Here is a 45244-nt window from a genome sequence, read left to right as displayed (position 1 = left end):
TCCAGTCTAGACGAATAGCCCCATTTCAAGGCGTACAAGATCCGCCACGTTGACGAGGAAGCGTGGATGCTCCACCTTAGGATTGCTCCCTCCCGGACCTCATCCCTTTCGATGGTTCGGTCTTAGAAGTCATCCCTTCGGATAATTCTAGTCCTGCAACCACCCGCCTCGGCGTGATTTCATTTCCGCACACCAAGCGGGAATTACCCATCTAGAGATTTATCCAACAGTTACTGATCTCTGCATATAGCCGGTTTCAGAAAAGGGCACGGCTGGCACCCCGATCCTACCTACTACCACATTTCCTAAATCATGTATGTTATATTTGCATTAGGTTTGATTTTCTTTTAATTTCAAGACCATGTTACACACTGAGCATACATTGCCTGTACATTCATTACCACATTTTTCACAAATTGTTTTTTGTTTGTAGTTTGATTCTTTTACAATTTCAGATAATTTGATTACAGATTGGTACAAACTATTTTTAATTCCACTATGATCTTTTTCTAATGAATTTAAGAATTCTCTGATCTCTGTTCTAATTCCCTCACTCATATGAGGACATGGTTCTGATTGAAATGGAATGTTATTTGTAAATGCATAAAATACAATTTCTTCTTCATAAATTTCACAAAATGGCTTTATTTTTCTAAAAGTGTTAGTTGAGGTATCTGGATTCATCCATCCAATCTTGTTTGTATCTCCTGAAAGCATATTGATTACAAATGTCTGAAGTGTATCATCTAAGTTGTGACCTGTAGCAATTACATTTGCACCAATATCTTTTGCAGCATGATCAATTGCACGTCTTCTTAGTGTTCCACATATTGTACATGATGATGTCTTTTCATTTTCTCTTAAATCAAGTGCCTGATCTAATGTTAACTCAAAGAGATCTTTGTAAGAATACACTTTGTGTTCAACATTTAATTCATTACAAAATTTCTCTACAATTTCTAATGCTTCATTTCTATAACCTGGGATTCCCTCATCAATAGTAATTGCTTTAATTCTAAAATTGTGACTAGTAGACATTTCTTGCATTATTTTCAATAGCGCCAAGGAGTCTTTTCCACCAGAAACTGCAACTGCTACTAATTCATTATTTTTTATCATATTGAATTTTGAAATAGTTTTGGCAGTTTTTCTAACAATAGAGTTTGAAAAGCAGGTTGAACATAATTTAACTCCTGAATATTTTCTAGTATATGCTGCTTGATCTTGACATCTGTCACACTGCATAATTTTGAATAATTTTTTTCATTAATGATTCTTTAGGTATTATCTAAATTGTAAACCAACCTGATTTCATATATGATAAAGCTATGTTCAAACCGAATAATACGAATGTAAATGCATAGATTCCCCACATTACTCCATTAACTGCACTATCAGAAATTCTCTTGTCAATTATAGTATGAATGAATTTTCCTCCATCTAAAATAGGAAGTGGGAGCATATTGATAATTCCAATAAAAAAGGAAATCATCCATAACCATAGCAAGAACATTGAGACATTAGGATCATTCCATTCAATGAAATTCATTACAGGTTTGTATGCAAATGTATTATCTCTCATAATGCCAATCAAACCTCTTTCAGGATCATCTTGTGCTGGAGTAATTTCTACATCAAAGTTTAATGGTTGACCGTCTCTAAGAACTGAAACATTTGCAATTTCTCCAGGGCTCAAACTCGGGAAATCAACCGCACTAAATATTCGAATATCATTAATTGATGTAATGATGTCATTTGCCATCAATCCAGCTTTTTCAGCACCCGAATTTTCTATTATTGATAACACCAAAACTCCTTCTGGTAAATCATAGAAAGTACTCAAAAGTGGTTCAGGTAATACCATTGCAAAAAATGGATTTGTAAGTAATATTGCTCCTAGAGCAAAAGCAAAAATCACATTTGAAGTTGCTCCAGCTCCTATGACTCTTAGTTTGGAAATCTTTTTTGCTTTTCCAAATTCTTCCTCATCTGGTTCTACAAATCCTGCAAACATTGCAATGAATATTGCAAATCCTCCTGTTTTGATCTTTATTTTTTCTAATGCCGCAACAATTCCATGAGCACCTTCGTGAATAACTAATACAATTGGAATTGATAAAAGAAAATATGTAATTGATGCAGATGATGTTAGTGTAACTCCTGGAATTAATACAGTTAATTCTGAAAATTCATTTTGTGCAACAAAAAAGTTTGAAACATTGTTTATCAAAAACCAAAATGCAAATCCCATCATTATGAAACCTGCAACAACACTTACATCAGCAAATACTCGTATTCCTCTTTTTGTTCTACTAAGCATTTTCAGTAGTGCAGAGTTTACATTCTTGTTTTTGTAAGTTAAACTATATGCCTTAATCTCAAATCCATATCTTTCAAGTTTTAACCCCTTTGCAATTACAACAATTACAACCCAAGCAATTAAGACATAGATAATCGAATTTTGGGTAATAAAATCAAGTTCCAAACTAATTGTTAATTTTTTAAAGTACGTACATTTATCGGTTACTATGAAACCGGTGATAATTATCTCAACATATCCTGATAAAAAATCTGTTACAAAAATTGCAAAGATGTTTGTCAAAAACAAGACAAGCGCATGTGTAAATATATCAAAAATTTCGTCTATCTATTTTTGGAATAATAAAATAGAAAATTCTTCTGAATATTTGGCAATTTTTAAAACTACATCTAAAAACAAAAAATTACTTAAACAGAAAATTAAAGAAACTCATCCTTATGATGTCCCTGAGATCGCTGAAGTTGATGTTTCTTCAATCAATAAACCATATTTGGATTGGTTAATTGATTCAACAACTTAGGATTCAATTGGATATCTTAGTAGTGAGATAATTCCACCTAATCCTGTTACTCTAAGACCAATATCGGTAGTTGCATCCACACTGTAGATCTTTACTCCTTTGATTTCAGCATCATTTAGAAAATCAATCATTTGTTGTTCATTATTTTCTTGAATTGCTTTATCTGAAAATACCATAGAATCTACTGCACCCATCTGGTTTGCTGTAAAAGTTTCCTCAAACCCCATTGAAAATTTGCGACTTTTTTTGTTTGCAAGTACCATTACCTCATCAATAATTGATGAAACTTTTGCTAATTTACTATCTGACATTATTTCTTTCATAGTTTGTGACTTTGTAAAAGTGAAAATACCATCTTCTCCTCCTGAATCAATTCCTTCTACAACCTGGATATTCAATTTTTGGAATTCTTGTAATTTTTGAAGAAAATTTGAAAAGCGTTTTTTAGTTTCACCAGGACCAAAAATAATTATCGAATCATTATCTTTTTTTGCTGTTGATACGGATTTTTGTACTTGTTCAAAAAATTTTTCAATATTAAAATTTGTCTTGTATCTTTTTCCTCCAGAACCAGAATAAATATTTGGAAAAAATTCTAGATGAGTGCCTTTCAATCTTCCTATTCCACAATCAGCAGTATCAATTGCCACAAGTATAAATCCTGTTTGATTATTGTTTGATTCAAGTAATTTTTTGTCAACTGGATTCCATTTTTTCTTGAAAATTGTGATTCCATCACCAATTTTGAGTGTAAATGAATGATGTGATCCATGTGGGACTGCTTCATTACTTGATTCAGAAATAGTTCCACCTATTCGTAATCTATCTAAAACATCATCAAGTGATATCTTTTCAGCTAAAAGTGCAATTCTAACTTTAATACGTTCACCTTTGTCAGGTCTCGAATAATCTTTTTCTTGTTTTAGTACCCGTGTTGTATCGCCTATTACTTTGTCGTTTTCTTTAATGATTCTTCTCAAATTCAAAAGATCATCCGAATCTTCTGCAATTACAGAAATTGAATTCTCATCAATTGTTTTAATTATCATGTTATAGATTCCAAACACAACAAAAAAAGAGTTTAGCTAGTTTCTTCAGTAGGTTTTGAGTCTTCAGATTTTTTCTTTAGATAACTTTCTACCCAATCTAAAGTAAGAACCCCGGTTTCAGCTAAATTTGTTAAAGAATTTGCAGAAGCTTCTCCTACAACTTTGCCATGATTTCTTTTTAATTGACGCCATTTGAGTGAAGTATTCCCACTCTTAGAATTGTAAATTATTCCCAATACGTCTCGAGCATTAACAAATGTAATGTCTCTAATTTTTTTCAAAGTAACTTTATCTGCTGCTTCGACATAAATTGAACCTAAACTGTCTTCTCTTTCTGCAAATACTTCAAAGTCATCAAGATAACTTCTTGGAGCATATGATTTGCAAGTGCTAGAAATTATAAATCTTCTAAAACTTTCCAATGAAGAAGGGGTATCAATTGCGACCATTTTGAATGACTGATCTATTGGCCATTTATCAAGCTTCGTGAAAGACTCAAAAGGAATCTGCCTCAAATATGGCTGCGGGCAGTGATGACCATATCCCTTTGAAATGATGATGAGGATCTTGAGTTCTGAGCCTGCCTTAGGATTTTAATTGATGATAAGTAATCAAAATTCTATGAAATCATTAACTGAATACATGACATTTAATGTAAAATCTAGACGAGGATTTGTTAACATAACACCTGACATTAGAAAATTAGTTACAAAAAGTAAAGTTCAGGAAGGACTTTGTCTTGTTAATGCAATGCATATTACTGCTAGTGTTTTCATAAATGATAACGAAAGTGGATTGCATCATGATTATGAAAAATGGTTAGAAGGTTTAGCACCTCATGAACCAATTGATCAATACAAACACAATGACACTGGTGAAGATAATGCAGATGCTCATCTCAAACGTCAAGTTATGGGAAGAGAAGTTGTTGTTGCAATTACAAATGGTGAATTAGATTTTGGTCCATGGGAACAAATTTTCTATGGTGAATTTGATGGTAAACGGCCAAAAAGAGTTTTAGTTAAAATTATTGGCGAATAATTTCTCATCCAAAGTCTGCATCACGTTTTTGACTTTGTGATTCGTTCTTTCTTGCTGCTGCTCTGAATTCTTCATCATGATTCTGAGGACCATGTCCACACTTTACACATGCCATTTTGAATCCGTTTTCATCTTTTTCATATGTTTCACAGCCACAAAAACATGCCATGATTCAACTAGAAATTCTGATGATATATCTTTTAGGATGAGAATTTAATTTCCTTGACAACATTCACCCATTGGAATGTCATGATTATGAGGACTTTTTCTAGGATGTTTTAGCATTGTACACAAAGCATCTGTAAACTGTTTATTCATATGATGTTCAATTCCACAAACCATTTCTTCATCGATTTCTACTTTAAGAGCACTGTCCATTAACACTTCTAATAATCTACTGTTTCTCATCATACTTGTACCTATTTTCTCACCTTCTTCAGTTAGTTTTACTCCCGCTTTGTTGTATGTGACTAAATTCCTATCATTAAGTTTCTTGAGCATTTGAACAACACTTGGTTGTCTAACGTTTAGCATTTTTGCAATTGTACTAATTTTTACCTCTTCTTCTCTTTCTTTTATTAACCAAATTGCTTTGATATACATCTCTACATGTTCGGCTTCAGCCGTTCCTACAAATAGAATTTCATCATTTGGTTGGTCCATACTATACCTTCTTTGAATCTTTTAATAAATATTCGAAATATTGTCTTGCAAAACCTGCCAAACCTGCATGATCTGCCCAAATTGCTACTACATCTGATGAATTTGCACTACTTATTTCAGGGCCTAATAAGATTACAACATATCTTTTATCTGAAATTATTCCGCCTGCAAATAATCCTTTTCTAATTTTTACAGTTGCAACTCTTTTGATTGCTTTGATTGATTCTTTATCCATATTATCTGATGTTAAAATTGTTATATCTACCCCTTTGTCGTGCAGTGATCGTAATTTAGGAAGTGCTTGTTTTACTAATTCTTCTCCAGCTTCAGGTAATGCAATCATCACTTCATTTCTACAAGTTTCAACCATTTCCATAATTTTTGCTGCAATGTTTATTGCACCTGATAATACCCAAATGTCTGGCCTTTCGCTTGTTCCACTTTTCTCGTATAGTGGTACTAATTCATTTAGAATAATACTTTGATTTTGTGAAAAATCACTTTCCATTTTCTGTTTTGTGGTTTCTATTCCCGTTGATGGTGACTTTGCAAAATATTTTGTTGGTCTAGAATCATCAGAACCAATCCATCCTTTATCTTCCAAGGTTCCTAATACTTCGTAAATTTTTGAATATGGAACTCCTGATTTTTGACTAAGATCTGATGCAGTTAATTCTCCTGATTTAAGCAAAGCAGAAAATGTTCTAATCTCATAGCTTGTAAGACCAATCTTTTCTAATGCCTTTCTGGTCTTATCTGATATGCTCATGCGATCTAATCGATCAGTTTTGTTATTTAAATCAGATATGCGTAGGTCCTATATTCCCCACGGGGCCAAGTATGAAATGCATTATATACTATTTCAGAAAAATTCCAAATGTAGGCATGGCTCTAATTCAAATATCCAACCAATCAACCAAAAATTTAGGAAAGAAGTCCACTATTAGATTCACTCAAAGTATTTGTCCAGATTGTAATATGATTCTGGATGCTGAAGTCTTTGAAAGAGATAACAAAGTCTTCATGTCCAAAGTGTGTCCAACACACGGTGAATGTGAAGAATTGTACTTTGGTTCTTATGAGATGTATAAAAAATTCAGTACTTATTGGATGGATGGTAAAGGTGCACATGCTCCAAATGTAATGATTGACAAATGTTCTTGTCCAAATAACTGTGGATTATGTTCAAACCACTTGTCTCACAGTGGACTTGCAAACATGATTGTAACTAACAGATGTGATTTGACATGTTGGTATTGTTTCTTCTATGTAAAGAAGGGACTAGAAGGTGCTTACATGTATGAACCAGATCATACTCAAGTTAGAGCAATGATGAAAACACTCAGAGCAGAAAGACCAATTCCAGGAAACTCTATGCAAATTACTGGTGGTGAACCAATGCTAAGAGAAGACATTGCTGATGTAATTAAAATCATGAAAGAAGAAGGTGTTGATCATATTCAGATGAACACCAACGGAATCAGACATGCAATGGATCCAGAAGCTGCAAGAGAAGTTAGACTTGCTGGATGTAACAACTTGTATCTATCATTTGATGGTGTAACTGCAAGAACAAACCCAAAGAATCACTGGGAAATTCCATATGCTCTTGATAGTTGCAGAAAGACCGGAACTACTGTTGTATTTGTTCCAACTGTAATCAAATCAATTAATGACCACGAATTAGGTGGAATTATCAGATATGCACAAAAGAACATGGATGTCGTTCATGCTGTTAACTTCCAACCAGTATCACTAACTGGTAGAATGGGTAAATCTGAACGTGAAAAATACAGAATTACAGTTCCTGATTGTATTCAAAGAATCGAAGAACAAACAAATGGTGAAGTTACAGTTGATGACTGGTTCCCAGTTCCAAGTTGCATGCCTCTCACAAATGTAATTGAAGCATTCTCAAGTAAACCAAAGTATGAGTTATCAATTCACTTTGCTTGTGGTGCAGGTACATACATCTTTGAAGATGAAGAAACAAAGAAGTTTGTTCCATTAACAAAATTCTGTGATATTCAAGGAATGTTAGAACTCTTTGAAGATAAAGCAGAAGAAATTCGTTCTGGTAAAAACAAATACTTTACAATGCTTGAAGTTGTAAGAAAACTCAAAGGATTTGTTGATTCCAAGAAACAACCAGCAGGATTAGATTTGGCAAAGATGTTTGGAAACATCTTGATGAAGAGATCATTTGATTCAGTTGGTTCTTGGCATGTCAAAGGATTGTTCCTTGGTATGATGCACTTCCAAGACAAATACAATGAAGACCTTGAGAGATTACAAAGATGTGATATTCATTATCTAACTCCAGATCTTAGAATCGTTCCATTCTGTGCATTCAATGTAATTCCAGAATGGTATAGAGATAGAATCCAAAAGAAATATTCCATTACCGTTGAGGAATGGGAAGAAAGAGAAGGAGTCAAACTCGAAGACGGTCTTTACAGAGGTCTTATGAGACGTGGTGCAGGTGATGAGCTTGCAGCAGGATGTGCAAAGAGCGAAATGTTCCATCAAGCTGCTCAAGCAACAATGTAAATTGATTAAAATTATTAGTTAATTTTAATTCTTTTTTCCGTTTACACTAATTCCACTTTCAATTTCATTAAAGTGAGTAATTTTTAATTTTGAATCTTTAAACCATTTTTTGACTTCTTTTACAGAATGTCTGTATGCGTATTCTGGAAAATACCAATCAAAATTAGTTGCTACACTTTGCTCAAAGGGTACATCTCCAGACCACCAACATTTCAAAAAATTCCAATAAATGAATCTCTGAACATCATAGGTTCCTTTTTTGATATTCAGAACTGGAATATCTTTTGGAATTGTAATTTTTTTATTAATTTTAGAAAGATTTTTGCCTAAAATGGCCATATCCTTTGAAAACTCAATACATTGTTTTTCAGTCATATTGACGGTAGATTCTCGAATAAAGGTATCTGCAAATTCTCTCATAGGTCCTTTAATCTTGTAAACGTAAATTGAGATTAATCCATTTCTAGCAAGAAGTTTTGTTAGCATCTTGAATGAACTTTCAGTATCTTTAGTATGATGCAAAACCTGATCTGAGCAAATAAAGTCAAAGAAATTTTTCTTAAATGGAAGTTTTCGAATATCTGCTTGAAGAAAATGAACATTTGGAAGATTTCCATATTTTTTGTAGGCAAAAAGAACACTTTCACTTGCATCGATAGCAAAAACTTGTGCATTAGGATTTGAAGAAAATAATTTTGCACTATTACCAACACCGGTTCCCGCATCAAGAATTTTTGTTCTGGTCTTCAAAAATTTGTTGAAATTTGTAGTTGTTTTCCATCCAAATCGTTCTAAAAACCATTTTTTTTGCCCATCAATCCATTTTTTTGTATGATAAGTTTTATTGTATTTTTTCCATTTTGAAGAAAACGAATCCTCGGTTTGAACAAATACCTTCTCCTTATCTATCACTAGTCTTGGTACACCCTTTTGAATAGGAAATTTATGTCTCTTTTTACAGATTAGTAATCCTTCAATAATTTCATCTGATTTTTTTCTTGAACTCTTTAATGAAAAATCTTTTCCACATTTAGGACAAATTATGAATTGAATTAATTTTTCTTTCAAGATTACTCAAATGAACAATTAAGGAGAATAAAAATTAGTATCATAAAAAAATCAATATTATTATCAAAGTTTTGGTTATGTTGATAAAATGGTATTTTCATCTATCTCTTTTGTAATGAACATTCTATACCATATTTCAAAAGCTAAAAGTCCTAAGAATTTATTTACATATCTTATGTCTGTTTTTTCATTTAATTTTTTATAATGTGTATTTACCCATTCTTTGTTAATCCAACCATCCTTAACAATTCTTGCTTCGTCAAGATAATATTCACATAATTTTTTTCCATGGGATTTCCACAAATTAACTGTATTAACTGAGAATCCTTGTTTTTTTGGTGTAATTAGTCGTGTATCTACATGCCTATTCAAGATTTGTCTCAAAGGAATTTTCCCTGAATTTGATTTTTGATTATATTTTATTTTATTATCTAGATGAGTAGCAAATAATACTAATTTTTCTGATAAAAGTGGAGTCAACGATTGTACTCCAAAATAATCAAAGAAACTTGTATTCATTGGAATCCAATTAAAAAGTAATTTTCCATTCAAATCAGCAAGAAATATTTGATCAATAGGTGATAATTGATTCTCAAAATACGGCATTAAAATTTTATAAATTTCATCCCATGAAAAATCTACTTTACTTCCGAACAAATCTTTTTGATCAGATACCCAATCTCTTTCATGGCATTCTAAATAGAGATGTGCTTTATCTTTAGATGTCATTGATGAATCGAATTTAGATAAAAATTTCTCATAGCGAAATGTATATCCACCAAACAATTCATCTCCTCCATCTCCTGAAACTAAAGTATTTGAAAATTTTTTTGCAGTTTTTACAACATGATACCAATGTGTATCCCAAAAGGGCATTTTGAAAATTCCTATAGCCTTAGGTAATTCTTCTAAGAAGTTTTCTATAGAAACAATATGGTGTTCTGCATCAAAGTGCTTGGCAGTATTTGTAGCAATTGTTGTCTCATCAATACTATCTGCAAATTTAACTGAAATTGCGTCAATGTTAATCTGTGGAAATGTTTTTCTTAATAATCCCAAAACTAAAGTGGAATCAATTCCTCCACTTAGTGCTACTGCCACTCTTTTTTCATCAGGTTTAATTCCATTTTTAATTGATTCAACAATTGTTTTTTCAATATAACTAATGTACTCAGAATTTTCATGTAAAGTAAAATCATTTGGCATAAATTTTTTCCAATTACTCTTTAATGATGGATTATATCTTAGAGTAAGAATTCCTTTTATCATAGATGGAATTTCTTTTTCATCCATTGTATCACTCATGTAAGATTAGATAATCTCTCTTTATATGATTCACGTTTTTGATATTTCTCAAACTTTAAAGACATGACAGAGTCAACAAACTTGTGAAATTTGCAGTTACCGGTGGTTCAGGTTTTATAGGAAGTTATATTGTCAAACATTTGCTAAACCAAGGACATCAAGTAACTATAATTGATAATTACTCAAGAGGTAGATTAGAAAATCTTCAAGGATATGAAAATAAAATAAATTCTATAAAAATCGATATTCTTGAATTTAATAGATTACGTGAAGCTATTGATGGTCATGATGGAATTTTTCATCAAGCAGCACTTACTTCTGTTCCTGAATCATTCACTCATCAAGAAAAATACCATAAAGTCAATGTTGATGGTACTGAAAATATATTCAAAATTGCACAAGAATTTAAAAATAAAGTTGTTTATGCAAGTAGTTCAAGTGTATATGGTGATACAATTTCAATTCCAATAAAAGAAAATTTTGAAAAAAATCCAATTAATCCATATGGAAAAACAAAATTAGATGATGAGAGACTAGCTGAAAAATATTCTAAATCTGGCGTGAGAATTATTGGTTTACGATACTTCAATGTTTATGGAATTGGACAAACTCTAGATTATGCTGGTGTAATTACTAAATTTCATGATTTGATAAAAGAAAATCTTTCACCCATAATTTTTGGTGATGGCTCTCAAATTAGAGATTTTATATCTGTTGAAGATGTAGCAAAAGCAAATCTTTTTGCTATGCAAAGTAAAACGAACTTTGATTTTCTAAATATTGGAACAGGAATTGGTACTTCAATTTTGGAATTAGCAAATCTAATGATAAAATTATCTGGAAAATCATTATCTCCTAAAATTGAAGAACCATTAGAAGGCGATATTAAAGAAAGCCAGGCTGATGTAATTCACACAAAGAAATCTATTGGTTGGTCATATGAAACAGAACTTGAAAACGGATTGAAAAAATTCTTTTTTAGTTAGCCAATTTTTTTTATGATTTAAGGATGTCCTCATAAAATTTTACATATTTTGGAAGCAATACCTCCCAAGTGAGATTGCTGATAACAAATTCATATCCATTTTGGACAATTTTTTTGCTTTTCTCTTTATCTTCCAATAAATTATTAATTTCTTCCAATAGAAGATCAGGATTATTTGATTTCACTAAAATTCCATTTACATTATTTTGAATTAATTCTGGAATTCCTCCAACATCAGTAGCTATTACAGGAACTTTTAAGAAAAATGCTTCTTTGATAACTTGTGGAATACTTTCAATTCTTGATGGGATTACTAAAATACTTGATTCCTTCAAAGTAGTCATGGCTTCTTTCCATTCTACATCAGTGCAGTAGACTACTTTTCCTTTAATTCTTGTTTCAATTGAACGCAATATATCAATACCTTTTTCAAAACTATCTCTGCCAATATACACAATTTGATTATCAATTTTTTTTACATCAGGAATTGCTTCAAATTTTTTTATATCTAATGGAGCATACAAAAATTCAAAATCAATTCCTAATTTTTTTTTATATGTTTCTTTAACTATTTTAGAATCTGTAGTTAATTTATCTGCCCATTTCAAAACTTTTGTTTCTGCTAAACTTGCAGCTGTAGCAACAGTGTCTGAATGTAATGCATCTACTTGTTCAGAATATACTCCATGTACAGATAAAATTTTTTTCTTTGCTTTAGTATATTTCATAGGAAATGCTGATGGGACATTAAATGCATGAACAATGTCATATTTTTCATTACCAAAAACTGCTTTAAATGAACTTATTAAAGCAAAACTAGGATTTTTTAATTTTTTAATAGGAATATGAGTTGTATCCATTAATTTAACATTGAATCCATACTCGTTCAATTTTTCAGCAACTCTTGCAGCATGACCTCCAATACCTCCTGTGTATTTAGGAGCAATAAACAAAATTTTCATTTGATATTTTGTATACTATTCCCTTAATGAATATGATTGAGAATAATGTAGATTAGTTTGTTCCAATTTTTAGATATATGAAATTCATACTAATACTAATATGCATAAAAAATGATTTAGTTTTATGAAAATCGCCATTGTTTTAGGAACAAGACCGGAAATTATCAAATTAGCACCAATAATCAAAAAACTAGGTCCAAAGAGATCTACAGTTATTTTCACTGGTCAGCACTATGATTTTCAAATGGGTAGACAATTTATTCAGGAATTAGAACTCCCTAAACCTAATTATTCATTAAAAATTTCAAAATCAACTCCTCAAATTCAAATAAGTGAAATTATCAATAAATTATCTAAAATTCTTTCAAAAGAGAAACCTGATTCAGTAATGGTACAGGGTGACACTAACACTGTGTTGGCAGCTGGTATCTGTTCCATTAAATCTAATATTCCTATAACTCATGTTGAATCTGGTTTACGTAGTAATGATTGGAGAATGCCAGAAGAACATAATCGTATTGCCATAGATCATTTATCTGAAATATTATTTGCCCCAACTTTAAATGCTAAAAAAAATCTTTTATCTGAAAGTGTTCATGGAAAAATTCACGTCACAGGTAATACTGCAATTGATGCAATTTCAATTTATTCAAAAATCTCAGAAAAAAAATCAAAATTATCTATAGATTTTGAAGAATTTATTTTATTTACTTTACATAGAGCTGAAAATGTAGATGATAAAAAAATCCTTTCTTCAATAATAAATGGAATAATTAATTCTGAAGAGAAGATTATCTTTCCTATACATCCCAGAACTAAAAAAAGATTAATTGAATTTAATCTATTCAAAAAATTACAAAATAATAAAAATTTTGGAATTTATGATTCACTAGGATATTTTGACATGTTAGAATTAATGAAAAAATGTTCCTTGATTGTAACTGATTCAGGAGGTATTCAAGAAGAATCTACTGCCCCTATAATTAGAAAAAAAGTATTAGTTGTTCGTAAAACTACAGATCGACCTGAAGCCGTCGATTCAAAAATGGCTGAAGTTATTGGAACAAATCAAAAAATTATTACTCAAAAAATAAAGAAATCAATCAATAATCCATCTGTATTACCTAGGAATGCTCCATATGGGAAAGGTCTTGCAACTTCTAAAATTATTAAAATTTTAACTAAAAACTATTAGGCATTTTTATGACAATTTAGAATATCCTTTACTATTTTGTCCCAAGCAAATTTTTGAACCATTTTTTTTGATTCTTTCCCCATATTATCAGCTTTTTTGGGATCTAAAAGTAATAAAGTAATTTTCTCAGTTAACTCATTAACACTATCTATTACAAATCCATTTTTTTCATTAATTAGGATGTCATCAGGTAGAGTTCCTTTTTGAGCAATCAAGGGCAGTGCTGCAGCCATATATTCAAGGACTTTGATAGGTAATGCTCTTGATGTCACATCTGTTAAACGTAATGGCCCTATTCCAATTGCAGCATTCATAATATTTTCAGGAATTTCTTCTCTGTTAATCCATCCTTTAAATTCTATATTATTTTCTAATTGATTTTCAACTGATAATTTTTTTAATTTTTCTAATTCATCACCACTACCTAGAAAAACAAATCGTGCTTCAGGTACTTTTTTGATAATATTTGGAATTGCATCCATTAAAATATCTAAACCTCTATGGAAATACATTGCTCCAGAAAAAACAATTTTTTTTGGATTTTTAGTTTTTTCAAAATTAAATAATGATATATCAACCCCATTAGGAATAATTGAAATATTTTTTGGAGTAACATTGTATTCATTCACAATAATTTCTGATGTCTGTTTGTTTGAAACTAAAATATGAGATGCATTTTTCAAAGTTTTACTATTGATCATTTTCTCTATTCTTCTTTGAATTGATTTAACTCCTTTAGATTTTTCATAAATGGCATCATCAATTTTTACAATTGATGGAATTTTTAATTCATTGGCAGCTTCTACTGCTGCTTTTGGTGCTAAATGGAATGGATGAAAAATTGTAAAAATTAAATCAAATTTTTCTTCATTACCAATTTCAATTGCTTTTTTTTTCATATTGCTTTGACATCTTCTTGCAGCAACTTTAATTTTCGATCTTGAAGGCGTATCTGTCCTAACAATCTTAATTTTTGAATTTATTGTAGGCTGAAATTTTTCCCCTTTCCACTCTAAGTCTGGGGTAATAACGGTAATCTCATTTCCCATTTCCGCCATCTTGTTAATAATATCTGTAATCACAACTACTCCCCCACCACTAATGGGAGGAAAATGAAAAACCATTACCAAAACCTTCATTGTCTTTAGATTTTTTAAGAACAAGAAAAATGTTACCTCATATGGAATCATTTCAATTAACCAAAAACTGGTTAATGAATTCTGGAATTTTTATTTCTGAACCTTCTGATAGCGATTTTGGGGCAGTTCATTCATTTTATGATGAAAAGAATGAAAAATTTGCTTTCTTGTATCCAGAAATAACTGGTTATTATTCAAGTGCAATGAGATTTCTATATGAACATGAACAAAATCAACAATTTCTTAAAAATTCAAAAGCTTCATGTGATTGGCTGATAAAGATCTTTAAAGAATATGATGGTATAATTCAAGGAATTTCACCTGATGGAATTCCCAATAAATTTGTCTATTCTTTTGATACGGGAATCTGTGCAAAAGGAATGTTTGATTGTTTTTCAATAACCAAAGATCAAAAATATCTTGATTTTGGTATCAAACTAAATCAATGGATTATTGATGAAGCTTTAGAACCAAATGGAAAAATTAAATCTGTAAAAAATTTATCTACTCAAAAATTTGAAGATGATGAATCAGTATGGTACAAACGTTCTGGCTGTTTGCATATTAAATTAATTATTCCATTACTACAACAATTTCAACTTACTGGAGATTCTTCTTTATTAAATCATGTTACTAATATTGGAGAGACTTTATCTGAATATCAAAATTCTGATGGAAGCATTTTACTTCATTCTGATAGTAATGTCATTAATCTTCATACGATGTCCTACGCATTAGAAGGTTTAATCTGGTTATACATGGAAACAAAGGATCAAAAATATCTTGATAGTTTTAAGAAAGCCTTACTTTGGTGTGATACACAAATTCAAAATGATGGAAGTATTGATCTTTGGCATAATTCAAAATATCATTCAAAATCAAGTTATCCAATTTCTCAAATTGTTAGATTAAAACTACTTTTAGCAAAAATTGAGAATCAACAATTAGATGAAATAATTCAAAAACTGAAATCCTTTTTGTTATCATTACAATCTAATTCTGATATTCAACAATCAAACGGTGGTTTTTATGAAGAATTTTCAAAATCAATTCTCGGATGGAAAAAAACTTTAAAACTTAATTCTTGGGGAACAATGTTTTCATTACAAGCGCTTTATTGGATAGATAATTTTTCGGAAATTAACGTTGAGAATGAATACAAATTTCTATATTAAATTTTAATTTCCTAAATAGACTAATTTTGTTTTTGAATTTTTATTTTTTAATAATTTACTTTGGCAATCATAAATTAATGGAACTGTGGATTTTTCATAAATCTCTTTAATTTTTTCTTTAATGATGTCATGATGTTGCACAATACATATGCCTGAAATTTTCTCTAAAAATTCATCATCTAATTTTTTAATAATTTCAAAATGCAATTTTTCTAGGTGATTTTCGATCATATATTTTTGAGATAATTTTTCATCAAAATAAGGATCATATCCATACACTGAATAGCCCTGATTATGAAACTCTTCAATTATTTTAAAACTCGGAGAATCTCTCATATCTTCTACATTTGCCTTATAGGACAAACCACAAATCAGAATATTTTTTCCTAATCCGAGATTCTCTACTTCTTTTTTTATGGAATTGCTGACATATTTAGGCATAAAATGATTAATTTCTAGAGCATGTTCTATTGTATTGAATTTTAAATCTAATTTTTTTGCAGATTCTAACAAAAATCTTGGATCTTTTGGAATACAGTGACCCCCTGCTCCTGCACCTGGATAATGGGGCATAAATCCAAACGGCTTAGTTGCGGCAGCATCAATAACTTCTTTGACATTAACTTCTAAATTATCACAAAGTATGGCTAATTCATTTACTAAAGCAATGTTTACTAATCTAAATGCATTCTCAAATGATTTTACAATTTCAGCAATTTTTGGAGAACTTACTCTTAACAAATTTCCTTTGTTCACATTCTCGTAAATAATTTTTGCAATTGAGTAACTTGCATCATCTGAACAGTAAATTACTCTTGGAATATTTTCAATTCCCCATTCTTTATTTGCAGGATCAATTCTTTCTGGACAAAAACACAAACCTATGTTTTTTCCTACTTCAAATCCATTTTCTTCTATAATAGTTTCTATTTTCTCTGTTGTGCCAACTTCAATACTACTTTCTAAAATTATTACATCTCCTGGATTTGCAGTTTTTAGAAATTCTATTACAGCAGATTTAACATAAATATCTGATGTAATTTTTTCAGTAGGAATTGGAGTTGGGACACAGATTATTCCTATCTTTGATATGTTATTCTTTGTAGATTTATTATCTAATTCTAAAAAATTTTTATTTCTTGATTCTAAAAATTCATCTTTTAAGTATAGTTCTGAATCCATTAAATTATTATTTTTTAATCTTTCAATTCTTTCATTGTTTACATCTATTCCAATTATTTTAAATTCTGAAGAAGATAATCTTACTGCTAGTGGAAATCCTACATATCCCAATCCATATATTTCAATAAAAAATGAATTTTTGTCTACAAATTTTTTTCCATCAATAAGCTCCATGCTTTTTACTATTTGGAATGAATTAATACACTATTTGTATTTTGGGAGAAATTTATAATGAAAAAATGTGAATCAATATCATGAGTGCTGATACAAAAAAACCTGCAAAATTACGAAGATCAATTAGAGGTAAATTATCAAAACATGAAAAATTACATAATGGTGCAATATCTATTCATAATATTTACTGCTCATTAACCGGCTTTCTACATTCTCTTCCTGATTTTTATATTATTGGTGCTGCTAAAAGTGGAACCACCTCTCTTTATCAATATTTAATTCGTCACCCTTCTGTTAATCCTGGAATAGGAAAAGAAATTCACTATTTTGAAGAATTATACTATCGTGGTGAAAATTGGTATCGTTCATGTTTTCCATTTCATTTTCAAAAATCACTTGCAAAAATAAATAATAATAAATTGATAGCAGGCGACTGCACACCAAAGTATATTGATCATCCATTAGTACCTGAAAGAATTTCTAAATTAACTCCAAATGCAAAATTTGTAGTAATGTTGCGTAATCCCATTGATAGAGCATTCTCACATTATAAAATGAATCTGAAACATAAGTATGAAGAAAAATCTTTTGAAGATGCAATAAAATTAGAGCCTGAACGAATTAAGGATCAATTAGACTTTATGAAACAAACTGGAAAAATTAGCTTTGATTATTACCTATACGCATATCTAGATAGAGGAATTTATGTTACACGATTAAAACATTGGATGAATATTTTTCCTAAAAAGAATTTTTTGATCATCAAAAGTGAAGATTTCTATTCTGATCCCTCGACTGAATATAATAGAGTTCTAAAATTCCTGAGTTTGAAAAAATTTGAATTGGATGAATATGGAATTCATATGTCTGGAAGTTTTAAAGAAAAACAAATAGATCCAGATTTTAGAAAAAAATTACAAGAATTTTATCAACCTTACAATGAAGAACTTTATTCATTTTTAAACAAAGATTTTGAATGGTAAAAGTTTACTTTGATAAAAGTTCTTTGTATATTTCTGATTCTCTGTTTTCTATATGCTTATCAGAAAATTTCTTGATAAATTCAATACCATTTTGAATACATTTTTGTCTTAACTTGGAATTTGATAATAATTCATTGATATTTTCTGCAAATTTTTCAGGATTTCGTTCAGAAAATATGGCAATATTTTCTAAATTTTCAGAATACCCTTCTTTTAATTTTGAAATGACTATTGGAAGTTTTGCTGCAATGGCTTCTATTACAGGTATTGGTAGTCCTTCTTGATCTGGATCATATGCTAATGCAAAAATAGATGCTGACTTGTAATAATCTGGTATTTGTTCATTTGGAACAGATTTTTTAATTGTAACTTTATTCTGTAGATTTAATTCTATTATTAGATTCATTAATTCTGAATACATTTCTCCATTACCTATAATCAGACAGTGCCCATCAATCCTTTCCATCGCTCTAATTAGACATTCATGATTTTTTTCTGGAATTAATCTACCAACAGAAATTATTAGTGGCTCAGTCAAAGATAGATATTGTGCATTAGAAAATTTTTCTAAATCTACTTTGTTGTATAATATTTCAGGTTTTTTTGAAACATATTTTTCAACGTAAGGTTCAATAATTTTAAAAACTATAGTTATTTTATCTGCAGATTTTAAAACAAAAGGTTCTATGAATTTTTCTGTATATTTTAAAGCTAAAAATTTTTTTAAATTTTTCTTTCTTGCTAATTTTCTATTATAATCAAATTGTGTATGGAGTGATAGAAAAAAAGGAACTTTTAATTTTTGAGAACATTTTGCCGCTAACCATCCTTCTAACAATGGATTATATGCTCTAATAATATCTGGTTTGATATCTTCAACTAATTTAATTACTTTTTCAATATTCTTTTTTCTATTTTTTAATGTTATTTTTCCAATTGAATGAATTTTTAGTTTTGCAGAACCTACTAATTTCTTTACTTTATCTTCAGATACATCTTTTTCGGTAAGAGATATGATGTGAATTTCATCAAAGACATTTTCAGGATTGTAATATCTCTCCTTTATCTCTCCCTTATCATAATACGAAATTATTGGGTCATTTGGAAAAATACAAGCAATTACCACTTTATTTCACCCATACTTTCTTCCTCAATTTAGTCATCATGTCTAGGTACATTTTTTACTTATTTGGTCTCTGAAACTGTTTTCTTTTATAATTTCTAAATGTCCAATCTATCTTTGATAAGATTCTAAACATTTTGTATGATGAACTTCTCCTAATTTTTAAAACATGAAAATATGGAAATTCTTTGCCACCCCATTTTCTCTTATATGATAATAAACTGTCCCACTGAGCGTGATATTTTTCTAATTCATTTTTGTCTATAGGAGGGGATTTACCTCCAGAATAATCATATATTTTCATACCTGATTTTTTTGCCCATTCAATTGCATGCCAAGTTAATAATGGACCTCCTAAACTTGTTGCTTTTGAATATGAATTAGTTAACTTATGACTAAAAGCAATATTATTAAAAACTCCTAGTAGATGTGCTGACACTAACTCTTCATTTTCAAAAGCTAAAAATATTTTATCAATTTTTGACTCTATACATTTCCAATACCCGTCTTTACGTTTTAAAATTTGTTCCACATCAATTCCTTTTGTTTTTGCCCATGTTTTACTAAGATCAAAGTAGTTATCTAGCTCCGAAAATTCTGATAGTTCTTTAATTTTTATTTCTCGTTTTTTAGCTCTATTAACGTCTCGCTTAGTACTTTTGTGAACATATTCCCAAATATCATCTAATGACTGTTCTAATGATGTAACAAATGTGAAAAAATTTTCAATTTGATAATTACTTTTTTTAAATTCATTTCTAATATTTTCATCAATAAGATTGTCTTGATGAGGCGTATAACCATCAACAACTGCTAAATTATAATCTCTTCCAACTTTCTCTAGTGCTAAAATTATTATTTTTAATATTTCCAGTCTATCTTTCTTATCTTTTGAATGAATAATTGGGCCACCTGCCCAATTTCCTCTTTTTCCAAGATCTGAAAAAAGATTTATGATTTTTTTCAATTTTTTTGATGAGTAAACAGTGGCTGATTTGTGAATAATCATGCCTAATTGACCTTTTATCTCATTTTCCCCATCAAAAATTTCAATAAATATTGGGAAATTATCCTTATCAATCGATTGTGATTGGATATATTCATAGGTTTGAAAAAAAGTTGAGAATTCACTTTTTAACAAATTTTGATTCCATTCTAAAGGATCAACTGATTTAGAAATTTTAAATTGGAACATTGTTACAAGTTTAACTTTATCAGGAAATCTCTTCTTCTATTTCCCTTGTATTTTTCTTTCAGACGTTTTTTCCTTACTGTTGATGCTACAGCATTGGTTTCTTCAATAGTTGCATTATTTGAGAAAAATTGATTGATAAATTCTGGAGAAATCTCTTTATGCATTGATTTCCATTTGCCTGCATATTTTTCATTTTTACTTGCAAGCCATCTTCTAAATTTAATGTAAATCTTTAAACCAGGTTGAATAAATTTTGATGAATTTTGAAACCATACTAACTCCCAATAGTATCCTCTAGGAACAATATTTTCTCCTAGGAAAATTATTCCATCGTTTTTAACTACTCTTTGAATTTCTGCAAATGTTTTTTGTAAAATTTCTTCATCTCGTAGGTACATTGTTACTCCATTTAGAATCACGACATCAAAAAATTTATCAGAAAATGGGATTGAATCAGTGGTTGCTTGACATAAATTGAGGGTTTTTGAACTTGACTCTTGAAATTTTTTTAACATATGAAGTGAAATATCTAATCCTGCAAAAAATTCAATTTTTTTTTGAATAAAGTTTCCTAATACCCCACTTCCACATCCTACTTCTAACACTTTGTAATTTTTCTTGATCTTTATTTTATTGAAAATTTCTTCACAAATTATTGGAATTTCTTCTTTATTGATCCATTGTCCTGCAGCTTTAGCTTGATCAGACTTTTTTGCACGACTATCATAGTACTCACTAATTTTTTTTAATTCTGTATTCTTCAAATATTGATCCCACTATATTATCAAATTTATTTTAATTTGATAAAATTAAATGTAGACAAGTTAATTGAATTGCTAATTTAGTTAATTTTTTGCTTTAGTCATCCACACAATGATATATTATATAGCAAGAAAAACGATTCCTGTATAATGACTATTAATCATGCTATTGGAAATATTAAAAATTATAAAAAAAAATATGGTATTGGTAAAGCTATTCGAGCAATTGCTCATTATGCATATGTGGGGATTAAAAAAAACAGTATTGATTATTCTAAAGAGGACATTTTAGATGTAAATGGATACAAAATTGGAGTTATGCCAAATGATCCATTTGGAACTTCCTCAGAACTTAGAATTTTTAGAAGTCATGAACCTCTAACAACAAAACTAATTTCAGAATTTTTACAAGATGGAATGATATGCCTTGATATTGGTAGCAATATTGGGTATTATGCATTATTGGAAAGTAAATTAGTTGGAGAAAAAGGAAAAATTATTGCTATAGAGCCTTCACCAGATAATGTAAAATATCTTAAAAGAAATCTTGATTTACAAAATATTACTAATGTTGAAGTTTCAAATTTTGCAGCAGGAGAAAAAGATGGAACTCTCAAATTTCTAATTTATGAAGATGCTGCAAATAGTTGTATGGTAATTCCAGAGGGTCAAGAATCTAAGTTCCCTGGAACAGTTATTGAAGTTCCTGTCAAACGTATTGATTCTTTTATTGAAGATTACGATCTTGATAAAATAGATCTACTACGTATGGATACAGAAGGATACGAATTTAATATTTTTCAAGGAATGAGAGAAACAATTAGGAAGTATCATCCAATCATTCAACTTGAAGTTCATCGAAGTATTATGGGTCAAGAAAATACCCGAAATTTTTTGGAAGGCCTTCGAGATGATGGATATGATGTTAAAAATTATGTTCCAAGAGATCTTGACGTTCCAATAATTGGAACCATGGATGATGTTAAAAATATTGATATGAATACTTTATTAAAAATGCTAGAAGCAAAAAAACTCCCTAGTTTTTTCATGTTGACGCTTATCTAAAACAAATAGCCTATTTTTTAGAATTATTTCTTTTTAATAATTCGTTAATTACAGATTTGAATAAACTCCTAGTTTTTTTATCTATACAATATGTTAATGAAAAATAAATTGAGATAGCAATTATAATGTATAATAGTAAATTTGGCAAAAATATGAAAATGCTTTCATTATATTCTAGAAAATTTTCCATTAGAACAAATGCTATTGCAAATGAAATTAAACTTGCTAAACAATATTTTCCAATTTCTATATAGTTTAATTTTAGATTAAAATTTCTTCTGATTAATATTGAAAAATATATTGTAAATGGAATTTCTATCAGTACTGCAATTATTGCCCAATATTGAATTAGTTCTAATTGTGATGAATTTTGTTGAACTAGTAGATATAATCCAGAAGCTAATAAGATGACGTAACTAGAATATTGAATTATTCTAACAGTTGGAAGAACTACTAAACTACTCTTTAGATAATCTCGGAAATTTGATTCTTCAGAAATGTCTACTTTATCAATTCCTTGTAATGATGATCTAAAGATTCTATTTAATGTTGAAAAAAATGTTCTAAAAGCAAGAAATATTACAATAGATGAAGCAACCATGTATTCTGGATTTAGAGCAAATAAACCCGGTTTAGCAAATGTTATTGAAAAAGCAATTGTTGGAAATGCAAAATATAGAGTTCTAATAAGATTTTCTTGAAGATATTCTCGTTTTCCACCAGCTAACATTTTTGGATATATAGCTGTTGAAATTCTTCCTGAATGTCTTACTAAATTACCAATTGTTCTACCTGCAGTAATGTATGCAATTCCAGCAACATTTCCGGTGATTGTAGAAAATATTACCACATCTGAAACATACAGTGTTCCTGGAATATCTTTAAACAATGCTATCCAAGAAAGCCTCAACCATTTTTTAACAAATTTTGTCTCAAATCTATTCATCAATTTCGGCTTAGCAAAATACAATTGAATGATAATACTGGCCAAATATGACAAAACAGTCGTAATTATGACTCCTAGTATTCCAAGATCCATATAATAAATCAATAATAATGCAATTGGAATTTTACTAATTTCAGTTGCAATAAAACCATAACTTGCTACATGAGGTTTCCATCCTACGTTAATTCCTGTAATAGTATGATTCAATAGATTTACTGGTACAAGAATTAATGCAAAAATCATCATAGAAATATCTGCATTTGATTGTTGGCCAATCATATACGCTACAATTACGTAAACTAACATTCCAATTGAAGAAAAAGTTCCACTTGTGATAATTGCAGTTTTTGCAGATTTTACATCTCTCGCAATTTCTCTAGTGATCCAGAAAAAAATTGGTGATTCTAAAAGTAGCATATATGCAACAATACTGCCAATTAAATTCCATGTTCCAAATTCTTCTACAGATAATTGTCTTGTAACGATTAAAGTAAAGACCGTTCCAGTAATAATACTACCAATCCCTACGGCAAAAGAAATTAAACCTGAATATGTTACTCTTATACTACTCATTTTCTAAACCATTCATTCCTATTTTCTTTCAAAGATTTACTGACTTTGATCATTTTATTTTCACTTAATGCAAATCATTTGCATGTGAAATTCTGATAAATATATTGGTCTACATATTAAAAATTAAACCTGAATTAGAACGAATTACAAATCTTTTTAGTTTACTTGCCAAAAAAATGATTATTGAAACCAAATATTTTCTTTCTCTTAATTGATTCATTTAGAGCAGACAAATGTTATGGAAAAAATAAAACTTCCATTACGCCAAATCTCGATTTCATAATTAAAAATAGTGCATATTTTTCTCAAACAATTCCTTCAGCACCTGTAACCTGTCCATCGGTCTCTAGTATTTTTACTTCAAAATATCCATTTGAATCAGTTATAGAGACCGAAAATCACTTCAAACTAAATCTAAAAATTTCTAATTATGCTGATTTTCTCCGTGAACATGGATATACCACTTATGCAATAACTCCAGAATTGATCTCATACATGGGATTAAGTAAAGTTTTTGAAGAAAATTATGAAACTTATGATTCATCATCAACATTATACGATGGATTAGGAGAAAAAATAATTAAGAAATTACAAACCAACTTGTCAGAACCTTGGTTTTATTATGTTCATTTGTTAGATATCCATGGAAGTGCCACATTTCAACTAGATTCAGAACCAAAAAAATTTCAAAATCAAAAATTTGGTGCTAATCAATATGAAAGAATGGTTTCAGCAATGGATGTTTGGATTGGGAAAATTCTTAAAAAAATAAATCTTGACAACACAATTTTTGTTTTAACAGCTGATCATGGTTCTGAAGTGGGTGTTTACACTCCAGAAATTGAAGAATATAGAAATAATGTTAGGCAGTACAAAAAAATTTATTTTGAATCAACTCATAAAATAACTTCAAAACTTCCTAAATCATTTTCCCCTATTCGATCTATGCTTTCTAAAGCATATTCAAATAGAAAACGAAAACAAATAAAACAACAAAGACATGAGGAAGCAGAAAAAATTCACTTACAAAATTTGGGTCCATATAAAGAAAGATTGATGAAAAATTCTGTAGAATCTACTTTGGATGTTTTTGATGAACGATTTTGTGTACCACTAATATTTTCTGGATATGGAATTAGTGAGTATAAGATTCTCGATCAACAAGTTAGAAGTATTGATATTTTTCCAACAATCCTTGAGATTATAGGCGTTAATTCTCTAAATGATGCTAGAGGAAGAAGTCTATATTCACTAATTAAAGGTGATAAAGAAGATGAACTTCCAGTAATGATTGAAAGTGCTGCTAATTCACCCAAATCTATGACTGCAAATACGATTGGTATTCGTACTTCAAATTACAAATATTTTCGAAATAGAAGTGAATCAACAAAAAACGTTAATCTATATGATCTTAAAAATGATCCATTTGAAGAAAATAATATTGCTAATGATAATCAAGACTTAGTTTTAGAAATGGAAGATCATTTAAAAAAAATTAAAAATGATCTAGATTTTAGTTTTTCACGTGAATTAACTGATGATGTAAATGAGGATGAAGATGCTTTAATTGAAAAAGAATTAAAAAAATTAGGATATATTTAGAATCAAAATTTAATTATAAAAATTCATTGCTGATTAAATTATTCTTCCATACAAACTGAATCTGATTCTTTATCTTCACTAATTATAATTCTACAAAATTTTTCAGAATGCTCTATGAATACTAAATCATAATTTTCAGCAAGATTACTCCATGTGGATTTTTCCCCTTTAACTGTCGGTTGCTTAAATATGAAAGCATCATATCCCTCGGAAACTGATTTTTTCAATAAGCTGACTGATTCTGGGTTAATTCCGTGTTGAAAATGTAACACAAAAGGAATTGCACCGTAATCGATAGCCCAATCATTATGATGTGATACTATAATGCTATTTTCAGGAATTTGAGATGTATCTAATGGGTATCTCTCTGCAAATATCCTAGGATCTTTAAATTGTATATCTTCAGATATAAACATCTGAATTGGTGGAGTAAAGTAAAACGCTCCAATAAAAAATACTCCTAAAATTACAATTACAAAGTTTCTGAAAATTTTTGTTTTTTTATTACCAAAAGGATTCTTATGAATGAATTCTGATTTTAAAATTTTGATAATCAAATAGCTTAACACAATAAAAAATAATGATAATGCTGGAAGCATAAATCTTGCTGGAAGCCCTACAGATGCACGTTCAACTGATGACTGTCCAGCAAAAAACCATATTATTCCTGCAATAAATGAACTCATAACTAAAATTTCTATCCTTTTTTCTTTTTGCTTAAATGAAACCACTAAAGCTAACAATATAATTAATGGACTAATTAATCCCGGCCAATGTTTTCCTAAAACATCATCAAAATTATTTGTCACTTTGTTATATGTTGCTGGAATTTGATATGGTAAAAGATATTTTGAATAATCTTTGAATTGATCGAAATCTCTTTGTTCTATAACAAATAATGTCCCAATATGCGAACTGGAAGAAATTTCTACTCCATATTTGACAGAAAGATATGTTGTTGTTGGACCCCCATAGTAATAATTATTGTAACTAAACCAAAAACCGAAGAAAATTATCCATGGAATAAATAATAAAACTGAAATTTTAAGAATTTTTTTCTTATTGATTTTATTTTTCCATTTCCATTCAGAACTTAATTTTCTCTGGTTTATTTTTTGATAAACTACATAACCTAAAATTAAAACTAGTTCAAGAGGAAAATATACAATTCCTGGAATTTTTACTAATGAAGCAATCGCAAAAAATGTCGATGCAAGAAAAATTGTTTTCTCATCTTTATTTTTAAAAAATTTTATCAAGTAATAGATTCCAGGAATAAAAAAAAGCGTTAGTATTGCGTCAGTATTTGGTAACACAGCACTTCTGAATACTATGTGACATGTTGTCAAAAAAAGTAACGATAGTAATCCGACATATTTCCCAAATAATTTTGTAGAAATTCTTTCAAAAATTATTAGAAATAAAATTCCTAGTATGGGTCCTAAATAAAAAAGCCCATAATATCCCCCTATCATGTAAGCCAGAGCTCCTAAAAGTGGAGTCCCAACACCTGATGATGGAACCGCATCTCCATGAATTGTTTTCCTGTAATTATCTCCTACAAACTCCATTCTGCCAGTTTCTTCTAATAGAACATTTGACATGGAATAGATCCCTTTTGAAAAATTGATTGCTTCAATTCCATACAGATAAGCATCTTTTGCTTCATAGTATGGAGTGAAATTCCCAATTAGGTATATTCCAGCAATAATTATTACTGAAATTTTGACTAAGTTAATTAAAGAATCTGGATTTCTTCCAAAGATTTGATTTAATTGGTATCTTTTTTCCATTACTCATCAAAATTTGCTTTAATTATGCTGATAAAGATTTATTCCTATTGAAAGTTTCAAATCAAAAAAATAAAACAATTTTCTACCTTAAAACTAGTATTTTTTTCAACTAAGGTAAAATGTTACAACATACAAAATTTAATTAAATCTAAATTTTAGAATTTAATATGAAATTAGTTGTATTTATTCCTGCTTTAAATGAAGGAAAAAGCATTTCTAATGTAATTAAGGCTATTCCAAAGAAAATTCCTGGAATTGAGAAAGTAGACGTCTTAGTTGTTGATGATGGTTCAAAAGATAATACTGTTGATATGGCATTAAATGCTGGAGCAGACAAAATTGTATCCCATCCAAATAACATGGGGATTGGAGCAGCATTCATGACTGGAATTCGCAATTGTATTTCTATGAATGCCGATATTTCTGTAATTATTGATGCTGATCTTCAATTTGATCCTAATGATATTCCCAAATTAATTGTTCCAATTTTAAATAATCAGTTGGATGTTGTTCTTGGTTCTAGGTGGCTAGATCATGATGTAAAAGGAATTCCTGGAAGAAATTTGTTGGGAAATAAAATATGTACAAAATTAATTTCTATTGTCACTGGTCAAAGATTTACTGATACGCAAAGTGGATTTGTAGCATATTCTAGAAATGCTTTTTCAAATATCTCTGTCGTAAATGATTTTACATTTGTTCATGAAGCTATTTTAGATTTAAAATTCAAAGGTTTTAGAATTGGAGAAGTAGGTGTACCAGTAAAATATTTTGAAGAAAGAAAATCTAGAGTTGTTAAAAATATTTTTAATTATGGATATAGAGCATTATCAATAATTTTAAAATCTATGGTTTACCATAGACCTATTCTTACATTTGGTTTGTTGGGAATTCTTTTGTTTGGTGGTGGAATTCTGGCAAAAATAATAACTATAACAAAAATTTTTGGTGGTGGAATTTCAACTGATTTGTCTTCTGGAATAATCATATTGGGCATTGTAAGCTTCATGTTGGGATTATTTGCAAATGTAGTTTTCAAACGTCAAGCCTTTACAGAAAAAAATCTACGATATTATATTTCTGATTCAAATGACGAAAATTAAAAAAATATCTAATTTTTAGAGATTAATCTTAGAAAATTTTTATTTAAAATTAAGGATTTTGCATGCTTACTGATTAAAGCATCTTCAACTCCGTAAAACATTCCTCTAAAGGAGCACCATGGAAAATCTGAGCCAAAAATTATCCGTTTTGGTCCTACTTTTTTGATTCCCAATTCAACTCTAAATGGAGTACTAATGCCAGAAGTATCAAAATATGCATTAGGAATGTTCTTTGCAGACTCTAAAGCTTTTCGTACTACACTTGTGTCATTTCCTCCCATATGGGCTAAAATGACTTTTATGTTTTGGAATTTTTTTGCAACTGTTAATCCATGAACAAATGAAGAATTTGATAATGGACTACCATCTTTGAATCGTCCACAATGAATAAGTAATATTGCCTTCTTTTTATCCAACACTTTCATTATTGGTTCATAAATTTTTGCTGAAACTTTTTCCTTTTCAAAAACTCCATGAAATTTTACTCCAACTAATCCATTTCCTAATTCTTGTTCAAGAATTTTTACATCTTCTTTAATTCTAGTTTTTTGAATCCAATACAATCCATGAACATATTCATATTTTTTGGCTAATTCAATTACTTTTTTATTATTTTTATCAATATCTCTATCTAGAGTAAATAACATAATATTGTCAATATTGTATTTTTTTCTAAAATTTTTGATATCTTTCACTAGTAGTTTTTGGTTAATAATTGAGGAACTTCCCAAATGAACATGAACATCATTAACTTTCAATTTCATTTGTAATCGATGTATTTACTTTATATTGTTTTAGATCTCATGCTTTCTTTTTTAACCATTGTACATCAATATCTAAAATTTTTTCAATTTCAATAATTTCTTCTCTATAGATATCTTCAAGGATCGTGCGTAATTTTTCAGATAATTTTGGTTTTTCAACTTTTTTTCCTAATACATCATTCATCATTGATTGACCTAAACTTGATGGTAATATTTTTTTTCCAAATTTTTTAATTTTATTGCTTCTCATGATTGATGAAGAAATTCCTCCTCTAGGTTCTGTATATTGATTGTAAATGGTATTTACTGATTCATGTGGACTATCATCTATCTCTAAAAAATTTAGAACATCTTGAACAGATTTTTTTGTATTGTTAGCAAATTCTTCAAAAATTATTATTTTATTTTGATTTTTTGGAAAAGTATCTAGATATCGTTTAATTTGTTTGAAATAAAATCCCCCACTAATAACACGACCTTCAAAATTGTCGCCTGAAACCATTAGGGATTCCTTAATTACTTGCTCAAATGATAATTTTGTCATTCCTCTTCCAAATAGCATTAGATAATGTGAAAATGCCCTTTCAATTGGATTTCTTAAAATTATAATTATTTTGGCATTTGGAATTTTTTTATAAATCATTTCAGCTGATTTAGGATCCCACAAATAAGTAGGACTTGAATCACCTATGACCTTCTCATTTTTTACATTTTTAAAAAGTTCCAGATACTTTTTTTCATCCTTTATTGGTTTTGTAAGTAATTGTTTTGGATCAACTGCTGATGTAAAATAATTTGGTTCTTTAATTGATGGCAGATATACAAATTTAGATTTTTTCAAATATTCATATAATGATGTTGTTCCTGCTCTCATCGCTCCAACAATGAAAAAATTTGGCCAAATTTCTTTATTCATAATATTATAATCTACTTTTTCTTAAATGCATAAACTCTATTTTGTACTCCAATGTAAACTGTAAAACCATATTCTTCAAGAATTTCTTTCATTTTTTTCCATGCAGGTTTTCCATTATATTCATACCACCCTGCTGCAATTATCCTTATATCATCTTGCATTAGGACATTTTTCATTCCTTTTAATGCTTCAATTTCAGCAGCATTGATTTCCATTGTAATAAAATCTACTTGATTAATATCTAATTTTTTTAAAATATTATCTACGGAATCAACTTCAATTTTTTCAGATTTCTCCACATTATCCAAAAGCTCTTCAACTAATGAATTTCGTTGATTGGATTCTTTATACAATGATAATTCCCCATTAGCATTCCAAATCCCTTTATTCACAATTTTTACATTTTTTAAATTATTATTTTTGATATTTTTCTCTAAAATTTTATAATTAATCTTATCTGCTTCAACTGCAATTACTTTACCATTCTCTCCAACTAAATTTGATAGTTTCATTGTTCCAAAGCCACAAAATGCACCTAATTCTAAAACGATGTCTCCCTCTTTCACAGGCATAAAATTTAGTAGTTTTTGCCTCTCTTCATCATTTATCTTCAAATTTAACAAATTATCTATATGATTCAAATGAACTCCAAAAGTTGGATGTGCTTTTTTCTCAATTTCGTAATGTGAAAAAATATTTCTAGTATAGACTTCAGTTAATGGAGAATTAAAAAATCTATGAAAAAACACTTGCCCATTAGTTAGTTTGACAAAAGGAATCTCATCTTCATTCCCTTCTTCAATAATTTTTAATGAAATTTCCTCACAATTCTTCGTTCCAAGTTTTTGCCTCATTTTAGCTTTCAATATATGCATTAAACTTCTGTTTATTTTCACATTTTTCATTGTATCTAGTTCTAAATAATAATGGCAGTTAAAAAAATCTACGCAATACTAATTTTCTTTCTTTGAATTTATTGATTTACTTAAAATCCTAAAAAGATCAACAAATGTTGCAAATACTGCCCAAAGATTTAGTTGTATAAAATAGCTTAAATTTTTAATGAAAATTTTAGCACCTAGATTTTTTGCACACCATAGAGTATAATGATAATGTGTAAACAATTTCCCAATGCCTGAATTTACATGTCTAGCCATGTAGATTATTCCCTTTTTAGAAATACCCTTGTCTGATTTTGAAAATAAATATTCATCAATTACGTTAAAATCTCCAAATTTCAAAGCATGAAGAATTGAAGCATAAGCCATCCCTATTCCAAAATTAATATCCAAATAGCTTTTTTGTAATATTGAAGTCCTAAATAACCCATATGTCATATCACCATATCCGTATTTTAAAAAATCCGATACTTTTTTTTCATATGAACCTGAAATTGGTTGATAATTTACTGGTCTAATTCGAAATCTGATTTTACGTAAAAATTTTTCAAAAGTATCATCAATCTTATTTGATTCTCCATCAAGACTAATGGTTTTTACTTTTCCGATACTGCCTACAAAATTCTTATTTTTTTCAAGAAAATTAAGATTTTTTTCAATAAATTCTGGTGACCATAAATCGTCTACAGGTGCCCACATAAAATATTCATTTTTTGCATTGTTTAATAGGAATTTATAATTCCATAATCCACCAGAATTTTTTTCATGACGAATGTATTTGATTCTGTCATCTTTTAAGGAATATTTTTTACATATTTCAGCTGTTTTATCTGTAGAACCATTGTCTGAAATTGTTAATTCAAAATTACCATATGTTTGATCAAGAATTGATGAAATAGCTCTTTCAATTAATTTTTCACCATTATAAACTGGCATTCCAATGCTAACTACTATGTAATCTGATTTTGAATTCACTAATTCTAGAATCTGGTTATTCTTATAATAAATAATCGTATAAATAAAAAATTTTATTAGAATAAACTAAATCTTTTTGATTTTAATGACATTTTTCACATTTTTAATTTATCATAGAAATTATATGCAACTATTTTTTTATAAAAGGATATAACATGTCTCAGGAAAGTTCTCTATGAAAAATAAAAATTCTTCATCCAAAATATATGATTTAAAAAAAAAATTTCACCAGGGAAAATTAGAAAAAGAAACTTACAGAAATCAAATGTATAATTATCACAAAATCTTGTTTGACTATTCTGAGTTTCTTAAAGATACAGATATCAAGAAAATTGAAATTATTGATAATGACGTAATTATGACATCACGTCAACATGATATCAAAATTAGTTGTATGAAAGGTGATGTTAGAATTGCACCAATTGAAACTCTAACTTCAGATTATTATGAAAGAAATGATACTCAAATGCTTTACAATTTATTAAAAAATAATTCTACAATGTTTGATGTAGGTGCTAATATTGGATGGTTTTCTATAGGAATTGCTAAAAATAAAAAAAATGTAAAAATTTTTTCTTTTGAACCAATTCCTAAAGTTTTTGAAAATCTAAAAATCAACATTAAATTAAATAAAACAAGTAATATCAAAATTTTCAATTTTGGTTTTTATAATGAAAAGAAAGATTTGACGTTTTATTATTATCCTGCAGCATCAGGTTATTCTTCAAATACTGCGTTTCCTGGTAAAAAAGGATTTCAAAAAATTAAATGTAAGCTGATCAAATTCGATGATTTTGTTCATAAAAATCAAATTTCAAAAATTGATTTGATTAAATGTGATGTGGAAGGAGCAGAATTGTTTGTCTATGAAGGAGCATTAAATTCAATTCGACGATTTAAACCGATTGTCCTATCAGAAATTTCTCGAATAAATCAAAAAAAGTTTTCATACCATCCTAATCAAATTATTCACTTTTTTGAAGAACTTGGATACATGTGTTTTGTGGCTAACAAGAAAGGATTACGTAAGATTAGACAAATTACTGAAAAAACTCAAGAAACAAACGTATTCTTTTTACATCCAAAAAAACATTCATCTTTAATATCAAAATATTCTTCTAAAAAAAATTAAAGAATGCTGTAAGAAATATAGGAATCAAAAGGAAATCTTTCAATTTTTAGATTTGCAATACCTGCTACTTCATCAACTGCAATAGTTTCCCCTGGAAACATTTTAGCATTTAGTTGATCAAAAACAATAATGGAACCTTTTGGCATTCTTGGAATAAAAGTTTCCAAAGCTGCTTTTGTTGGTTCGTATAAATCAACGTCTAGATACAATAAACTTACTACAAGATGTGGATTTTTTTCTAAATATTTGGGTGCCGTTTTAACCATATCTCCTTTAATTAATTCAATTTTAGGAATGTGTGGAATTGGTCTGTTTAAATCAAATAATTTTGTAGCTTGAGATATTTCTTTTAATGTTGAGCCAGTTAATGCACCTTTTTTAAAATGTGACGAATCTCCTGTTTTCTTATCCTTTGAATCAATTGAAGGAAACCCTTCAAATGTGTCAAACCCTATAATCTTCCTAACATGATTTGTAGGTTCAAGAATAGAAGATAGCTTAGCCCATGTGAATAATCCTCCTCCATGCAATACTCCACATTCAATAATAGAACCATTAACATGCATCATTTTTTTGAAAATTTCATATCTTGCAAGAAATTTTGCCATAGCTTGTCTTGAAGCAAATTTTGGAAATGCATCAATTTTTTCTGAGAACGTGCCTGAAGAAGAATTAAACACTTTCTCCATAAATTTGAATTGTTCTTTGTCGGCTTTTGACTGATTTTTAGGCTCTCTAATCATAGTCATTCGATAGTTTAGACAGGTATAACTCCTTTCATCCCCTTATCACTTTCTTCGTTTAGGGGTGTGTATCTTGGTTGTATGCTATATCTAATTTGTTCGGAACAATTGATATTGGAACTATGTAATAATAATGAGGAAAATAGTACAATGTCTCCTTTATTCACTTCTACTAACTTAATTTCATTTTCAAAAATACTTTGAGGAATCATTTTCCTACCTACTCTGACATTATGTTCTAAGATTCCTAAGTGATGAGTTTTTGGCATAATGCTAATGCAACCATGTATGTATTTTGTATCTTGCATAGGAATCCATACAGTAACAACTCTTGTGTTGCCCTTTACATAAAAAAAATCTTGATGCCAATGTGCCATATCTTTAGTCCAGAATGGCATATCCATTCTAAATGGTGCTTTACCGAATACTCCAACATCTTCACCTAAAATTTCTTTAACATGTTGAATGATCTCTTTTTGTTTTGTAAATTCAGTGATCCATGGTTGATCTTGTATAGCTTCATAGACTTTTGTTTCAATTTCAGGATGTTCATCATAAAATTTTATTAAATTTTTATCATTGAGATCTAAGAATTTTTTTTGGGTCACTTGATTAACAATTTCAAGATTTTTTTGCATTAATTCATCAATTTTTACTCTTGGAATAACATCTTTAAGAATTAAATATCCATTTTCATCGTAAGTATTTTTCATTGATGACAAATTAACAAAAAATACATCTTATTACAAGTTATAATACTTTTTGAATCAAAAAATTATTTTTTTTAAAAATTCTTGTAAGACTTCCCTATAAGATTTCCTTTAGATTTAGTTATTATTTTTTATTTCATAATTAATTAACTCATCTAATTTATCTAAAAATGGAGATGGATTAAAATCAAATTCATCCTTAATTCTCTTAATGTTTATTCTTGGAAATGAGTAATTTACTGCATTAGCGTCATAGTCTAGTTCACAGTTTGTGATTTTTTGAATTTTGGTACTTATTTCAGAAACTTTGGTATTTTCCCCGTAGGCAACATTGTATAATCTTTCTTTACCTTGAATTGCAATTTTTTCTAGAATTTGAACAACATCATCGATATAGAGATAATCTTTTTCACTTTCTGGAGTGGTGTGAAGAATTATTTTTTTATTTATAACCGCATCATGTATGATTGAAGATAAAAAATCATTTTGACTATTCTTTTTTCCTATCACATTTGAAAGTCTTACAACTTTGATATTTCTTGAATTTGATGCTAAGCATAATGACTCTCCCATTATTTTAGAAATATTGTATAAATCATCTAAATTATGAGGGTTTACTACAATGGGTTTTGATTCAATTGTGGAATCTGAATTTAAATAAATTCGAGTTGATGATAAATATAAAAATGAATCAAATTTACATTTTTCTAAAATTTTTTTTAAAACACATACATGAGATTCTACAGTGTCAAAAGGTCTATTTCTAAAATCTCCAGTAAGACCTATGGCAAAAATTACATGTCCTAATTTTTTCTGAAAAATTTTCTCGTCATTAGGATCTATAAACTCGTATTCAATATTCTGATCTCTAAGATAACTTGCCATATGTGTTCCAATAAAACTATTGGGACCAATAATTGAGAAATTCATTTTTTAAATCTCCACATACATTACTATTTCACAATTTTTGTATCTATTCAACTTTTTATACATTTTAAGAATCCATCTGGACATGATGTTATCAATAGTTTATTCTCAATTTCTTTATCTATTTTGAAACGCTTATTTTTTTTCAGGAAATCCATTACGGCCGTATGTGGATTATTTCCTTTATCCCATGGTCTGTTAGGAAATGAGTTTTTAGGCATAAATTCTACCATTGTATCAAAAACTACAACATAACTTCCGTTTTTAACTAATGGAGAATACATTTCGAGTTCTCTTAGTACATGTTCATGAGTGTGATATGAGTCTAAAAACACAACTATTTTTTTCTTATTTTTGACAAGTTTTTTCACTTGTTTCAAAATTTCTCCATCTAATGAAGAACCTTCTAACATTGTAATTCTTTTTTTAAGAGGATGTTTTTCTATTTCTTTTCTATTATGTTTTCTTATGTCAATGTCTATCCCAATTACCTTTCCTTTACCAATTAATTCTAGAATTGAAGCTGAAAAAATCAATGACCCCCCATGGGCAATTCCAGTTTCAATTATTATGTCTGGTTTAGTTTTCCAAATAATTTCCTGAATAGCAATCATATCCTGTGGAAATTGAATAATAGGCCTTCCTAACCAGGAAAAATGATATGAATATTCATAACTAAAAACTCTATTGAACCATTTTCTTGAAATTTTCTCAATTTCTTTATCATCAACCATTGATTTAATTTTTTTCTGATTTCTTTTTTCGAAATCTTTGTTGGTCACACTCAAAATTTTAGTGTATTTATAATTAAACGTTCTTGGGAATTAAAAATTCAATCATAGTTTGCATCTTTTTCTGAAATAACTGAAACATTCAATGGCCATTCAATTCCAATTTCTTTATTATCATATCTTAAGCCTCTAGCATATTCTGGATTAAACACTTGTGTGATTTCATAAAATACCTCCGTATTATCCACTAATGTCTGAAAACCATGAGCAAATCCTTTTGGAACATACAAAATTCTATGATTCTCATCAGATAATTCTACTGAAATCCATTTTTGAAATGTACTTGAATTCTCTCTAAGATCTATGATAACATCAAAAATTTTACCTTTTGTACACCTAACGAATTTTGCCTCTTCAAATGGTTTAATCTGAAAATGCATTCCTCTTAATGTTCCTTTTTTGACATTATACGAAATACTAGATTGAACTATGTTTGATTCAATGCCTAATTCCTCATTTTTTTCCAAATCCAATGTTCTTGCAAAAAATCCTCTATCATCTAAAATCTTCTCAATTTCTATTATATACGCACCAGGCAGTTCTGTTTTTACAAAATTCATATGATTTCTACCTCTGGAATTGGAATTACAAATTTACCTCCCCATTCATGTATGAATGAAATATCGTTCATTATCTCATCTTTGATATTCCATGGTAAAATAACAATATACTTTGGTTTAGAATTTTTTATTTCTATGGGATCCTTAATTTCTAGATGAGTTCCTGGAAGATACAATCCTTGCTTATAGGGATTATTATCTACTACATATTCTATATGCTCTTTACCAATTTTACAAAAATTTAGTAGTGTGTTTCCTTTTGCTGCAGCACCATAACATACAATTTTATCTCCTTTTTGTTTTGCTTCATTAAAAAAATCTATTAATTTTCTTTTAATATGATTTGTTTTCTGAGAAAAATTCTCATATGTAGATATGTCTAACAATCCAAATTCATCTTCTTTCTTTAAAAGAAGTTCTACTGAATTTTTAATTGGAATATTTTCATTTTCTTTATGTTTTACATATATCCGTAATGAACCTCCATGAGTAGATATTTCCTCCACGTCAAAAATTGTCATATTATGAAATTCAAATATCATTTTTACTGTATTTAATGACAAATAAGAAAAGTGTTCATGATAAATTGTATCAAATTGATTATTTTTGATTAATTCTAATACATGTGGAAATTCCATATTTATCATTCCATCAGATTTTAAAATTTTTTTCATTCCTCTTATAAAATCATTAATGTTTGGTACATGAGCCAAGACATTATTTCCAACTATGAGATCTGCCTTAATACTTTTTTTTACAAGTCCATCTGAAAGTTTTTCACTAAAAAAATTAACCATTGTTTCAATTCCTTTCTGTTGTGCAACTTTTGCAACATTTGCAGCTGGTTCAATTCCTAACACTGGAATTTTTTTATCTTTAAAAAATTGTAATAAGTAGCCATCATTACTTGCTAACTCCACAACTAGACTATTTTGATTTAAATTAATTTTCTTTGAAATCATTTCAACATAATTCTGTATATGATTTAACCAATTTTTAGAATATGATGAAAAATATGCATATTCACTAAAAATATTATCTGGTGTTTCAAATTCAGGAATTTGTACTAGGAAGCATTTTTGACAAACTAGAACTTTAAGAGGGAATTTTTTTTCAGGCTCAGACAAATCATTTTCTTTTAAAAATGAATTTGATAATGGTGAAATCCCCAGATCCACAAATACATTATTGATGGATGAGTTACAAAATCTACATTTATGTGAGTTCATTTTCCATTAAAATAAATTCGTCTATCTGCCTCTCAGTAAATTCTCTCATATCGCTATTTTTCATATATTCTTCGTACCAATTTAACGTCCATTTTAACGTGGTTTCTAATTTCATTTTACTTGTCCATAATAGCTCTTTTTCAGCTTTTGAACAATCTAATCTGAGATATTTTTCTTCATGAGGCTGATTTGATGAATTTATTTCAAAATTTATTTTATCTTTAAATTGTTTTTTAATATTCTCAGTAATCCATTTGACAGTATGTTCCTCTTCAGAAGTTGGCCCAAAATTCCATCCTTCTGAAAATTCTCCTTTGCTCTGCCACATTTTTTCAGCTAATCTCAAATATCCAAATAATGGATCCAAAACAAATTGCCAAGGTCTTGTTGAACCAGGATTTCGTATTGCTACTTTAGATTTATTTAAAATTCCCCTAATTATGTCTGGTAGTAATCTATCCATACCCCAATCCCCTCCACCTACCACATTTCCTGCTCTAACAGATGCTAGTGCAACATTGTGTTCATCAAATTTACTGGGATTAAAAAATGAATTTCTATATGAAGAAGTTAATAATTCTGCACATCCTTTACTACTACTGTAAGGATCATATCCTCCCATAGGATCATCTTCAGAATATTTTGAATGATCTTTTTTTACTTTGTATGATTTGTCACTAGTTACGACGATTACAACTTTTACATAATTTGAATTTCTAACAGCTTCTAAAACATTTGCAGTTCCTAACACGTTTGTCGAAAATGTTTCTAATGGTTTTTTGTAAGATTCTCTAACAATTGATTGTGCAGCCATATGAAAAACAATTTCTGGTTTAAATTCATTAAATGCTTGCTCTATCTGGTCACGATTATTTACATTTCCTATTATATTTTGAATATTATTTTTGACTTCTGCAATTTCAAATAAACTTGGTTTAGTGGGAATATCTTTAGAAAAACCAATTACATTAGCTCCAAATTTTTTTAAAATTATTGTAAGCCAACTACCCTTAAATCCAGTATGACCAGTAATTAGAACTCTTTTATCCTTCCAAAAATTATTATCCATTACCAAACTTTCCAAGGAGCATTTCCTGAATCCCATAAATCATCTAAGATATTTTTATCTCTCAAAGTATCAAGTGGTTGCCAAAAATCATAGTGTTTGTAGGCGCTTAACTGATTTTCCTTAGCTAATTGTTCTAATGGCTCTCTTTCCCATATTGTATTTTCATCCTTGATATAATCAAATACATTTGGTTCTAACACGAAAAATCCCCCATTAATCCATCCTCCATCCCCAGCTGGTTTTTCTACAAACTTTTGAATTTCATCATTTTTTATTTCAAGCATTCCAAATCTTCCAGGTGGCTGTACTGCAGTAACAGTACTAATTTTTGATTTTGTTTTATGAAATTCAATTAATTTTTTTATATCAATATTACTTAATCCATCCCCATAAGTAAAACAAAAAGTTTCTTGTTCAACGTATTCTTTTACTTTCTTTAGTCTTCCTCCTGTCATTGTTTCAATTCCAGTATCAACAAGTGTTATTGTCCATGGTTCAGCAAATTTGTGGTGAACATCCATTTGATTATTTTTTAAATCTATTGTAACATCAGATCTATGTAAAAAATAATTTGCAAAATACTCTTTAATTATGTAGCCCTTATAGCCGCAACAAATTACAAAATCATTAATTCCATATGCAGAGTAAGTTTTCATAATATGCCACAACATAGGCATTCCTCCAATCTCAATCATGGGTTTTGGCTTTAGATGTGTCTCCTCACTAATTCTTGTTCCTAATCCACCTGCAAGAATAACTGATTTCATATTGATTCTTTTTTCCTAATCTAATATCTATAGTTTACATTAAATAAATTAATTATTTTGGATAATACTAAAGAACACCTTCAAAAGAGATTATTTTTCTACATCACAAACATATTCTTTGATTTTTCACATAGAACTTGCACTTTTTTGCTGTTTATAAAAAAGTGATAAGAGGATTGTTTCAATACATGTTGAGCATAATACTGCTAAAGAAAAACCTATCAGTTCAAACTGCATTCCAAGAATGATTAATAGTAATATCAATGAGACAATTTTTGCTATTGCCGCAATGCCTACTTTGGTAGATTTTGATGCCTGTAATTTTGCATTTAATATAGAATTAATTGACATTGGAATTATTGAAAAAATAATAATTTGTAATCCTAATACCCCATCTACAAATTTTGGGAAAAACTCACTTAGCACATATGGTGAAAACAGAACAATTGCAATTGAGATAATAATTGATGAAAAAATTACTAATAGACTAATCTTGGAATGTTTTTTACCACTTGATTCCTCTGATAACAGAAATGAATAAAGAGCAAATGGCAAAATTCCAACAATTAACATTATTTGGAGATTAAATTGATAAAGTGCCACTGGAACTAACCCGAAAAAAGGTACAATGACTATTTTATCAATAGATCTTGAAAGATTTGATGATGCATCTACTGAAAAATTGTGAACAAGAATTTTATAATCTGATTTTAATTCTCTAAAACCATTTATTTTTCTCTTTAACGAAAAAATAAAATTATAACTTCCTAAAAGATTTCCTATTGCCATTCCAATTATTATTCCATAAATATCAAAGAAATAATATAACAAAAATGGAATTGTAATTATTGAAATAGTTTTAATCATATATGTAATAAAATATTTTTTGTATCTTTTTCTTCCAATCAAATCCTGTAAATTTATCACGAATAATGATAGACCAATACAAAGTAAAGCAGCATATTGATTAATTGGCAATAAAATTAGTGCACCAACCCCTGTAAGAATCAGAGTTAGGACATGGCATTGATTAACTCTCAATTCCTCATTTTTTCCATTATATACTACAGATGTAAATGGTAACCCGAATCTAGAAAATAATGAAACCGTTCCAGCTAAAGCAATGATAAAAACCATTAATCCATAGTCTTCTGGTTGTAAAATTAATGCAAATGCAATGTAAAAAATACCTTGAATTGCTCCTCCAATAGTATTTCCTATAGCAATATACGAAAATTGTTTTACATTTTTTTTAGAACTCATCTTTTGCTCCATAAATTGGATATTCCATAAATTTTGGCCTTATATTCAACGATATATTGAAAATATTTAAGAAAATTTGTCTATGTTTTAGTAGAAACTGAATTTATCAACAATTTCGTTCATTAATCATCACTTTATTAAATAAAAAATATTTACATAATTTCTAAACATGGAATTAGACTCAAATGCAAATGACTGAATATTTTAATTTGATATCATTAATCGTAATTTTCATCATCTTAATTGAAGTTATTTTTTACGTTTTAGTAACTTTTGTAAGGAAACATTTCCAATGGATGATTACTTCAAAAGATGAAAATCCTCATTTTTCTGAAGAAGGATTAGACAAATTTGTTCCGCATGGCTATGATTCAGAACTCGGTTGGGTTCGAAAACCTAATACTTCTGGCGTTGATCAAAATACATTCATTTCTTCAAAATGGACTATCAATTCCCTGGGGAGTAGAACTAATCCAGATTTTGATAATAAAAAATCGCATATTTCTTGTTATGGAGATTCTTTTACTTTTTGTCGTCAAGTAAACAATGATCAAACATGGGAACATTATCTTTCAAAATCAACTAATTCTAATGTTCTAAATTTTGGAGTAGGAAATTATGGTATTGATCAAAGTCTATTAAGACTCAAGCGAGAATATGAAAAAAATCCTACTAAAATTGTCATTATTGGAGTGGTTCCAGATACAATTAGTAGAATCATGAGTTATTGGAAACATTACTATGAATATGGAAATACATTTGCTTTTAAACCAAAATTTAAAATTGAAAATAATGTTTTAAAATTACTTCCTAACAAAGTTAATGATCCAAAAAAATTTCATTCAATAAATAAAATCTTAAATGAAATTAAAAATGAAGATTATTTTTATAAATTAAAATTTTTAAAAGAAATTATTAAATTTCCATATATACTTCATGTATTAAAAAATTCTAAAAGAAATTTCAAAATAATATTTTGGGTATTGCTACTTCAATTTAAAAAAAGAAACAGTGCTGATATTTCTTCTATCGAATGGAATCCTATGAAACCTATAATGGAAATAAATCTAAAATGGAGAATATCACTGTATAAAAATAAAAATTCACTTCAGTTATTCACTGAAATTCTTAAAGAATTTGTAAATTTCTCTAAAATTCATAATTTCACGCCTATCTTCCTTCTTATTCCTCAAAAAGATGACTTGATCTATATTAAAAATAATTACAATTTTATGAATTTATTTTTTAAACAAATTTCCAAAATATCCGACTTACATGTAATTGATATTACTTCGGACTTTTTGAATGAATCTAATTTTGATAATCTTTATTCAGATGATAATGAATATGGTGGACATCCCAATACCAAGGGAAATCAACTAATTTCTAAAATAGTTCAGAATTATCTTATTTCAAAAAATTTTCTTGATAATTAAATTTTTAGTCCTAAATCAATATTATTATCTTCAAATTTTTTCATTAATTTTTTTTTGTATTCTAAAACATCATTATTTTCTTCATCATAAATATTTTGTAATTCATTGGGATCTTTTTTCAAATCATAAAATTCCCAAGAATTAGGTGTTTCATTATAAATTATTTTTTTCATTTTACTTCTAAGACAAAAGACATTGTGTTTTTTTGACGAAGGCCAAGGGCCATAAAGACCACCAGTTTCAACAAATACTTCTCTTTCATCATTCTCCAAATTTTCAATCATTTTAAACAATGATTTTCCTTGAATCATCGAGTTTTCTTCTAATTTTATTCCCAACATGTCTGAAATTGTTGGATAAAGATCGATAGTTTGGCATTGGCCTTCGATTTTTTTGTTTAATTTTTCAGGAGTTTTAATAATGCAGAAAACGTTAATCGTATAATCATAGGTAAATACACCATAAAATTTTTCACCTTTTCTCTCTCCAATACTTGTTCCATGATCAGAAAAGAAAATTAAGATTGTCTTATGTTCAATTTTAGATTCCTTCAAAATATCTAGAATTGCTGAAACATAGGAATCACATGAGGGTAAATAGGAATTATATCTTTCAATGTTTTCATCTTTCAAATTAAAAAACTCATCATCATTGGATTCTTGTTTGTATTTTTTCACAATTTCTCTAACTAAATGTTTATGAGTTTCAGTGAAATGTAAAAATAAAAAGAATTTATCTTTATTTGCTAATTTTTTTATTAAGTCTCTATGACGTTGCTTAAAGTCAACTGTTTCTTCATCGAATATATTTAATTCATCAAATCCTTGATTTGGAATTACTACTTTGTTTATTATGTCGCAACATGTGTAGTAACCTTCATTTTGTAGTAATTGTGGTAATGTAGTAATCTCATCTTTTTTAAATTTAAAAATATTATAATATGCATTCATTCCATTTCTTGATGGATACATTCCTGAAAAAATTGCATGTAATGATGCAAATGTATAAGGTGCCACTGTAAACATATTTGAAAAAAAACAATTTTCCTCTTTTAGGTTATTTAATGTAGAGCAAAGTTCTACTCTGTCTCTTCTTAATCCATCTAAATTAATTAAAATAATATTATAATCCTCTTTTCCCATTAATTAAAAATATTCTACATCTAATTTAACCTTAAAGATATCTCGTGTACTAATTAATCGAAATCAATTCATCTAATTTTTGTTCTTTTCTTAATTTATTATACAGATTATAATCATCTACTGTGTCTACTTCTAACCATCCATTAAAAATTGGAACAGACTTAATCTGAAATTTATTATTAATCATTCCTTGAATGAAATCTGTCATGTATGATTTCTTAAATTCTAAAGAGGGATTTAAGATATTTTTTCCATTTTTAGACTGATTTTTAGCCTCGTGATAGTATTTTTTCATATATTCTATCCCTTTATTTTGGAATTTCATCAGGCCAATATACTGACCTTCAATTTCCTTATAATCCGATACTTTCTGACCTATTTTTTTGATATATCCTTCACTATCTAGAATTAAATTTTCTGCATCATCTAATGGATTTTCAAATCTCATTTCCCAATACTTCCTCCAATTTTTATCTATAACTACAGAAATATTTTCTTCTGAGTCGATTAATTTTTTTAGAACTTTGCTTTCAAATATGATATCTCCGTAAGAAACTATAGTTGAATTTGAGATTTTTTTTTCAGCACAAAATAAAGTTTCTACCATATTTGTAGTATCAAAATTTTCATTTTTAAAATAATTTACATTAGGAAAATTTATCAAATCTGATTTATATCCTGTAACAATAGAAATATCTTCTATTCCATTTTCTTCAAAAATCTCAATCTGATGTTGTAATAATGATTTTCCAAATAATTCGATCAAACATTTTGGGCGATTTTCTGTTAATGGACGTAATCGTTTACCTTCTCCTGCTCCTAAAATTATCACATTCAAATTAATTCGACCAAAATTTTTTATTTTCAAAAAATGTTTTAATTATTTTTAAATTATCTTCGTTTTGTTCTCTTTCGGGATGCCACATTACTCCTATGATTGGAAATTTTGAATGACTAAATGCCTCAATTGTTTCATCATTTTTATCTAATGCTACTATTTGTAATCCATTTCCTATATGCTCTTTAGTAATAATGTTATTATGAAATGAATTTACTTTAGTTTCAGTTTTATTCAATAGTGAAACAAATTCATTTTGTTTAATTTTTATGAAATGAGATTTATTTACATGGTCATTATTATTATTTTTAATTTCAGTACCTCCAAAATAATTATTTATTATTTGCATTCCTCTACACACTCCAATAATAGGAATTTCTTTCTTTATTCCAAATTCTAAAAGATTTTTTTCAGTATTATCACGTTGAATAAATTCTCCAATATTATCTCCTCCTGATAGAATTAGTCCATCTATCTGAGCATTCTCAACAAATTCTTTCACATTTTCTAAAACATTTGGGATAATGATGGGAATTAATCCTAATTTCTCTAATAATTTAGGCCATTCATGACTAATAGCGTCTCTTTTTTCATCATAATTGGGAGCAGAA

45 protein-coding genes and 1 other RNA gene (1 of these 46 cut by a window edge) are annotated in these 45244 nt (G+C 28.6%); 12 read left to right on the top strand and 34 right to left on the bottom strand.

All coding sequences use genetic code 11. The features are described from left to right. From ffs to Q0941_RS02330, 3 genes are all read right to left on the bottom strand, one after another. Positions 1-296: signal recognition particle sRNA (gene ffs, locus Q0941_RS02340), an RNA gene on the bottom strand; the annotation flags it as partial. Between the two features lie 34 nt (positions 297-330). Further along, positions 331-1245 carry a TIGR00269 family protein gene (locus Q0941_RS02335; RefSeq protein ID WP_299290970.1) on the bottom strand — a complete coding sequence of 305 codons (915 nt, stop codon included), beginning with the start codon at positions 1243-1245 and terminating at the stop codon, positions 331-333. Between the two features lie 43 nt (positions 1246-1288). Then, positions 1289-2440: a site-2 protease family protein gene (locus Q0941_RS02330; protein ID WP_367277460.1), complete on the bottom strand. Its 1152-nt coding sequence runs from the start codon at positions 2438-2440 to the stop codon at positions 1289-1291. 88 nt (positions 2441-2528) lie between these two features. Between Q0941_RS02330 and cutA the strand changes: the two genes are divergently transcribed. Then, positions 2529-2840: a divalent-cation tolerance protein CutA gene (cutA, locus tag Q0941_RS02325; protein ID WP_299290966.1), complete on the top strand. Its 312-nt coding sequence runs from the start codon at positions 2529-2531 to the stop codon at positions 2838-2840. Here the strand turns inward: cutA and Q0941_RS02320 are convergent. Together Q0941_RS02320 and Q0941_RS02315 are read right to left on the bottom strand one after the other, a co-directional pair. Then, entirely contained in the window at positions 2837-3889 is a 1053-nt protein-coding gene (locus Q0941_RS02320) for an mRNA surveillance protein Pelota (protein ID WP_299290964.1), read from the bottom strand. The two genes, cutA and Q0941_RS02320, sit on opposite strands and share 4 nt — an antisense overlap. A 32-nt stretch (positions 3890-3921) precedes the next feature. Next, complete coding sequence (locus tag Q0941_RS02315; RefSeq protein ID WP_299290962.1) at positions 3922-4338, bottom strand: hypothetical protein; 417 nt, start codon at positions 4336-4338, stop codon at positions 3922-3924. A 172-nt stretch (positions 4339-4510) separates the two neighbouring features. Between Q0941_RS02315 and Q0941_RS02310 the strand changes: the two genes are divergently transcribed. Beyond that, the gene (locus Q0941_RS02310) at positions 4511-4930 is read left to right on the top strand and encodes a secondary thiamine-phosphate synthase enzyme YjbQ (protein ID WP_299290960.1); all 420 of its coding nucleotides are present in this window, start codon (positions 4511-4513) and stop codon (positions 4928-4930) included. A 4-nt stretch (positions 4931-4934) separates the two neighbouring features. Here Q0941_RS02310 and Q0941_RS02305 read toward each other — a convergent pair whose 3' ends face one another. Genes Q0941_RS02305 through Q0941_RS02295 form a run of 3 tightly spaced genes read right to left on the bottom strand, consistent with a single transcriptional unit; the run spans position 4935 to position 6362 of the window. Beyond that, positions 4935-5099 (bottom strand): hypothetical protein, encoded by a 165-nt coding sequence (locus tag Q0941_RS02305; protein ID WP_299290958.1) that lies wholly within the window; start codon positions 5097-5099, stop codon positions 4935-4937. Positions 5100-5143: 44 nt separating this feature from the next. Then, positions 5144-5593 (bottom strand): metal-dependent transcriptional regulator, encoded by a 450-nt coding sequence (locus tag Q0941_RS02300; protein WP_299290956.1) that lies wholly within the window; start codon positions 5591-5593, stop codon positions 5144-5146. A 1-nt stretch (position 5594) separates the two neighbouring features. Beyond that, positions 5595-6362 (bottom strand): TrmB family transcriptional regulator, encoded by a 768-nt coding sequence (locus Q0941_RS02295; RefSeq protein WP_299290954.1) that lies wholly within the window; start codon positions 6360-6362, stop codon positions 5595-5597. 116 nt (positions 6363-6478) lie between these two features. Here Q0941_RS02295 and tes point away from each other — a divergent pair, with 116 nt between their 5' ends. Then, on the top strand, positions 6479-8143 hold the full coding sequence (gene tes / locus Q0941_RS02290) for a tetraether lipid synthase Tes (RefSeq protein WP_299290952.1): 1665 nt from the start codon (positions 6479-6481) through the stop codon (positions 8141-8143). 24 nt (positions 8144-8167) lie between these two features. Here the strand turns inward: tes and Q0941_RS02285 are convergent, their stop codons facing one another. Then, on the bottom strand, positions 8168-9211 hold the full coding sequence (locus Q0941_RS02285; protein ID WP_299290950.1) for a methyltransferase domain-containing protein: 1044 nt from the start codon (positions 9209-9211) through the stop codon (positions 8168-8170). Positions 9212-9286: 75 nt separating this feature from the next. Beyond that, positions 9287-10516: an asparagine synthase C-terminal domain-containing protein gene (locus tag Q0941_RS02280; protein WP_299290948.1), complete on the bottom strand. Its 1230-nt coding sequence runs from the start codon at positions 10514-10516 to the stop codon at positions 9287-9289. Positions 10517-10599: 83 nt separating this feature from the next. Between Q0941_RS02280 and Q0941_RS02275 the strand changes: the two genes are divergently transcribed. Next, positions 10600-11502, top strand: coding sequence for an NAD-dependent epimerase/dehydratase family protein (locus Q0941_RS02275; RefSeq protein ID WP_299290946.1), 903 nt, complete (start codon positions 10600-10602; stop codon positions 11500-11502). A gap of 10 nt (positions 11503-11512) precedes the next feature. Here Q0941_RS02275 and Q0941_RS02270 read toward each other — a convergent pair whose 3' ends face one another. Beyond that, positions 11513-12463, bottom strand: coding sequence for a glycosyltransferase family 4 protein (locus Q0941_RS02270; RefSeq protein WP_299290944.1), 951 nt, complete (start codon positions 12461-12463; stop codon positions 11513-11515). Between the two features lie 124 nt (positions 12464-12587). Between Q0941_RS02270 and wecB the strand changes: the two genes are divergently transcribed. Further along, positions 12588-13658, top strand: coding sequence for a non-hydrolyzing UDP-N-acetylglucosamine 2-epimerase (gene wecB, locus Q0941_RS02265; RefSeq protein WP_299290942.1), 1071 nt, complete (start codon positions 12588-12590; stop codon positions 13656-13658). Here wecB and Q0941_RS02260 read toward each other — a convergent pair. Next, the gene (locus Q0941_RS02260; RefSeq protein WP_299290940.1) at positions 13655-14848 is read right to left on the bottom strand and encodes a glycosyltransferase family 4 protein; all 1194 of its coding nucleotides are present in this window, start codon (positions 14846-14848) and stop codon (positions 13655-13657) included. The genes wecB and Q0941_RS02260 overlap by 4 nt on opposite strands. On the opposite strand from Q0941_RS02260, the gene Q0941_RS02255 reads away from it, so the two are divergent. Beyond that, positions 14839-15972, top strand: a complete 1134-nt coding sequence (locus Q0941_RS02255) for a hypothetical protein (protein ID WP_299290938.1) — start codon at positions 14839-14841, stop codon at positions 15970-15972. The two genes, Q0941_RS02260 and Q0941_RS02255, sit on opposite strands and share 10 nt — an antisense overlap. A gap of 3 nt (positions 15973-15975) precedes the next feature. On the opposite strand, the gene Q0941_RS02250 is transcribed toward Q0941_RS02255, so the two are convergent. Next, complete coding sequence (locus Q0941_RS02250; protein WP_299290936.1) at positions 15976-17328, bottom strand: nucleotide sugar dehydrogenase; 1353 nt, start codon at positions 17326-17328, stop codon at positions 15976-15978. Positions 17329-17408: 80 nt separating this feature from the next. Here Q0941_RS02250 and Q0941_RS02245 point away from each other — a divergent pair, with 80 nt between their 5' ends. Next, on the top strand, positions 17409-18311 hold the full coding sequence (locus Q0941_RS02245) for a sulfotransferase (RefSeq protein ID WP_299290934.1): 903 nt from the start codon (positions 17409-17411) through the stop codon (positions 18309-18311). 4 nt (positions 18312-18315) lie between these two features. On the opposite strand, the gene Q0941_RS02240 is transcribed toward Q0941_RS02245, so the two are convergent. The 3 genes from Q0941_RS02240 to Q0941_RS02230 are packed head-to-tail and all read right to left on the bottom strand — an operon-like array spanning position 18316 to position 21393. Further along, complete coding sequence (locus Q0941_RS02240; RefSeq protein WP_299290932.1) at positions 18316-19437, bottom strand: glycosyltransferase family 4 protein; 1122 nt, start codon at positions 19435-19437, stop codon at positions 18316-18318. A gap of 55 nt (positions 19438-19492) precedes the next feature. Next, positions 19493-20629 carry a hypothetical protein gene (locus Q0941_RS02235; RefSeq protein ID WP_299290930.1) on the bottom strand — a complete coding sequence of 379 codons (1137 nt, stop codon included), beginning with the start codon at positions 20627-20629 and terminating at the stop codon, positions 19493-19495. Positions 20630-20631: 2 nt separating this feature from the next. Then, on the bottom strand, positions 20632-21393 hold the full coding sequence (locus tag Q0941_RS02230) for a class I SAM-dependent methyltransferase (protein WP_299290928.1): 762 nt from the start codon (positions 21391-21393) through the stop codon (positions 20632-20634). 147 nt (positions 21394-21540) lie between these two features. On the opposite strand from Q0941_RS02230, the gene Q0941_RS02225 reads away from it, so the two are divergent. Beyond that, positions 21541-22455: an FkbM family methyltransferase gene (locus Q0941_RS02225; RefSeq protein ID WP_299290926.1), complete on the top strand. Its 915-nt coding sequence runs from the start codon at positions 21541-21543 to the stop codon at positions 22453-22455. A 10-nt stretch (positions 22456-22465) separates the two neighbouring features. Here the strand turns inward: Q0941_RS02225 and Q0941_RS02220 are convergent, their stop codons facing one another. Then, positions 22466-23974 carry a hypothetical protein gene (locus tag Q0941_RS02220; protein ID WP_299290924.1) on the bottom strand — a complete coding sequence of 503 codons (1509 nt, stop codon included), beginning with the start codon at positions 23972-23974 and terminating at the stop codon, positions 22466-22468. Positions 23975-24157: 183 nt separating this feature from the next. Between Q0941_RS02220 and Q0941_RS02215 the strand changes: the two genes are divergently transcribed. Continuing rightward, positions 24158-25576 carry a sulfatase-like hydrolase/transferase gene (locus Q0941_RS02215; RefSeq protein WP_299290922.1) on the top strand — a complete coding sequence of 473 codons (1419 nt, stop codon included), beginning with the start codon at positions 24158-24160 and terminating at the stop codon, positions 25574-25576. 38 nt (positions 25577-25614) lie between these two features. Here Q0941_RS02215 and Q0941_RS02210 read toward each other — a convergent pair whose 3' ends face one another. Beyond that, a complete protein-coding gene (locus Q0941_RS02210) occupies positions 25615-27369 on the bottom strand; it encodes a glycosyltransferase family 39 protein (protein WP_299290920.1) in 1755 nt (584 codons plus the stop codon). A 167-nt stretch (positions 27370-27536) separates the two neighbouring features. On the opposite strand from Q0941_RS02210, the gene Q0941_RS02205 reads away from it, so the two are divergent. Next, positions 27537-28472 carry a glycosyltransferase family 2 protein gene (locus Q0941_RS02205; RefSeq protein ID WP_299290918.1) on the top strand — a complete coding sequence of 312 codons (936 nt, stop codon included), beginning with the start codon at positions 27537-27539 and terminating at the stop codon, positions 28470-28472. 8 nt (positions 28473-28480) lie between these two features. Here the strand turns inward: Q0941_RS02205 and Q0941_RS02200 are convergent, their stop codons facing one another. From Q0941_RS02200 to Q0941_RS02185, 4 genes are read right to left on the bottom strand one after another with little or no spacing between them, the layout of a single operon-like run. Beyond that, positions 28481-29236: an amidohydrolase family protein gene (locus Q0941_RS02200; RefSeq protein ID WP_299290916.1), complete on the bottom strand. Its 756-nt coding sequence runs from the start codon at positions 29234-29236 to the stop codon at positions 28481-28483. Between the two features lie 37 nt (positions 29237-29273). After that, positions 29274-30152, bottom strand: coding sequence for a sulfotransferase (locus tag Q0941_RS02195; RefSeq protein ID WP_299290914.1), 879 nt, complete (start codon positions 30150-30152; stop codon positions 29274-29276). Between the two features lie 11 nt (positions 30153-30163). Continuing rightward, the gene (locus tag Q0941_RS02190) at positions 30164-31057 is read right to left on the bottom strand and encodes an FkbM family methyltransferase (protein ID WP_299290912.1); all 894 of its coding nucleotides are present in this window, start codon (positions 31055-31057) and stop codon (positions 30164-30166) included. A 48-nt stretch (positions 31058-31105) separates the two neighbouring features. Beyond that, positions 31106-32026: a glycosyltransferase family 2 protein gene (locus Q0941_RS02185; RefSeq protein WP_299290910.1), complete on the bottom strand. Its 921-nt coding sequence runs from the start codon at positions 32024-32026 to the stop codon at positions 31106-31108. Between the two features lie 265 nt (positions 32027-32291). Here Q0941_RS02185 and Q0941_RS02180 point away from each other — a divergent pair, with 265 nt between their 5' ends. Further along, positions 32292-33158, top strand: a complete 867-nt coding sequence (locus Q0941_RS02180) for an FkbM family methyltransferase (protein ID WP_299290908.1) — start codon at positions 32292-32294, stop codon at positions 33156-33158. Here the strand turns inward: Q0941_RS02180 and Q0941_RS02175 are convergent. The 9 genes from Q0941_RS02175 to Q0941_RS02135 all read right to left on the bottom strand — a co-directional run bounded on the left by Q0941_RS02175 (position 33155) and on the right by Q0941_RS02135 (position 41217). Continuing rightward, positions 33155-33901: a TylF/MycF/NovP-related O-methyltransferase gene (locus Q0941_RS02175; protein WP_299290906.1), complete on the bottom strand. Its 747-nt coding sequence runs from the start codon at positions 33899-33901 to the stop codon at positions 33155-33157. The two genes, Q0941_RS02180 and Q0941_RS02175, sit on opposite strands and share 4 nt — an antisense overlap. A gap of 14 nt (positions 33902-33915) precedes the next feature. Beyond that, on the bottom strand, positions 33916-34614 hold the full coding sequence (locus Q0941_RS02170) for a phytanoyl-CoA dioxygenase family protein (RefSeq protein WP_299290904.1): 699 nt from the start codon (positions 34612-34614) through the stop codon (positions 33916-33918). Between the two features lie 114 nt (positions 34615-34728). Then, on the bottom strand, positions 34729-35541 hold the full coding sequence (locus Q0941_RS02165) for an NAD(P)-dependent oxidoreductase (protein ID WP_299290902.1): 813 nt from the start codon (positions 35539-35541) through the stop codon (positions 34729-34731). 47 nt (positions 35542-35588) lie between these two features. Continuing rightward, a complete protein-coding gene (locus Q0941_RS02160) occupies positions 35589-36320 on the bottom strand; it encodes a cephalosporin hydroxylase family protein (RefSeq protein WP_299290900.1) in 732 nt (243 codons plus the stop codon). A 50-nt stretch (positions 36321-36370) separates the two neighbouring features. Further along, on the bottom strand, positions 36371-36889 hold the full coding sequence (gene rfbC, locus Q0941_RS02155; protein WP_299290898.1) for a dTDP-4-dehydrorhamnose 3,5-epimerase: 519 nt from the start codon (positions 36887-36889) through the stop codon (positions 36371-36373). After that, a complete protein-coding gene (locus Q0941_RS02150) occupies positions 36886-38118 on the bottom strand; it encodes a class I SAM-dependent methyltransferase (protein ID WP_299290896.1) in 1233 nt (410 codons plus the stop codon). Before Q0941_RS02150 ends, rfbC begins: the two co-directional genes overlap by 4 nt. Next, positions 38105-39187, bottom strand: coding sequence for a CDP-glucose 4,6-dehydratase (gene rfbG, locus Q0941_RS02145; protein ID WP_299290894.1), 1083 nt, complete (start codon positions 39185-39187; stop codon positions 38105-38107). Before rfbG ends, Q0941_RS02150 begins: the two co-directional genes overlap by 14 nt. After that, positions 39187-39954 (bottom strand): glucose-1-phosphate cytidylyltransferase, encoded by a 768-nt coding sequence (rfbF, locus tag Q0941_RS02140; RefSeq protein ID WP_299290892.1) that lies wholly within the window; start codon positions 39952-39954, stop codon positions 39187-39189. The genes rfbG and rfbF overlap by 1 nt, the downstream gene beginning before the upstream one ends. A gap of 126 nt (positions 39955-40080) precedes the next feature. Further along, complete coding sequence (locus Q0941_RS02135; protein WP_299290890.1) at positions 40081-41217, bottom strand: oligosaccharide flippase family protein; 1137 nt, start codon at positions 41215-41217, stop codon at positions 40081-40083. Positions 41218-41408: 191 nt separating this feature from the next. On the opposite strand from Q0941_RS02135, the gene Q0941_RS02130 reads away from it, so the two are divergent. Then, positions 41409-42653 (top strand): hypothetical protein, encoded by a 1245-nt coding sequence (locus Q0941_RS02130; protein WP_299290889.1) that lies wholly within the window; start codon positions 41409-41411, stop codon positions 42651-42653. On the opposite strand, the gene Q0941_RS02125 is transcribed toward Q0941_RS02130, so the two are convergent. The 3 genes in view from Q0941_RS02125 to Q0941_RS02115 are tightly spaced (at most 49 nt apart) and all read right to left on the bottom strand, a layout consistent with a single transcriptional unit that may run on beyond the window. Further along, on the bottom strand, positions 42650-43795 hold the full coding sequence (locus tag Q0941_RS02125) for a sulfatase-like hydrolase/transferase (protein ID WP_299290888.1): 1146 nt from the start codon (positions 43793-43795) through the stop codon (positions 42650-42652). The two genes, Q0941_RS02130 and Q0941_RS02125, sit on opposite strands and share 4 nt — an antisense overlap. A gap of 49 nt (positions 43796-43844) precedes the next feature. Beyond that, positions 43845-44627 (bottom strand): phosphocholine cytidylyltransferase family protein, encoded by a 783-nt coding sequence (locus Q0941_RS02120; protein ID WP_299290887.1) that lies wholly within the window; start codon positions 44625-44627, stop codon positions 43845-43847. A gap of 7 nt (positions 44628-44634) precedes the next feature. After that, a protein-coding gene (locus tag Q0941_RS02115; protein ID WP_299290886.1) for a gamma-glutamyl-gamma-aminobutyrate hydrolase family protein crosses the window boundary here: on the bottom strand, positions 44635-45244 show its 3' portion. 29 nt of this gene lie beyond the right edge of the window; the window shows 610 of its 639 coding nt (coding positions 30-639); the start codon falls outside the window, past its right edge — the gene reads right to left on this strand; its stop codon occupies positions 44635-44637.

It is taken from the genome of Candidatus Nitrosopumilus sp. (genome assembly GCF_028278985.1).
Taxonomy (GTDB): domain Archaea; phylum Thermoproteota; class Nitrososphaeria; order Nitrososphaerales; family Nitrosopumilaceae; genus Nitrosopumilus.
This window is presented reverse-complemented; position numbering and strand designations above follow the sequence as displayed.

Excerpts from the sequence above, each read along its gene's own strand:
- Q0941_RS02320 (WP_299290964.1), bottom strand. The coding sequence starts at position 3,889 with ATGATAATTAAAACAATTGATGAGAATTCAATTTCTGTAATTGCAGAA.
- Q0941_RS02195 (WP_299290914.1), bottom strand. The coding sequence starts at position 30,152 with ATGAATAAAGAAATTTGGCCAAATTTTTTCATTGTTGGAGCGATGAGA.
- Q0941_RS02200 (WP_299290916.1), bottom strand. The coding sequence starts at position 29,236 with ATGAAATTGAAAGTTAATGATGTTCATGTTCATTTGGGAAGTTCCTCA.
- rfbF (WP_299290892.1), bottom strand. The coding sequence starts at position 39,954 with ATGAAATCAGTTATTCTTGCAGGTGGATTAGGAACAAGAATTAGTGAG.
- Q0941_RS02300 (WP_299290956.1), bottom strand. The coding sequence starts at position 5,593 with ATGGACCAACCAAATGATGAAATTCTATTTGTAGGAACGGCTGAAGCC.
- Q0941_RS02260 (WP_299290940.1), bottom strand. The coding sequence starts at position 14,848 with ATGATTCCATATGAGGTAACATTTTTCTTGTTCTTAAAAAATCTAAAG.
- Q0941_RS02175 (WP_299290906.1), bottom strand. The coding sequence starts at position 33,901 with ATGATTAGAGAGCCTAAAAATCAGTCAAAAGCCGACAAAGAACAATTC.
- Q0941_RS02190 (WP_299290912.1), bottom strand. The coding sequence starts at position 31,057 with ATGAAAAATGTGAAAATAAACAGAAGTTTAATGCATATATTGAAAGCT.
- Q0941_RS02135 (WP_299290890.1), bottom strand. The coding sequence starts at position 41,217 with ATGAGTTCTAAAAAAAATGTAAAACAATTTTCGTATATTGCTATAGGA.
- rfbC (WP_299290898.1), bottom strand. The coding sequence starts at position 36,889 with ATGAATTTTGTAAAAACAGAACTGCCTGGTGCGTATATAATAGAAATT.
- Q0941_RS02295 (WP_299290954.1), bottom strand. The coding sequence starts at position 6,362 with ATGAGCATATCAGATAAGACCAGAAAGGCATTAGAAAAGATTGGTCTT.
- Q0941_RS02225 (WP_299290926.1), top strand. The coding sequence starts at position 21,541 with ATGACTATTAATCATGCTATTGGAAATATTAAAAATTATAAAAAAAAA.
- wecB (WP_299290942.1), top strand. The coding sequence starts at position 12,588 with ATGAAAATCGCCATTGTTTTAGGAACAAGACCGGAAATTATCAAATTA.
- Q0941_RS02180 (WP_299290908.1), top strand. The coding sequence starts at position 32,292 with ATGTATAATTATCACAAAATCTTGTTTGACTATTCTGAGTTTCTTAAA.
- Q0941_RS02210 (WP_299290920.1), bottom strand. The coding sequence starts at position 27,369 with ATGGAAAAAAGATACCAATTAAATCAAATCTTTGGAAGAAATCCAGAT.
- Q0941_RS02310 (WP_299290960.1), top strand. The coding sequence starts at position 4,511 with ATGAAATCATTAACTGAATACATGACATTTAATGTAAAATCTAGACGA.
- Q0941_RS02335 (WP_299290970.1), bottom strand. The coding sequence starts at position 1,245 with ATGCAGTGTGACAGATGTCAAGATCAAGCAGCATATACTAGAAAATAT.
- Q0941_RS02270 (WP_299290944.1), bottom strand. The coding sequence starts at position 12,463 with ATGAAAATTTTGTTTATTGCTCCTAAATACACAGGAGGTATTGGAGGT.
- Q0941_RS02305 (WP_299290958.1), bottom strand. The coding sequence starts at position 5,099 with ATGGCATGTTTTTGTGGCTGTGAAACATATGAAAAAGATGAAAACGGA.
- Q0941_RS02150 (WP_299290896.1), bottom strand. The coding sequence starts at position 38,118 with ATGAACTCACATAAATGTAGATTTTGTAACTCATCCATCAATAATGTA.
- Q0941_RS02235 (WP_299290930.1), bottom strand. The coding sequence starts at position 20,629 with ATGTTCCAATTTAAAATTTCTAAATCAGTTGATCCTTTAGAATGGAAT.
- Q0941_RS02280 (WP_299290948.1), bottom strand. The coding sequence starts at position 10,516 with ATGAGTGATACAATGGATGAAAAAGAAATTCCATCTATGATAAAAGGA.
- Q0941_RS02245 (WP_299290934.1), top strand. The coding sequence starts at position 17,409 with ATGAGTGCTGATACAAAAAAACCTGCAAAATTACGAAGATCAATTAGA.
- Q0941_RS02205 (WP_299290918.1), top strand. The coding sequence starts at position 27,537 with ATGAAATTAGTTGTATTTATTCCTGCTTTAAATGAAGGAAAAAGCATT.
- Q0941_RS02255 (WP_299290938.1), top strand. The coding sequence starts at position 14,839 with ATGGAATCATTTCAATTAACCAAAAACTGGTTAATGAATTCTGGAATT.
- Q0941_RS02165 (WP_299290902.1), bottom strand. The coding sequence starts at position 35,541 with ATGAATTTCTCAATTATTGGTCCCAATAGTTTTATTGGAACACATATG.
- Q0941_RS02250 (WP_299290936.1), bottom strand. The coding sequence starts at position 17,328 with ATGGAGCTTATTGATGGAAAAAAATTTGTAGACAAAAATTCATTTTTT.
- cutA (WP_299290966.1), top strand. The coding sequence starts at position 2,529 with ATGAAACCGGTGATAATTATCTCAACATATCCTGATAAAAAATCTGTT.
- Q0941_RS02220 (WP_299290924.1), bottom strand. The coding sequence starts at position 23,974 with ATGAGTAGTATAAGAGTAACATATTCAGGTTTAATTTCTTTTGCCGTA.
- Q0941_RS02315 (WP_299290962.1), bottom strand. The coding sequence starts at position 4,338 with ATGGTCGCAATTGATACCCCTTCTTCATTGGAAAGTTTTAGAAGATTT.
- Q0941_RS02130 (WP_299290889.1), top strand. The coding sequence starts at position 41,409 with ATGACTGAATATTTTAATTTGATATCATTAATCGTAATTTTCATCATC.
- rfbG (WP_299290894.1), bottom strand. The coding sequence starts at position 39,187 with ATGGATAATAATTTTTGGAAGGATAAAAGAGTTCTAATTACTGGTCAT.
- Q0941_RS02125 (WP_299290888.1), bottom strand. The coding sequence starts at position 43,795 with ATGGGAAAAGAGGATTATAATATTATTTTAATTAATTTAGATGGATTA.
- tes (WP_299290952.1), top strand. The coding sequence starts at position 6,479 with ATGGCTCTAATTCAAATATCCAACCAATCAACCAAAAATTTAGGAAAG.
- Q0941_RS02170 (WP_299290904.1), bottom strand. The coding sequence starts at position 34,614 with ATGAAAAATACTTACGATGAAAATGGATATTTAATTCTTAAAGATGTT.